This is a genomic window from Fusobacteriaceae bacterium, from assembly GCA_031272775.1.
Taxonomy (GTDB): domain Bacteria; phylum Fusobacteriota; class Fusobacteriia; order Fusobacteriales; family Fusobacteriaceae; genus JAISST01.
Genome location: JAISTB010000039.1, coordinates 1 through 56668, shown reverse-complemented (window position 1 = coordinate 56668; position 56668 = coordinate 1). Strand labels below are relative to the sequence as shown.

At 53.0% G+C, this 56668-nt stretch carries 58 protein-coding genes and 1 pseudogene (1 of these 59 cut by a window edge); 22 read left to right on the top strand and 37 right to left on the bottom strand.

Annotated elements, in window-relative coordinates:
• The 19 genes and pseudogenes from LBQ97_09610 to LBQ97_09520 form a co-directional block, all read right to left on the bottom strand.
• A protein-coding gene (locus tag LBQ97_09610) for a cell division protein FtsQ/DivIB (GenBank protein ID MDR1832961.1) crosses the window boundary here: on the bottom strand, positions 1-393 show its 5' portion. 357 nt of this gene lie to the left of the window's left edge; the window shows 393 of its 750 coding nt (coding positions 1-393); the start codon lies at positions 391-393; its stop codon lies beyond the left edge, outside the window.
• A gap of 27 nt (positions 394-420) precedes the next feature.
• Positions 421-1293 carry a D-alanine--D-alanine ligase gene (locus tag LBQ97_09605; GenBank protein MDR1832960.1) on the bottom strand — a complete coding sequence of 291 codons (873 nt, stop codon included), beginning with the start codon at positions 1291-1293 and terminating at the stop codon, positions 421-423.
• Positions 1294-1356: 63 nt separating this feature from the next.
• Positions 1357-2196: a UDP-N-acetylmuramate dehydrogenase gene (gene murB / locus LBQ97_09600; GenBank protein MDR1832959.1), complete on the bottom strand. Its 840-nt coding sequence runs from the start codon at positions 2194-2196 to the stop codon at positions 1357-1359.
• Between the two features lie 4 nt (positions 2197-2200).
• Complete coding sequence (murC, locus tag LBQ97_09595; GenBank protein ID MDR1832958.1) at positions 2201-3577, bottom strand: UDP-N-acetylmuramate--L-alanine ligase; 1377 nt, start codon at positions 3575-3577, stop codon at positions 2201-2203.
• Complete coding sequence (murG, locus tag LBQ97_09590) at positions 3574-4647, bottom strand: undecaprenyldiphospho-muramoylpentapeptide beta-N-acetylglucosaminyltransferase (GenBank protein ID MDR1832957.1); 1074 nt, start codon at positions 4645-4647, stop codon at positions 3574-3576. The genes murC and murG overlap by 4 nt, the downstream gene beginning before the upstream one ends.
• 16 nt (positions 4648-4663) lie before the next feature.
• Positions 4664-5983 carry a UDP-N-acetylmuramoyl-L-alanine--D-glutamate ligase gene (gene murD / locus LBQ97_09585; protein ID MDR1832956.1) on the bottom strand — a complete coding sequence of 440 codons (1320 nt, stop codon included), beginning with the start codon at positions 5981-5983 and terminating at the stop codon, positions 4664-4666.
• Between the two features lie 15 nt (positions 5984-5998).
• Positions 5999-7087 (bottom strand): phospho-N-acetylmuramoyl-pentapeptide-transferase, encoded by a 1089-nt coding sequence (gene mraY, locus LBQ97_09580; protein MDR1832955.1) that lies wholly within the window; start codon positions 7085-7087, stop codon positions 5999-6001.
• Positions 7088-7152: 65 nt separating this feature from the next.
• Positions 7153-8463 (bottom strand): UDP-N-acetylmuramoyl-tripeptide--D-alanyl-D-alanine ligase, encoded by a 1311-nt coding sequence (locus tag LBQ97_09575; GenBank protein MDR1832954.1) that lies wholly within the window; start codon positions 8461-8463, stop codon positions 7153-7155.
• A gap of 55 nt (positions 8464-8518) precedes the next feature.
• Positions 8519-9148, bottom strand: a complete 630-nt coding sequence (gene gmhB, locus LBQ97_09570) for a D-glycero-beta-D-manno-heptose 1,7-bisphosphate 7-phosphatase (protein ID MDR1832953.1) — start codon at positions 9146-9148, stop codon at positions 8519-8521.
• Positions 9135-9620 carry a dCMP deaminase family protein gene (locus tag LBQ97_09565; GenBank protein ID MDR1832952.1) on the bottom strand — a complete coding sequence of 162 codons (486 nt, stop codon included), beginning with the start codon at positions 9618-9620 and terminating at the stop codon, positions 9135-9137. Before LBQ97_09565 ends, gmhB begins: the two co-directional genes overlap by 14 nt.
• A 339-nt stretch (positions 9621-9959) precedes the next feature.
• Positions 9960-11504: an AbgT family transporter gene (locus tag LBQ97_09560; protein MDR1832951.1), complete on the bottom strand. Its 1545-nt coding sequence runs from the start codon at positions 11502-11504 to the stop codon at positions 9960-9962.
• Positions 11505-11643: 139 nt separating this feature from the next.
• The gene (gatB, locus tag LBQ97_09555) at positions 11644-13098 is read right to left on the bottom strand and encodes an Asp-tRNA(Asn)/Glu-tRNA(Gln) amidotransferase subunit GatB (GenBank protein ID MDR1832950.1); all 1455 of its coding nucleotides are present in this window, start codon (positions 13096-13098) and stop codon (positions 11644-11646) included.
• Positions 13099-13171: 73 nt separating this feature from the next.
• The gene (gatA, locus tag LBQ97_09550) at positions 13172-14629 is read right to left on the bottom strand and encodes an Asp-tRNA(Asn)/Glu-tRNA(Gln) amidotransferase subunit GatA (GenBank protein ID MDR1832949.1); all 1458 of its coding nucleotides are present in this window, start codon (positions 14627-14629) and stop codon (positions 13172-13174) included.
• A complete protein-coding gene (gene gatC, locus LBQ97_09545) occupies positions 14626-14916 on the bottom strand; it encodes an Asp-tRNA(Asn)/Glu-tRNA(Gln) amidotransferase subunit GatC (GenBank protein MDR1832948.1) in 291 nt (96 codons plus the stop codon). The genes gatA and gatC overlap by 4 nt, the downstream gene beginning before the upstream one ends.
• Positions 14917-14936: 20 nt before the next feature.
• Positions 14937-15650, bottom strand: a complete 714-nt coding sequence (locus LBQ97_09540) for an rRNA pseudouridine synthase (protein MDR1832947.1) — start codon at positions 15648-15650, stop codon at positions 14937-14939.
• Between the two features lie 169 nt (positions 15651-15819).
• A pseudogene (gene scpB / locus LBQ97_09535) lies at positions 15820-16326 on the bottom strand (SMC-Scp complex subunit ScpB).
• A 34-nt stretch (positions 16327-16360) separates the two neighbouring features.
• Positions 16361-17410 carry a rod shape-determining protein gene (locus LBQ97_09530; protein MDR1832946.1) on the bottom strand — a complete coding sequence of 350 codons (1050 nt, stop codon included), beginning with the start codon at positions 17408-17410 and terminating at the stop codon, positions 16361-16363.
• 88 nt (positions 17411-17498) lie between these two features.
• A complete protein-coding gene (locus tag LBQ97_09525) occupies positions 17499-18077 on the bottom strand; it encodes a Maf family protein (GenBank protein MDR1832945.1) in 579 nt (192 codons plus the stop codon).
• Positions 18074-18910, bottom strand: a complete 837-nt coding sequence (locus LBQ97_09520; GenBank protein ID MDR1832944.1) for a hypothetical protein — start codon at positions 18908-18910, stop codon at positions 18074-18076. Before LBQ97_09520 ends, LBQ97_09525 begins: the two co-directional genes overlap by 4 nt.
• A gap of 185 nt (positions 18911-19095) precedes the next feature.
• Between LBQ97_09520 and LBQ97_09515 the strand changes: the two genes are divergently transcribed.
• The 5 genes from LBQ97_09515 to LBQ97_09495 all read left to right on the top strand — a co-directional run bounded on the left by LBQ97_09515 (position 19096) and on the right by LBQ97_09495 (position 24361).
• Complete coding sequence (locus LBQ97_09515) at positions 19096-19503, top strand: SoxR reducing system RseC family protein (GenBank protein ID MDR1832943.1); 408 nt, start codon at positions 19096-19098, stop codon at positions 19501-19503.
• 331 nt (positions 19504-19834) lie between these two features.
• Positions 19835-20653, top strand: coding sequence for an electron transfer flavoprotein subunit beta/FixA family protein (locus LBQ97_09510; protein MDR1832942.1), 819 nt, complete (start codon positions 19835-19837; stop codon positions 20651-20653).
• Positions 20643-21662, top strand: a complete 1020-nt coding sequence (locus LBQ97_09505) for an electron transfer flavoprotein subunit alpha/FixB family protein (GenBank protein ID MDR1832941.1) — start codon at positions 20643-20645, stop codon at positions 21660-21662. The genes LBQ97_09510 and LBQ97_09505 overlap by 11 nt, the downstream gene beginning before the upstream one ends.
• Complete coding sequence (locus tag LBQ97_09500) at positions 21662-23080, top strand: FAD-binding oxidoreductase (GenBank protein ID MDR1832940.1); 1419 nt, start codon at positions 21662-21664, stop codon at positions 23078-23080. Before LBQ97_09505 ends, LBQ97_09500 begins: the two co-directional genes overlap by 1 nt.
• A gap of 81 nt (positions 23081-23161) precedes the next feature.
• Positions 23162-24361 (top strand): hypothetical protein, encoded by a 1200-nt coding sequence (locus LBQ97_09495; protein MDR1832939.1) that lies wholly within the window; start codon positions 23162-23164, stop codon positions 24359-24361.
• On the opposite strand, the gene LBQ97_09490 is transcribed toward LBQ97_09495, so the two are convergent.
• The 9 genes from LBQ97_09490 to LBQ97_09450 form a co-directional block, all read right to left on the bottom strand.
• Positions 24342-26225 carry a DegV family EDD domain-containing protein gene (locus LBQ97_09490; GenBank protein ID MDR1832938.1) on the bottom strand — a complete coding sequence of 628 codons (1884 nt, stop codon included), beginning with the start codon at positions 26223-26225 and terminating at the stop codon, positions 24342-24344. The genes LBQ97_09495 and LBQ97_09490 overlap by 20 nt on opposite strands.
• A 56-nt stretch (positions 26226-26281) precedes the next feature.
• Complete coding sequence (locus tag LBQ97_09485; protein MDR1832937.1) at positions 26282-27493, bottom strand: CinA family nicotinamide mononucleotide deamidase-related protein; 1212 nt, start codon at positions 27491-27493, stop codon at positions 26282-26284.
• A gap of 54 nt (positions 27494-27547) precedes the next feature.
• Positions 27548-28066 (bottom strand): phosphatidylglycerophosphatase A, encoded by a 519-nt coding sequence (locus LBQ97_09480; protein MDR1832936.1) that lies wholly within the window; start codon positions 28064-28066, stop codon positions 27548-27550.
• A 2-nt stretch (positions 28067-28068) separates the two neighbouring features.
• Positions 28069-30198 carry a U32 family peptidase gene (locus LBQ97_09475; GenBank protein MDR1832935.1) on the bottom strand — a complete coding sequence of 710 codons (2130 nt, stop codon included), beginning with the start codon at positions 30196-30198 and terminating at the stop codon, positions 28069-28071.
• Positions 30195-30785 carry a dephospho-CoA kinase gene (gene coaE / locus LBQ97_09470; protein MDR1832934.1) on the bottom strand — a complete coding sequence of 197 codons (591 nt, stop codon included), beginning with the start codon at positions 30783-30785 and terminating at the stop codon, positions 30195-30197. The genes LBQ97_09475 and coaE overlap by 4 nt, the downstream gene beginning before the upstream one ends.
• A gap of 107 nt (positions 30786-30892) precedes the next feature.
• Positions 30893-32173, bottom strand: coding sequence for a hypothetical protein (locus tag LBQ97_09465; protein MDR1832933.1), 1281 nt, complete (start codon positions 32171-32173; stop codon positions 30893-30895).
• 75 nt (positions 32174-32248) lie between these two features.
• Complete coding sequence (locus tag LBQ97_09460) at positions 32249-32605, bottom strand: adhesion protein FadA (protein ID MDR1832932.1); 357 nt, start codon at positions 32603-32605, stop codon at positions 32249-32251.
• Positions 32606-32816: 211 nt separating this feature from the next.
• The gene (locus LBQ97_09455; protein MDR1832931.1) at positions 32817-33212 is read right to left on the bottom strand and encodes a PaaI family thioesterase; all 396 of its coding nucleotides are present in this window, start codon (positions 33210-33212) and stop codon (positions 32817-32819) included.
• A gap of 38 nt (positions 33213-33250) precedes the next feature.
• Entirely contained in the window at positions 33251-33646 is a 396-nt protein-coding gene (locus tag LBQ97_09450; protein ID MDR1832930.1) for a PaaI family thioesterase, read from the bottom strand.
• A gap of 201 nt (positions 33647-33847) precedes the next feature.
• Here LBQ97_09450 and LBQ97_09445 point away from each other — a divergent pair, with 201 nt between their 5' ends.
• The 6 genes from LBQ97_09445 to LBQ97_09420 all read left to right on the top strand — a co-directional run bounded on the left by LBQ97_09445 (position 33848) and on the right by LBQ97_09420 (position 40519).
• Positions 33848-35233 carry an extracellular solute-binding protein gene (locus LBQ97_09445; protein ID MDR1832929.1) on the top strand — a complete coding sequence of 462 codons (1386 nt, stop codon included), beginning with the start codon at positions 33848-33850 and terminating at the stop codon, positions 35231-35233.
• Positions 35234-35273: 40 nt separating this feature from the next.
• Positions 35274-36887, top strand: coding sequence for a LuxR family transcriptional regulator (locus LBQ97_09440; protein ID MDR1832928.1), 1614 nt, complete (start codon positions 35274-35276; stop codon positions 36885-36887).
• A 145-nt stretch (positions 36888-37032) separates the two neighbouring features.
• Positions 37033-38208, top strand: a complete 1176-nt coding sequence (locus tag LBQ97_09435) for an AAA family ATPase (GenBank protein ID MDR1832927.1) — start codon at positions 37033-37035, stop codon at positions 38206-38208.
• Positions 38209-38427: 219 nt separating this feature from the next.
• Positions 38428-39321, top strand: a complete 894-nt coding sequence (locus tag LBQ97_09430) for a hypothetical protein (protein ID MDR1832926.1) — start codon at positions 38428-38430, stop codon at positions 39319-39321.
• A gap of 81 nt (positions 39322-39402) precedes the next feature.
• Positions 39403-39882 (top strand): hypothetical protein, encoded by a 480-nt coding sequence (locus tag LBQ97_09425; protein MDR1832925.1) that lies wholly within the window; start codon positions 39403-39405, stop codon positions 39880-39882.
• Between the two features lie 52 nt (positions 39883-39934).
• A complete protein-coding gene (locus tag LBQ97_09420) occupies positions 39935-40519 on the top strand; it encodes a zinc ribbon domain-containing protein (GenBank protein MDR1832924.1) in 585 nt (194 codons plus the stop codon).
• Here LBQ97_09420 and LBQ97_09415 read toward each other — a convergent pair.
• Complete coding sequence (locus LBQ97_09415; GenBank protein MDR1832923.1) at positions 40512-40889, bottom strand: Fic family protein; 378 nt, start codon at positions 40887-40889, stop codon at positions 40512-40514. The genes LBQ97_09420 and LBQ97_09415 overlap by 8 nt on opposite strands.
• Positions 40886-41164 (bottom strand): type II toxin-antitoxin system RelB/DinJ family antitoxin, encoded by a 279-nt coding sequence (locus LBQ97_09410; GenBank protein ID MDR1832922.1) that lies wholly within the window; start codon positions 41162-41164, stop codon positions 40886-40888. Before LBQ97_09410 ends, LBQ97_09415 begins: the two co-directional genes overlap by 4 nt.
• Positions 41165-41269: 105 nt before the next feature.
• Between LBQ97_09410 and LBQ97_09405 the strand changes: the two genes are divergently transcribed.
• The 4 genes from LBQ97_09405 to LBQ97_09390 all read left to right on the top strand — a co-directional run bounded on the left by LBQ97_09405 (position 41270) and on the right by LBQ97_09390 (position 44543).
• Positions 41270-41836, top strand: a complete 567-nt coding sequence (locus tag LBQ97_09405) for a hypothetical protein (protein ID MDR1832921.1) — start codon at positions 41270-41272, stop codon at positions 41834-41836.
• 72 nt (positions 41837-41908) lie between these two features.
• Entirely contained in the window at positions 41909-42547 is a 639-nt protein-coding gene (locus LBQ97_09400) for an OmpA family protein (protein ID MDR1832920.1), read from the top strand.
• Between the two features lie 28 nt (positions 42548-42575).
• The gene (locus tag LBQ97_09395; protein MDR1832919.1) at positions 42576-43061 is read left to right on the top strand and encodes a hypothetical protein; all 486 of its coding nucleotides are present in this window, start codon (positions 42576-42578) and stop codon (positions 43059-43061) included.
• Positions 43062-43286: 225 nt separating this feature from the next.
• Positions 43287-44543, top strand: coding sequence for a hypothetical protein (locus LBQ97_09390; GenBank protein ID MDR1832918.1), 1257 nt, complete (start codon positions 43287-43289; stop codon positions 44541-44543).
• Here LBQ97_09390 and LBQ97_09385 read toward each other — a convergent pair.
• On the bottom strand, positions 44501-45391 hold the full coding sequence (locus LBQ97_09385; protein MDR1832917.1) for a Fic family protein: 891 nt from the start codon (positions 45389-45391) through the stop codon (positions 44501-44503). The two genes, LBQ97_09390 and LBQ97_09385, sit on opposite strands and share 43 nt — an antisense overlap.
• A gap of 148 nt (positions 45392-45539) precedes the next feature.
• On the opposite strand from LBQ97_09385, the gene LBQ97_09380 reads away from it, so the two are divergent.
• Together LBQ97_09380 and LBQ97_09375 are read left to right on the top strand one after the other, a co-directional pair.
• Positions 45540-45854 (top strand): hypothetical protein, encoded by a 315-nt coding sequence (locus LBQ97_09380; GenBank protein MDR1832916.1) that lies wholly within the window; start codon positions 45540-45542, stop codon positions 45852-45854.
• Between the two features lies 1 nt (position 45855).
• A complete protein-coding gene (locus LBQ97_09375) occupies positions 45856-47202 on the top strand; it encodes an APC family permease (protein MDR1832915.1) in 1347 nt (448 codons plus the stop codon).
• Positions 47203-47233: 31 nt separating this feature from the next.
• Here LBQ97_09375 and LBQ97_09370 read toward each other — a convergent pair whose 3' ends face one another.
• From LBQ97_09370 to LBQ97_09355, 4 genes are all read right to left on the bottom strand, one after another.
• Positions 47234-48967, bottom strand: a complete 1734-nt coding sequence (locus tag LBQ97_09370; GenBank protein ID MDR1832914.1) for a carboxylesterase family protein — start codon at positions 48965-48967, stop codon at positions 47234-47236.
• 144 nt (positions 48968-49111) lie between these two features.
• Positions 49112-50353 carry a dicarboxylate/amino acid:cation symporter gene (locus LBQ97_09365; protein ID MDR1832913.1) on the bottom strand — a complete coding sequence of 414 codons (1242 nt, stop codon included), beginning with the start codon at positions 50351-50353 and terminating at the stop codon, positions 49112-49114.
• A gap of 20 nt (positions 50354-50373) precedes the next feature.
• Positions 50374-51477 carry an aminotransferase class V-fold PLP-dependent enzyme gene (locus LBQ97_09360; GenBank protein ID MDR1832912.1) on the bottom strand — a complete coding sequence of 368 codons (1104 nt, stop codon included), beginning with the start codon at positions 51475-51477 and terminating at the stop codon, positions 50374-50376.
• Between the two features lie 500 nt (positions 51478-51977).
• The gene (locus LBQ97_09355; protein MDR1832911.1) at positions 51978-52556 is read right to left on the bottom strand and encodes a nitroreductase family protein; all 579 of its coding nucleotides are present in this window, start codon (positions 52554-52556) and stop codon (positions 51978-51980) included.
• A gap of 243 nt (positions 52557-52799) precedes the next feature.
• Here LBQ97_09355 and LBQ97_09350 point away from each other — a divergent pair, with 243 nt between their 5' ends.
• The gene (locus tag LBQ97_09350; GenBank protein ID MDR1832910.1) at positions 52800-53024 is read left to right on the top strand and encodes a DUF6290 family protein; all 225 of its coding nucleotides are present in this window, start codon (positions 52800-52802) and stop codon (positions 53022-53024) included.
• A complete protein-coding gene (locus LBQ97_09345) occupies positions 53025-53315 on the top strand; it encodes a type II toxin-antitoxin system RelE/ParE family toxin (protein ID MDR1832909.1) in 291 nt (96 codons plus the stop codon). It abuts the gene before it with no gap.
• Positions 53316-53347: 32 nt separating this feature from the next.
• Here LBQ97_09345 and LBQ97_09340 read toward each other — a convergent pair whose 3' ends face one another.
• Both LBQ97_09340 and LBQ97_09335 read right to left on the bottom strand, forming a co-directional pair.
• The gene (locus LBQ97_09340) at positions 53348-54577 is read right to left on the bottom strand and encodes a DUF4143 domain-containing protein (GenBank protein ID MDR1832908.1); all 1230 of its coding nucleotides are present in this window, start codon (positions 54575-54577) and stop codon (positions 53348-53350) included.
• A gap of 278 nt (positions 54578-54855) precedes the next feature.
• A complete protein-coding gene (locus LBQ97_09335; protein MDR1832907.1) occupies positions 54856-55311 on the bottom strand; it encodes a MerR family transcriptional regulator in 456 nt (151 codons plus the stop codon).
• 116 nt (positions 55312-55427) lie between these two features.
• Between LBQ97_09335 and LBQ97_09330 the strand changes: the two genes are divergently transcribed.
• The 3 genes from LBQ97_09330 to LBQ97_09320 form a co-directional block, all read left to right on the top strand.
• Positions 55428-55880: a hypothetical protein gene (locus tag LBQ97_09330; protein MDR1832906.1), complete on the top strand. Its 453-nt coding sequence runs from the start codon at positions 55428-55430 to the stop codon at positions 55878-55880.
• Positions 55881-55931: 51 nt separating this feature from the next.
• Positions 55932-56264, top strand: a complete 333-nt coding sequence (locus LBQ97_09325) for a hypothetical protein (GenBank protein MDR1832905.1) — start codon at positions 55932-55934, stop codon at positions 56262-56264.
• Between the two features lie 197 nt (positions 56265-56461).
• The coding region (locus LBQ97_09320; GenBank protein ID MDR1832904.1) for an SUMF1/EgtB/PvdO family nonheme iron enzyme at positions 56462-56668 on the top strand (207 nt) is incomplete at its 3' end.

The following is a 56668-nucleotide window of genomic DNA, read 5'->3' as shown; positions in this document are numbered from 1 at the left end:
AAACCCGAAGAGGACTCCCTCTTCATCGAGGAGATAGATCCTGCTGTCCTGCTGGATATAGGAAAAGGGCTCCCGTTCCGTGATCTCGAAAGTGAGCTCATCGGGGGCGCTCGGATACACCCGGGCGTCTTTGATCCTGACGTCCTTCTTCAACAGTTCTTCTATGGACTTGCAGTCGATCTCCCATATACTACTATTATAAGTTATTTCCCCTATTTCTGTCAATTCGTTTTCCGATATTTTTACATCGCCCTCTCCGCCGCCCCTGTCCCTGAAGACGATTTTCGGGGTCTTCACCCGAAACAGCGGCGCGTTGAGAAAGCGGCCGGGAATATACCAGAACAGGAAACTCACGGCGGTCAGAAGCGATATTCGGAAGAAAAACCGGAACATGGCGTCACATCCCCCATGTCATAAAATCTATCTGGGCCCGAAGGTCTCCACGGTAATCCGGACCAGATCGTCGTAGGAATAGCCCTTCAGCGTCCCCAGATCGGGCACGAGACTCGTCTTGGTCATGCCGGGGCAGGTGTTGACTTCAAGGAAATAAAGCTCGTCTCCTTTCAGGAGAAAATCGCTGCGGGAAATGCCCGAAAGGCCCAATTCCCGATGGATCAGCTCCGACGCCGCCATGGCTTCGTCGTAGGCCTGTTTTTTGATTTTGGCGGGAAATTCGTGGACGGAACCGCCCACGGCGTATTTGGATTGATAGTCGTAGGTCTCGGCGGCCTTGGGGAATATCCGCAGCACACCCAGAGCTTCCCCGTTCAAAACGCCTACGGTCAGCTCCTCCCCCTTGATGAATTCCTCAATCACAAGCTTTTTCCCGCCCGACAGCGCCACGGCCTTTTCGGCCTCGCCTTTGTCGGCGCAGATGTAGACCCCGACGGAAGAGCCTTCCCGGGCGGGTTTAACGACCACGGGCCAGCTGTCCACATCCTCGAGGCGCTCCCAGGACTTGGCGACGCGAATCCCGCAGTCGCGGGCAATCCGCTTGGTCAGGGCCTTGTCCATGGCCACGGCGCTGGGAATCACGCCCGAACCTGTATAGGGCTTGCCGAGCATGTCCAGGACGCTCTGGACCCTCCCCCCTTCCCCTTCTTCCCCGTGAAAGGCCAGATAGGCGAGGTCATAGACGTTGTCGGTATAGGCGCTCAGCCGGTTTTCCGCCGTCACATCGACGCCGTAGGCGTCATAGCCCTGTCTTTGCAGGCTCTCCAGAATCGCCTGCCCCGTCCAGAGGGACACTTCCCGTTCCGACGAGACGCCTCCCATAAATACGGCAATTTTCATTCTTTCCTCCTTTACAGCATAGCATACAGACTACGACAAAAACTGTCGTTATGAAAAATTTTTTCAGGTCAGGACAATAATTTCCTCTTTGAGCGTAATCCCGAATTTTTCCCGGACGCCGTCCCGCATGAGGGCCATGAGGCCCGTGACGTCTGAAAATGTGGCGTTTCCGAGGTTGATGATAAAATTGGGGTGCTTTTCCGAGATCTGCGCGCCCCCCCGGACGGTCCCCTTGAGGCCCGCTTCGGCCACGAGCCGCGCCGCGAAGTCGTTTTCCGGATTCTTGAACGTGCTGCCGAGGCTGGGGTAATTGAGGGGCTGCTTTTCCTCCCGGGTCGCCTGGATTTCCCTTACCCGGGCGAGGTCGAAGCCCCGCCGGAAGCGAAACGTCACCGAGAGAATCACCCAGTTCTTTTCCTGAATCTCCGTATGCCGGTAAGAGGACTTGATCTCATGCCCCTTAAGCTTCCTGAAGGCGTGGTTTTCGTCGAAGATTTCCACCTCGTCGACGCAGTCGAAGATCCAGCTGCCGTAAGCCCCGCCGTTCATCCAGGTGAGCCCGCCCACGGAGCCGGGGATGCCCGCCAGATTTTCCAGGCCCGAATAGTCCTTTTCCCGCATAAAGCGGATCACGTCTTTGAAATCGGCGCCCGCGCCGACCCGGACGAGACCCTTGCCCAAATCCACGATACCGCCGGTTTTTTTCACCGACACGAAGGTATACCGCAGCGGTCCGTCGTAGAAGAGCGTGTTGGTGCCGTTGCCAAGGAGAAAGATCCTGTCGTATTTCTCATAAACGGCGGGGAGTTCTTCCCGGGCCTCGATCTCGATATATCGATCGGCAATCCCGCCGATCCGCATATTGGATTTTTCCCGCATGGGAAATTGCTCGTGGACAATCATCGTATCAAACCCCGCCTTCCCGCGCCCGAAGCGCGTCGCCGGCGTCCCGGGCGATCTTGGAAATATCGCCGGCGCCCATAAAAAGCCAGACGCGTTTTCCGCCGGAATTGAGGATCATGTCCTTGATCCGGGCGCTGTCTTTTTCTATCCGGACATTGGGATGCCCGATGGCGTCCCGGAGGTCCTCCAGCGTCACGCCGAATTCATCCCGCTCGCCGGCGCTGTAGATCGGAAGCAGGATCACTTCGCCGGCCTTGTCGAAGACATCCTTGAACTGACGCAGCAAAAACTTGACCCGACTGTAGCGGTGAGGCTGGAAAATCACTGTAATATCGCCCTTTTCAACGGATCTCGCGCCGTCCAGCGTCGCCCGGATTTCCGTCGGGTGATGGGCGTAATCGTCGATAATCCGTATCCCGCTGTTTTCATTTTCATAGACCACATCATAACGCCGCCGGGAGCCCTTGAAGGCCCGCAATTTTTCCCGGATCTCCTCCATAGGAACGCCGAATTTCCCCGCAAGATAGATCACGGGGAGCGAATTTGACACATTGTGCGCGCCCGGTATGGAAAGGGCAAAGCGCCCGAGGCTCCCGCCGCGCAAGAAGACTTCGTAAGTGGTACTGCGGCCCTCCACGCGGATGTCGGAGGCAAAGATATCGTAATCCCGGTCTCCGATCCCGTAGGTGACGAGGACGGGCGAACGCTGACTGATCCGCTTTTTCATGGCGACGATTTCCCTGACGTTGGGATTGTCGGCGCAGACGACGGCCTCGATCTTCGTCTGGTCCAGAAAGACCGAAAAGGACTTGATGATGTTGCTTAAACTCCCGTGGTTTTCCATGTGGTCTTCTTCGATGTTCGTGATCACGGAATATTTCGGATACATGTATAAAAAGGAGTTGTCGCTCTCGTCGGCTTCGGCCACGAAATACTCGGAAGCGCCGGTCTTGGCGTTGCTGCCGATCTCGGGCAGGATGCCGCCCACGACGATCGTGGGATCCAGATTCAGCATAACCGAGGACATCATGGACGTCGTCGTGGTCTTGCCGTGGGTGCCCGCGATGGCGACGCCGGTCTCATCATTGAGCAGCATGGCCAGGAGCTCGCCCCGCTTCATAATGCGGATCCCCTGTTCCCGGGCGTAGGCGTACTCCGGATTGTCATATTTGATGGCGCTGGAGGCGATGACCATATCGGATCCTTTGACCTGGCTCCCCACATGGGCGCCGTAGATCCGTATTCCCATAGACTCCATCTCATCGGTCACGTAGCTGCGGGTGAGGTCTGAGCCCTTGACGCTGTAGCGCTTCGTCTTCATGATCTTGGCGAGACCGCTCATCCCGATGCCGTTTATGCCGATGAAATAAATTTTCTTCATCCCTTCCTCCAAATGTCTATATTTTCAGCGATTTTGCGGGCGGCATTGTCCCCTTTGAGGTCCTTGATCCGCGCGCGCATGGAAATGAGCCGCTCCCTGTCCTGGATCAGCTCCAGCGCGAATTCGATGGCCTTGTCGGTCTCGAAATTGTTGAAGACGACGCCCGCGCCCTTTTCTTGAAGGATTTCGGCATTATTGGCCTGACCGACTTTTTTGGAGCTGTAGGGGATAATGATCGCGGGTTTTTCGAGCTCGATGATCTCGGAGATCGTCAATGCCCCCGCCCGGCACACCACGAGATCCGCCGCCGACATGATGTGAATCAGGTTGTTGAAATAAGGCTTTACCGTATCGCTGATCTTGACTTTCGTCAGTTTGTTGCTGATTTCTTCGTAGTTGTCCTCGCCCGTGGCCCAGTAGAGCCGGAGCTTTTTATTTTCCACAATGCTGTCCCAGTTGTCTAATACGCCGTTGTTGATGGCCTGAGCCCCGAGGGAGCCGCCGGTGACCACAAGGACTTTTTCGTCGGTTTCGATTTTGAGCTTATCCTTTTCCTCGTCGCTCCGGATCTCGTAAATCTCCTCCCTGAGGGGATTTCCCGTGATCATCATCTTCTTCTGGTACTTGTAGGGTATCGCGTCATAGGTCTTGTCAAAGGCGAGAAAGGTCTTCGCGCAAAAGCGATAGAAAAACTTGTTGGCGCCGCCGATGCTGGCGTTCTGCTCCTGCAGATAGACTTTTTTTCCGGTGAGGAGTCCTCCGAGGACGGCGGGAACCGAAATATAGTTGCCGAAGCCGATGACGGCGGCGGGCTTTTCCTTGAGCACGAGGAAAATGCCCCGGATCAGGCCCCAGCAGAATCTCAGAATATTTTTGACGGTCCTCGGCGGCTTGATGTCGAGGCCCACAAAGCGAAAGCCGTTTTCGGGCACGAGCTCTTTTTCCATCCGGAAGGAACTGCCCACGAAAACGATCGAAGCCCCTTTTTTTCTCAATTCCCGGGCGACCGCCAACGCCGGGTAAATATGCCCGCCCGTGCCACCTGTGGTGATGATGACTTTCTTTTCCATGAGTTTCCCTTTCCCTTCAGAAGATTTTCCGCGTCAAGGCCTTGAATATCCTGCCCCGTTCCTCAAAATTCTTGAATTGATCATAGCTCGATGTCGCCGGAGACAGCAGAATCGTTCGCGGGGTCCCGGGATCGAGGGTTTCCCGCATATGCCGCAGGGCCTTTTCCAGCGTTCCCGAGGGAAATAAGACCGCCGGATCGCAGCCCGCCTCCCGGAGGACCGATTCCAACACAGGCGTCGTCTCTCCGATCAGATAGACCCGGGACGCGTAGGTTTTCACGAGACCCGCCAGCGGCGTCCAGTCAAATTTTTTGTCGTGCCCCCCCAAAATCAGGACGCAACCCGGACAGGCGCTCAGCGCGTAACGGGTCGATTCGATATTCGTCCCCTTGGAGTCGTTGACAAACGTCAGTTGATTCCAGCTGTGAAAGCGCTCCATCCGGTGCTCCACGGTCTCCGTATGGTAGAGGAATTCCCGTATCCGCTCGCCGGGAAGGCCGAGGATATCCGCCGTCGCCACGATAAAAAGCGTGTTTTCAAGGTTGTGCTCCCCTTTGAGGGAGAGTTTGTCGCAGTCGAGGATATCCCGCCCTCGGGCTCTGAGAACCCCGTTTATGGCCGTATAATCGGCGCCGGGATCGCTGCGGGAAAGTGTTGCGACCCGGGCCCGAAGCGGTTTTTTCCGCGCATAGCGGGCCATGATTTCCGGGCTGTCCAAATTCAGGAGAAACATGCCTTCGGGACCTTGGGTATCGGCGATCCGGAATTTGGTTTCGTAATAGTCGTCCAAATCCCGGTAGCGTTCCAGATGGTCGGGCGTCAGGTTGATGATCATGGCGATGTCCGCCCGGAACGTATCGATGTTTTCCAGTTGAAAGGAGCTCATCTCGAGAACGATTTCGGAAAGCCCGTTCTCCTCCGCGGCCAGTTCGGCAAAGGACGCGCCGATATTCCCCGAGCTGGCGGCTTTTCTCCCCGCAGAGCGCAAAAGTTCCGTAATTTTTGTCGTTACGGTCGTCTTGCCGTTTGTCCCCGTAACCGCGATCAGCTTGCCCCCGTAGCCTTTTTCCTTGAGGTAGCGGTAGGCGATCTCGATATCGTTTACTATTTTTATATTTTTTGCCATGGCGCGCCGAACGAGGGGTGTATAGGGGATTCCGGGGCTTTTCACGAAAAGCGCCGTATCGTCCAGATAGCCTTCGGCCTCGGCCGAAGACACACAGCCCGGAACCTTGTCGTCCACAAGGACAATCTTTTTCCCTTCGTTTGCCAAAAGCCCGGCCGCCCCCCTGCCGCTGACGCCGGCCCCGAAGACCATCACCGATTGTGCCGCCATAGGATGTTTTTCTCCTTAAAAAAGCCCGCGCAGACGGATCACGCCCAGCGCCAGGATGCCGAACATGAAGGAGGCAATCCAGAAGCGCATGGTGACCTTGGTCTCCGCGAGACCCATCAGTTCAAAATGATGATGCAACGGCGCCATTTTAAAGATCCTGACGCCCCTGAGCTTGAAGGAGGCCACCTGAAGGATCACGGAAAGCGCCTCCAATACATAGATTCCGCCGACGACAGGCAGAATCAGTTCCTGTTTCAACAATATCGCGACGACTCCCAAAATCCCCCCGAGGGTCAGGGAACCCGTATCGCCCATAAAGACCTGGGCCGGATAAAAATTGTACCAGAGAAAGCCCAGACCCGCGCCGCAGACTCCCGCGAGATAGACCGTGATCTCCCCCGCGCCGTTGATATAATAGAGCTTCAGATGCTGAGTCAGCTCCATATGGCTCGAAAAATAGGCGATGGTAGCCAGCATGGCGCAGCAGATGATCATGGGCATAATGGCCAGCCCATCGAGGCCGTCGGTGATGTTGACGGCGTTGGAGGAGCCCATGAGAATAACTATAATAAATATCAACATTCCGAGACCGCCGATATAAATGGACCAGCGGACGTTAATCGGGCAGATCAGCGTGAGATCCAGCGCCCCGTCTCCGGTGATCCCGTGTTGCGTCACGTAAAGCCACACAATAATGGCGATAATACCCTGCCCCAGCAGCTTTTTCCTGCCGGAGAGGCCTTTTTTGCTCTCGGTGAATTTTTTGTAGTCGTCGATGAAGCCGATGACCGCGAAAGCGACGGTGACGAGGAACAGCAACAGGATTTGCGGATTGATCAGATTGGCCGAAATGAAGTTTGAGAAAAAGAGCACGGCGATAATGAGCACGCCGCCCATGGTGGGCGTCCCTTTTTTGTTCTGGTGCACGCTGGGACCGTCGTCGCGGATCTTTTCGTCAAATTTGCGCCTGTGCAAAAACTCGATGAAGGGCCCGCCGAGGACCACGACCAGCGTAAAAGCCAGCGTAAAGCAAATGAAGCTCCTGAGGTAAATGGATTTTAAAAAGCTCAGTTTCTCAGAAATGATGCCCAAGAGATATAACATGCGTTCTCCTTCTATAGCTTTTCTTTTTCGTTTTCATTGTTGCGGGAATCACACTCCCCAAAAATTCAGCGATCGAGGATTTCCTCCATGGCCATGCCCCGGGATCCCTTGACAAGGACCGCCAATCGCGGCGTCGCCGCCTTCTTTTTCGCGATGGCTTTGCGGATGTCGTCCTTGGAGGAAAAATAGCGGATTCCCTCCCGGTCGCTTTCCTCCAAAAGATCGAGGGCCTTGCGCATCCGGGGCCCGAAGAGGAAAAACTCGTCTATGCCCTGCCCGACGCCTTCGCGCAGGAGATCCTTGTGAAAATTGACCTCGTTGGGGCCGAGCTCCAGCATATCGCCCAAAACCGCTATTTTATGACAGTCCGCGTAAATTCCCCGGAAGGTCTCGAGGGCGCAGCGCATGGATACGGGGCTGGCGTTATAGGCGTCGTTGATGTAGCGGACGCCGTCGATTTCGATTTTCTCAAAGCGCATGGGCGTGATCGAAAGCTCCTTCAGGGCCTTTTCGATCTGCTTCCGGGTGATTTTGAAGCGTTTGGCGACCGTTACGGCAAGGGCCGCGTTGAGGGCGTTGTGTCTGCCGTTCAGCGGCAGCCGGTACTTCGTCTCCCGGCCTTTTTGACTCAAGCTGAATTCGACGCCCTCGTCCCCTTCGGCGTATTCCTTGATGACAACGTCGTTTGTCTCTGAAAATCCGGTCTTTATGCCGTCCAGCGTCGCGAGAAACATGTCGTCGCCGCAGATATAGAGGTCCCCGGGTCCTACATAGTTTGTCATTTCTTTTTTCGCCCGGAAAACATTCTCCCGCGTCTTCAAAAACTCCAAATGGGAGTCGCCGATATTGGTGATGATGCCGCAGTCGGGGAGGGCCACGCCGCAAAGGGCGTCAATCTCGCCCGGGGCGCTCATGCCCATTTCGAGGACGACGATTTCATCGTCTTCGGCCAGCTGCAACAGCGTATAGGGGAGACCGATGGCGTTGTTGTGGTTGCCCTCGGTTTTTTTGACTTTGTATTTTGTCGAGAGGATCCCGTACAGGATGTCCTTGGTCGTCGTTTTGCCGTTGCTTCCGGTAATGGCGACGACGTTGAGGCCGATGGCCTTCCGGTATTCCCGGGCCAGTTCCTGCATAAAGGCCACGGTGTCGGGGCACTCGTAAACCCTCGGGTCCGTGAAACCCTGATTTCTGTCGCACACAACAAGAGAAGCGCCTTTTTGCAGGGCTTCCTTCACATAGTTATTGCCGTTGTTGATCGCCAGAAACAACGCGTCCTGTTCGATTTTCCTGCTGTCCATCACGACTTTGGCGACGCGCAGGGCGGAGGGAACGCCGATCCGCATATTTTTCAGGAGTTCTTCCAATAATTTCATGATCTTTAACATCCTTCGGGCAGATAAACTATTTTAGCATGATTTGAAAAGATTCTCAACCCTTTTTCGCTTTTTCCGGAAAAATCTCCGCCGGAGCCGACGCCCGCCGCTTTTCGAGCCAGTCCGCGAAATCCCGCAGCGTATCGAATACGGATACCTCCCGCGGCGCGTCGCCCGCAATCGCGAGCCCCGCTTCGGTCTCCCGCCCGTAGCCCGTCCTCACGAGAATAGGCGCCAGGTCCGCGTTAAGCGCCGTTTGGAGATCAGAGCGCTTGTCTCCGACAAGGTAAGAGGCGGCGCGGTCTATGCCGAAGGCCGCTACGGCCCGGTCGATCATGCCCGTTTTGGGCTTCCGGCAGTCACATTCCCTCCTGTAGGGGGGGATTCCTTCGTCCGGATGATGGGGGCAGTAGTAAAGCGCGTCCAACCCACAGCCGAGTGCCTTCGTTTCTGCCATAAGCCAGGCGTTAAGCAAGGCCAGGTCCTCTTCCGTGTAAAAACCCCGGGCGATGCCGGACTGGTTCGTCACGACGATCAGGAGATACCCGAGGGCCTTGATTCGCCGCAGACCGTCAATCGCGCCTCTTTCGAAAACAAAATCCTCCGCCTTGTATAAATAGGCCTTTTCGATGTTGACGGTCCCGTCGCGGTCTAGAAAAACGGCTTTTTTCTCAGTCCCGGCCATAGGAAAGCTCCAGTTTTGAAAGCCCGGTTTCGAGGCGACGGTAGGTGACGCCGGCGATATCGAGCATTTTCCGGGAAGCGATGTCCGATTCCGAACCCGCGTACTTATCCGAAAGGTAAATGATCTCACGGATCCCGCTCTGGATAATGGCCTTGGAGCATTCGTGGCAGGGGAAAAGCCCCACGTAAATCCGGCAGCCCGCAAGTTCCCGGGTGCTGTTCAAGATCGCGTTCAATTCCGCGTGGACCACAAAGGGATATTTTGTCTCGAGAAAATCCCCGTCCCGCTCCCAGGGGAAGTCGTCGTCGCTGCAGCCCAGCGGCAGACCGTTATAGCCGACGCCGATGATTTTGTTGTCCGGCGACACGATACAGGCCCCGACCTGGGTGTTGGGGTCCTTGCTCCGTTTCCCTGAAAGGATGGCGACGCCCATAAAATATTCGTCCCATTTGATGTAGTCCGTCCGTTTCACTTTCCTCAAAGTCCTCCGTCAAATATCTTTTACTGATTCATTATAGCACATTTTTCCGGCAATAAAAAGGGGTTTTTGGGAAAATTTCCCAAAGAAAAGAGGACGCTTGCGCATCCTCTTTTATGATCTAATCCTAGATCAACTTTTTATAACACGGGGGAGTGTTAAAAAACGAAGACTTACATAGATTCTGGGGGTTACAGAAATCTATATTACTTTTAGTCTCAATAGCATTTTACCCCATAAGTGTTATAAAGTCAATAGTTTTTTTGAAAATTTTATAAAAATTTTCGTTTTTTTTGTTTCCTTTCCGCTCATTTAGATTGTTTTTCGGGCGAATTAAAGGATTCCGGCGGGCATAAAATATCCGACACCGGGTCCGATGGGCAGGCTGTAGCCGATGGACCACAGGAGCAGGAAGAGGATCCACGCGATCTGGAGCACAATGGCCACCGGGATCATGTTGGAGATCAGCGTCCCGATGTTGACGTCCTTGTTGTACTTTTGCTGGGCCACCGAGAGAATCATCCAGATGTAAGGCGACATGGGCGTAAAGCAGTTGCCCGGGGAATCGCCCAATCTGTAGAGCAGCTGGGTAAAGCCGGGGTGATAGCCCAGAAGCATGAACATGGGGACGAATACCGGCGCCAAAATCGCCCATTTGGCCGAACCCGAGGATACGATGATGTTGACGAGGGCGCAGATGATGATAAACGCCACCCACATGGGCCGTCCCGTAAACTTGATGCTCTTCAAAAAGTCCGCTCCCTTGATGGCGAGCATGGTCCCCAGTTGGGTCCAGTTGAACAGCGACTGGAACTGGCCGCAGAAGAAGCAGAAGATCACATAGGCGCCCATACCGCTCATTTGTTTTACCATGGCTTTGTTGACGTCAATGGTGTTTTTGAATTTCTTCGTGGCGATTCCGTAGGAGATACCGGCCGAACTGAAGAAAATAAAGAGAATCGGGATCAGACCGCTCAGGAGCAGCGAACCCACCAGTTTTCCTTTGTTCGATAAGAGACCGCCGAAATATCCGATGACCACAATCGCGATATAGATCGCTACGGTAATCCCGGAAATCCGCAGGCCCTTGCGTTCGATGGGCATAAGCTCGTCAAATTTGACGGGCTCCACATCGGCCGGCGGCGTGTAGACCCCCAGTCTCGGTTCGATGACCACGATGGACACAAGGCCGATCACGAAGGCGCAAAGGAAGGTCGACGCCATCATGAAGTACCAGTTGCAGGTGATCTCAATCGTAAAATTGTTGTTCCCCAAAAAGGCCTCGATGGCTTTATTGGAAAGGCCCTGCAGCAGCGAGTCCGTTCCGGCGATCATCAGGTTGGCCGAAAATCCCGCCTGGGCGCCCGCGTAGCCCACAAGCATGCCCGCGATTGGATTTTTCTTGACCCCGATATAGACGACGGCCGCCAATGGCGGAATAACAACCATGGCCGTATCGGAGGCCAGATTGCCCATGGTGCCCAAAAAGGCGATCACATAGGGCACGATGGCCGGGGGGACGTTCTTCAGGATCCCGCGCAGCATAGCCACCAGCATGCCCGATTCTTCACAGAAACCGATGGCCAGCGTCATGGTCAGCACGAGTCCCAGAGGCGCGAATCCCGTAAAATTCTTGACCATGTTCTCCAGGAACCACTTTACGCCGGCGGCGGTAAAGACATTCTGGGATACGACGTCCTTGCCCGTGGCCGGATTCAACATCTTGACCCCTGTGGCCGTAAAGACCGCGCCCAGGATGGCCGTGATCAGGAACAGCCAGCAGAACAAGATGGCCGGAGGCGGCAATTTGCTGCAAATCCCCTCCACGACGTCCAGAAAGCGATCCGTAAAACTCTTTTTTACAGCAGCTTCACTCATAAAACGATAACCTCCTCATGTTAATCAAAATATGACCCTCTTAAGCGTGATAACTATTTTTCATGCAGAAAAATATCTTATATTATAGCGTTTTTTTTCCCGTTTGTCCATGGAAAAATACAAGATGTCCGGGCAAGTTTTATTCGTTTCCGCGCAAACGCTCCTCAATCAGGGCCGTCACCAGAGCGGGGTTCGCCTTCCCCTGGGAGGCCTTCATGACCTGACCCACGAGTCCTTTCAGCACCCGGGGCTTGCGGCCTTCGTCGGCGGCGTGGTAGTCGTCGATCATTTTCCCCGAACGTCCGAGGACTTCGTTCACGAGGGCCTCGATGGCCGATTTGTCGGAGACTTGCGACATGCCGTCCTCCCGGACGATGGTCTCCGGCGAGCGCGGGTCAAAGAGTTTTTTCTCAAAGAGTTCCTTGCCCAATTTTCCGGAAATGGTCCCGCCGTCAATAAGCCGGATAATGGCCCCGAGATCCGCGGGGAGCATGGGGAAGGCTTCGATCCCGATTTCTCTTTCCTTCATGACCCGGAACACGTCGCCCAGAATCCAGTTGGCGGCCGCCTTTGGATTGCCCGAGGCTTTGACGACGGCCTCGTAATAGTCCGAAAGTTCGATATCGGCGCTGATCAGATTCGCGTCGTAGGAGGAAATGCCGTAGTCCGAGAGGAAGCGTTCCGTCTTGTGAGCCTTGGTCTCAGGAAGGGTCTTGCGGATGGCCTCGATCTCTTCGTCGCTGATGACAAGCTTCAGGAGATCCGGTTCCGGAAAATACCGGTAATCCATGGCTTCTTCCTTACTCCGCATGACGGAGGTGATCTGCTGGTCCTCGTCCCAGAGCCGCGTTTCCTGGTAGATTTCGCCGCCTTCCTCCAGCGTCGTGATCTGCCGGCCGATCTCGTAGTCGATGGCCCGGGCTACGGCCTTGAAGGAATTCATGTTCTTGATTTCGACCCGGGTCCCGAAGACTGGACTGCCCTTTTCCATGACCGACACGTTGGCGTCGCAGCGCAGCGATCCCAGTTCCATGGACACGTCGCTGATCCCCGTGTATTTGATCACGGATTTGAGCGTATTGAGGTATTCGTAGGCCTCTTCCGACGAGCGCATGTCGGGGTCCGAGATGATCTCGATCAGGGGGATCCCCGAGCGGTTGTAATTCATCAGGGATTCGTGGGCCACGTGGATGGATTTTCCCGTATCCTCTTCGATCTGGACCTTGGTGATGCCGACGGAAATTTCCCGGCCGTTTTTGAGCCGAACTTCGAGACGCCCCTTTTCGGCGTAAGCTCTGTCAAATTGTGTAATTTGATAATTTTTCGGCATATCGGGATAAAAATAATTCTTCCGGTCGAAGCCGCTTTCGCGGTTTATGCGGCAATTTAGGGCAAGCGCCCCCTTGAGGGCGTACTCCACGACTTTTTTGTTGAGCCGCGGCAGCGCCCCCGGATGCCCCAGGCAAATAGGGCAGGTATGGGTATTGGGCGGATCCTTGTCATAGTCCGCGCTGCATCCGCACCAGACCTTGGTTTTGGTCTTCAGTTGCAAATGGACCTCGAGACCGATGACCGATTCCCATTGTTTTTGCATCGTAACCTCCTCTGTTCCTCTTCTTCTTTTGATTTTCCCTGATTTTGCTTTCTTTTTCGGGGAAAACGCGGCCTCAAAGTTCCGGCAGCGACCAGGGGCCTCTGGCCTGTTCAAAAGCCGAACCGGCCCGGATCAGCGTCTCTTCCGCAAAAGCCCGGGCAAAGAGCTGTACGCCCACCGGGAGCCCGCCCGTAATGCCCGCGGGAACCACGAGTCCGGGGATGCCCGCAAGGTTGCAGGAAATCGTGAAAATATCCTCAAGATACATTTCAATCGGCGTCTTTTCGTCCGTCAGCTTGAAGGCCACGCTGGGGGCCGTAGGCGTCAAGATCACGTCCACCGCCTCAAAGGCCCTGTCATAGTCCTGTTTGATCAGGCGTCTGACTTTTTGCGCTTTTTTGAAGTAAGCGTCGTAAAATCCCGCGCTCAACACATAGGTTCCGATCATGATCCGGCGCTTGACTTCGTCGCCGAAGCCTTCGGAACGCGAATTCACATAGAGGTCGAGGATGTTTTCGGCGTTTTTGCTCTTGTGCCCGTAGCGGATCCCGTCATAGCGGGCAAGATTGGCGCTGGCCTCGGCCGGGGCGATCACGTAATAGGCCGGTATGGCGTATTTTGTATGGGGGAGACTGATGTCGACGATCTCGGCCCCAAGAGCCCGGAAGGTCTCGATGGCGGCCCGGATCACGGTCTCGACGTTCTCCTTGATCCCCTCCACAAAATATTCTTTGGGTACGCCAATTTTGAGCCCTTTGATCGATTGGCCCAGCATGGCCGTATAGTCGGGGACGGGCCGGTTGGCCGCCGTGGCGTCGTAGCCGTCGGGGCCGGCGATAACCGAAAGCGTCAGAGCCACATCCTCCACGGTCTTCCCGAAGGGGCCGATCTGGTCCAGAGACGAGCCGTAGGCCATGACCCCGTAGCGGGATACTCTGCCGTAGGTGGGCTTCAAGCCCGTTACGCCGCAAAACGACGCGGGTTGCCGGATACTGCCGCCCGTATCGGTTCCCAGCGTCAGCGGAACTTCCCGGGCGGCCACGGCGGCGGCCGATCCGCCTGAGCTTCCGCCAGGCACCCTTTCGAGATCCCAGGGGTTTTTTGTCATTTTGTAGCAGGACGTCATGGTCGTGCTGCCCATGGCAAATTCGTCGGCGTTTGTCTTTCCGACGATGACGGCGTCCGCCGCTTTGAGTTTTTGTACGGCCGTGCAGTCGTAAATGCCCCGGTAGCCTTCGAGGATTCGGGAACAGCCCGTCGTCAGATCCCCTTCGCTGACGAGAAGATCCTTGACCGCCACGGGTACTCCGGCCAATACGCCTGTTTTCTCGCCTTTGGCGATTTTTTCATCGACGGCGGCCGCTTCCTTCAGGGCCTTTTCCCGCCTGAGGGACACGAAGGCGTCCACTTTTCCGTCGACGGCCTCGATCCGCGCAAGGGTTTTTTCCGCGATCTCAAGGGCCGAAAGTTCTTTGTTTTTGATTTTGGCGGCCAGTTCCCGGGCCGTCAGCGTGTACCATTGGCCGCTCATTCGCCCACCACCTTGGGGACGACCACGGTCCCCTCGGCCGATACGGGCGCGTTCATCAACGCCTCCGCCGCCGATACCGACGGCCGGACCTCATCCTCACGCAGGTTGTTGACTTCGTCGCTGACGTTGACGAGGGCTTCGACCCCCTCGGTATCCACTTCATTCAGCATGTCAATATAATCGAGGATGCCGTTCAGTTCCTCCCGGAATTTCTCGATTCGCTCCTCCGGAAATGTCAGTCTGGCCAGTTTGGCCACCTTCAACACTTCCTCTTTCGTTAAAGCCATAATTCCCCCTTTTCTGTCATTTATAGAGAATACAGATAGTTAACTTCCTCCTGAGTCAACGGCCGGCAAGCGCCTTCGGGCAAATCCCCCAGCGAAAGCTCGCCGATCCGTTCCCGTTTGAGAGACATGAGCGGTTTTTTCAGCTGCCGGAACATTCGCCGCACCTGCCGTTTCCGGCCTTCCCGGATCGATACCGACACAAGGCTCGTCCCTTCGTCCTCCAAGAGAACCCGCACCCTCGCGGGTAGCGTCATGCCGTCATCCAAAACCATTCCCTGCTCTAATAAAAAAATATCGTCCCGGGTCAGGCGACCGGGAATACGGGCGATATATTCCTTGTAAATTTCGTTTTTCGGGTGCAGCAGTTTCTGGGAGAGGGCGCCGTCATTGGTCAAAAGCAGCAAGCCTGTCGTCTCGTAGTCGAGCCGCCCCACCGGGAAGATCCGCTCTTCCTTGGGCGCGAGATCCGTGACGATGGTTCGTCCCCGCAGGTCCGCCGCGCTGGAGATCACAAAGGGCGGTTTGTTCAACATATAGTAGACTTTCCGGTGGGGTCCGTGGTCCACGGCGACGTCCTTTACAAGAATCGCGTCGTCGCTCCCCACAAGGATCCCGGGCGTAGCTTTGAGGCCGTTTACGGTAATTCCGCCCGCTTCCGCGAGCCGGTCGATCTCCCGCCGGGAAGCGATCCCGAGGGCCGCCAGGTATTTGTTGAGCCTTGTCTTCTCCCCCATTTTACTCTACACTTTCTTCTTCGATTTCTTCGGGGATATTTTCCTCCGATTCGTCCATGCCGGCAGGGAACCCCGCCTGCCCGTCGGTATCTCCCGTGGGGGCGCTTTCCGCCGCGGGCGGATTTTCCCGCATAAATTTCGAAAGATCGGCTATGCTGTAGGTGCCGTTCTTGACTTCTTCATAGTTCGGCAATTCCGCCACGGCCCCGACGCCGATATAGCCCAGGAATTTGTCGGTGATCTCATAGAGGTTGGGTCGGCCGGGAGCGTTTTTCCGTCCGCAGATCCGAACGAAGCCCTTTTCCAGTAAGCTGTACATGACGCCGTCGACGCCCATGCCGCGCCGGATATCGGAAATTTCGCCCTTGGTGATCGGCTGCTTGTAAGCGATGATCGAAAGGGTCTCCAAGGCCGCCGCCGAAAGCCGCCGGGGCACATATTCGCGCTCGAAGAATTTCGTGACGTCCTCGCCGTAGACGGGGTTTGTCGTCAGATACACGTTGTCACCGGCGATTTCAAGTGATATTCCCGTGTGCCTGCGCTCGAATTTCAAGTCCCGCAGGAGGTCCGTAACTTCTTTTTCCGTCAGGGCGAAGTATTTGGCGAGATCGCTGATCCGGATTTCATCGCCGCCCAAGAGCAGGATAGCCTCGATTTTGTTTTTGAGATCGTCCATATCGTTCACCTTTTTTATCTATTTTGTGATTTCCTCAATAATCGGTTTCCGGAGAAACCAGCACGCGCTTGTATTTGCCGAAATCTTTGAGTATCGTGTGGATCCCGTTGATCACGGCGTCCAGGGGGTCATCGGGGATCGTGACTTTGATTTCAAGGCTGTCGGAGATCTTTTTGTCGATGCCCTTCAGGAGCGCCCCGCCGCCGGTAACGTAAATGCCCTTTTTCTTGATGTCCGATGCCAGTTCCGGGGGCGTGCGTTCGAGAATGACCTTGATCTCCTCGACGATCTGCTGGACGATTTCGCCGAGGGCCTCGACGATCTCGGAGGAATAGACCGGGATATTTTTCGGAAGGCCTGTCATAATATTCTTTCCGCTGATTTCCACATAGACGTCGTCCTTCTCGTCCTGCTCGACGACCGCGCCGATCTGCTTTTTGATCTCTTCGGCGCTCTTGATCCCGATCAGGAGATTGTCCTTGGAGCGGATATAATCGACAATGGCCGCGTCAAATTTGTCGCCGGCCACCCGGAAAGAGGATTTTTCCACGATGCCGCCGAGAGCCAGCACCGCGATCTCAGCGGTCCCGCCGCCGATGTCGACGATCATATGCCCCTCGGGTTCAAAGATGTCAAGACCGATGCCGATCCCCGCCGCCATGGGCTCCTCGACGAGGTAGGCCTCCCGGGCCCCGGCCTCAATGGCGACTTCGGTCACGGCCCTTTTTTCCACGGGGGTCACGCCCGCGGGCACGCAGAGGACAATCCGGGGGCTTGAAAAACTGCCCCGTTTTACGCGCTTCAAAAAGAGCCTCAGCATCTTTTCCGTGATCTCATATTCGGAAATCACCCCGTTTTGCAGGGGCTTTTTCGTCTCAAAACCGATCGGGAGCCGACCCATCTGCTGCTTGGCCTTTTCCCCGATCTCCACAATATCTTTTGTCTTGGAATTGATGGTCACGACCGAGGGCTCCGTCAGGATGATCCCTTTGTTTTTTACGCAAATCAGCGTATTCGAGGTTCCCAGATCAATCCCCATATCTTCGGACAATACCCCGAACAGTCTCCCGACAAATTTTTTCATTCTTCACCTCTATAAGTTTGATGTCCCAATCGACTTGCGCGTCTTATGGAAACAGTATCGTCAAATGTCATTTTTCCGGCATATTCCGCTACAAAAGCGGATATTGATCAGGCGTGATCCCCGCTTCGGCCAGTCTTTGCGCAAAGAGCGCCAGCGGGAAGCCCACCACGTTGAGGTAGTCGCCGCGGATTTCCTCCACGAGGACCGCTCCTCTGCCCTGGATCCCGTAGGATCCGGCTTTATCCAGCGGTTCCCCGCTTTCCACATACCAGCGGATCAGGGCTTTGCCCAGTTCCCGGAAGCGAACGCTTGTGACCGCGAAATCGCTGATATGGAGGTTTTTCTCCCAGTGCCGGAACGAAAAGCCCGTCAAGACCTTGTGCTCACGTCCCGAAAGCTTCGCCAGCGTCCTGGCGGCGTCTTTTGCGTCGCGGGGTTTTCCGATGACTTCGCCGTCCAGGATCACGACGGTATCGGCCCCCACCACATAGCTGTCCCGGTGAATTTTCGCCGCCGTCAGCGTCTTTTGCGCCGCGATATCGAGGATGGCGCCGGAGATATCGCTCCTTTCGCTGTTTTCTTCGGTTTCGGGGACAATGATCCTCAGATGAAAGCCCAGACGCTCGAGAATTTCCTTTCTTCTGGGCGATTTTGAAGCCAAAATCATTTTTTCCTCTTTTTCTTCGGTTTTTCCCCCGCGAAAAGCGTAAAGGGATCGGAGAGCCCCTCAAGGTTCCCCAAAGGATTAGACGGTCTGACCGCCGTTTTTTTCGGCGGCGGAATTTTTTCATTTTCGGAAGCCGGTTTATCCGGCGCCGGCGCTTTTATCCGGATATGCTCGCTGAGTCCTTTGATTTCCCGGAGTTCCTTGAGGCGCTTGGCCTCTTTGGCCCGCTCCCGTTCGATCTGTTCCCGCAGCAAGGCTCTTTTTTTCGCTTCCAGAGCCTCTTTTTCGACGTAATCGCGGTAAATCCCCAAAATTTCTCTGCCGATGGGCCAGAAGAGCACGACGGTCCAGGAGAGCAGCGCCAGGCCCAGAAGCCCTCCGTAGATCACGAGGAAATTCAGCTTCGACAGCAGCAGATAAAAGAGATAAGCCGGAATGAGGCCCATATCTTTGAGGACGAGATTCCCCTGATTCCGGAAGAGCACGAAGTCCATGGCGTCCCTGAGCAGGGTCTCGTCGGCCCTGGCGGCCTCAAAGGGGATCCGCAGGCGCAACATACCATAGAGGTAGTAGCAGCACAGCAGCCCGATTACGGTAAATTCGATGCTCAGGGGGAAAAGGGGCTTCTCCGTCTTCCGGCGCAAAAAACTCAGCAGGATATGGATAAACAGCAAAAAGGCGATCACATAGACGAACTGCCCGAGGTATTGGTACAAAACCAGAAAAAAGCCCTTTTTCTCCAGCGGCCCCTGCAGGCCGACGTCAATCAGAATCCCGAAAAAAAGGGTGATGTACAGGTATCTGGACTTGAAAAACGCCATGAGTTTATTCATCGGGTCTCCGCTCGTTCAACCGCGCCGGTTTTTCAAATTATACCATAGGTCGCGTACCTTTTAAAAGGGAAATTTAAAGTTTTTTTGAATTTCACGCAAAAGGGTTTTCTTTTTTCTGAGTTCCGTGGTAAAATATGCTTGGATATAATAAAAAATACCGCCCCAAAGGCGGGAGGAGTGAGACTATGGAAAGCAAGGGCGTCGTCACCGAACATGACGGCAGAAAAGTCAAAATCAAACTCTACAAGGAGACCGCGTGCGACCACTGCGAATCCTGTTCGCCGGAACGGAAATTCACGCGGGTATATACGCTTTTTACCGACGAGGACGTGGCCGTAGGGGATACGATCACCATGGAAATTTCCGGAGAGCGGGTCATCAAGGCCAGTTTGATCCTCTACGCGCTGCCGGTACTGTTCCTCTTTCTGGGCTATTATGTGGGGAGCCAGCTCCTCGGCTATTCCGAGGGAAAATCCGTCGCCGTGAGCTTCGCGTTTCTCCTCGCCTCGTTTTTGGGGATTTTCTTCTACGACAAAGCCACTCGCAAAAACGAGTTGGACGATATCCGGATCACGCATATCGAGCGGTTTTAAGGGGGAAAAAAGCCTGCCGGATCGCTGGAATAATTTTCCTCGTATCTTTTGGTTATGTCATCATCGCCAAGGGATACGAGGTTTTTATTTGAAAAAACCGTTCTTATTGCTTGGCGCACGCAAGCAGTTGACGGCTTTTCTAACAAAACTCCAGACGAATTCCTCAGCGGGGTGCGAACAAAAATTATCGCGTAAAACTGTTGAGATTCCCGCCAAACGGTCGGTCATAGAGCGCCAAAGGGAACAAAGACTGCAGAAAATTGTTATCTTCCCAGAATTTTCGAAACATGATAAGATAATCGCAACATTTTACAAAGACACGGGAGGAAGCATGAAAATCGTAGTTTGTATCAAACAGGTGCCCGCCGGCAGTCAGATCAAAATTGACGAAAAGAAGGGGACCCTGATCCGCGGCGGCGGGGATAACAAGACGAACCCCTATGATTTGTTCGCTCTGGAAGCCGCTTTGAAAATAAAGGAAACGCTGGGGGCGACCGTCACCGTATTGACCATGGGACCGCCTCAGGCGGAAGAAGCCATGCGGGACGCTTTCCTGATGGGGGCGGACGAGGCCGTCATCATGACGGATCCCAAATTCTCAGGTTCTGACGTACTTGCCACAAGCCATACTCTGGCTCAAGGCATCACCCTTTTGGGCGACGTCTCGCTTATCATTTGCGGCAAACAAACCACAGACGGGGACACGGCTCAAATCGGACCGGCCATAGCCGAGCAAATGGGTTTGCCCCATGTGGCTTGGATCAAAGAAATCCAAAAAGTCGATGAAAAGGGCATCGAGACGCGGCAGGACGTCGGCGGAGTCTCCCAGATCGCCAGGATGGAATATCCCTGCCTCATTACCGTAGAGAAGGATATCAACGTCCCCCGTCTGCCTTCCTATAAAAAAGTGAAAGAAGCCGGGGAAAAGAATGTCCGGAAGATTTCCTGCAAAGAACTGCCCGACAAGGACCCTAGCCATTACGGCGCCAAAGGATCGCCAACAAAAGTGATCAAGATGTTTCCGCCGACGGGCCGGGCGACAAAAATCCGCATTGGAGGGGCAAGCGCCGAGGAAAAAGCCGCGACGTTGTTACAGATACTCACGCAGGAAAAGTATATCAGAGAAGGGGGAGAAAAAAATGGAAATTAAAAAAACGACCGGATGGCAGGATATTCTGATCGTTGCCCAATGTGGAAAAGAGTGCCTTCACCCGGTCACGCTGGAACTCATCGGCGAAGCGAAAAAGCTGGGCGCCAAAGCCTCCTACCGGGTGCACGTCGTGGCGGCGGGAGGACCCGGGACCGCGAGAAAGGCGGAAAAACTACTCGCTTACGGCGTAAAGAACGTCTATATCTACGAAGAGGAAGCCCTCGGGGATTTTCGCGCGGATATCTATGCCAACGCGATCTGCGATTGCATCGCGAAAACGAGACCCTCTGTCGTTTTGATCGGAGCGACCTCCCTGGGACGTTCGCTGGCGCCGCGTCTGGCCACGAGATTCCGTACCGGATTAACCGCCGATTGTACGGCGCTGGATATCAAGGAAAACGGAGAACTTGTCCAGATCCGCCCGGCGTTTGGGGGAAACATCATGGCAAAAATCCTGATTTCCCAATGTCGTCCCCAGTTTGCGACGATCCGGTACAAGGTGATGGATCGCGCGAAAATGGAAGGCTCCGTCCGTGGGCGCCTCATCCGCTGTGAGCTTCCCGCGGAAGCGCTTCGGTCCCGGATAGAAATCCTCCATACGGCGCCGATCCCGCCCGCCAAATCCATCGAGGAAGAGGAAATTCTTGTGGTTGCGGGACGGGGAGTAAAAGATGAGAAAGGTTTGCGCCTGGTCCGGGAATTGGCGGAAAAATTGGGCGGAAGGATTGCCTATACGCGCCCCATGGTCGAAGAGGGCATAGGCTCCGCCGACTGCCAGATCGGTCTGTCGGGGAGAACGGTGAAACCGCGCTTGATCATTACCTGCGGCGTCTCGGGCGCCATCCAGTTCACATCCTGCATGCGGGACGCCGAGTGCATCGTCGCCATCAATTCCGATCCCGACGCGCTGATCTTCAATATCGCCCATTATTATATCGTCGACGATTTGTATAAAGTAATTCCCGCAATGCTGCAGATCATGGAAGAAAAACAGGAGGCGGTCATCTGATGGAAAACCGGTATAAAAAGTTGACGCCCGCGGGAGTCGAGCATCTCAGAAAAATCACGGATCCCGGACGGGTTTACGTCGGAGAGACCATAAAGAAGGATTACTGGCATGATGAAATGCCGGAATACGGCAGTTTTCAGCCGGAAGCCCTCGTGGAAGTTCTGACCAAAGAAGAAGTATCCGCCATCATGAAATACGCCTGGAAAGAAAACATCCCGGTCGTGGTGAGAGGCGGCGGCACCGGTCTCGCCGGCGGGGCCATCTGCAGCAGCGGCGGCATCATGATTTCCATGCTCCGGATGAACCGGATTGATCCGGTTGACCGGGCCAATATGACGATCTCAGCCGAAGCGGGGGCGCTGCTCTGCGACATTTCCAAGGAAGCCTCGGCAGTCGGATTGTTTTATCCGCCCGATCCCGGGGAGCGGACAGCCTCCATCGGCGGTACGGTGATTACCAACGCAGGCGGAATGCGCGCCGTGCGTTACGGCGTTACCCGGGATTATGTACGAAGCATTGAAGGCGTGTTGCCTGACGGCGAAATCGTCCAGTTTTCTTCCAATGTCGTAAAAAATACGACGGGATATGATCTGAAAGATCTGATCATCGGCTCCGAAGGAACGTTGTGCATCTGTACGAAAGTCACGTTGCGCCTGCTGCCCTTGCCCGCCTTCACACGAACCCTCGTGGTTCCTTACGCGGACTTGATTACCTGTATCGAGTCCGTACCGAAGATCTTGCAGCTGAATTTCATGCCGACGGCCGTGGAATTCATTGAGCAGGAAGTGCTGGATATGATCGGGACCCACCTCAACAAACCCTTTCCCGACAACAGCGGAAACGCTTACCTCATTCTCATGTATGACGCGGCGAGCAGGGAAGAATTGGAAAACGCCTGCAACCAGTGCGCGGATACCTGCCTGCAAAACGGCGCGCTGGATGTGAAAATCGCCGATACGCCGGAGCGGATTCAATCGGTCTGGTCCGTACGGGCGGCGGTGCTGGAAGGCTTGAAAGCCGAAAGCGATTCCCAGGAAGAATGCGACGTGGTCGTGCCGCGGGCTGAAATTGCCAACTATATCCGGGCGGCCAAGGAAATCGGGCGGCGCTACAATATCCGCATTGTTACGGTAGGTCACGCGGGAGACGGCAATATCCATACGGAAATGCTGCGGAAAAACCAAACGGATGAGGAATGGCATTACAATACGAAAAACTGCCTCAAAGAACTTTACGCCAAGTCCAAGGAATTGGGCGGGCAATTATCCGGAGAGCATGGAATAGGAATCGGAAGAATAGACTACCTCGAAGATTTCGTAGGTCGTTCCCTCTATAAATTGTTTCAGGGCGTGAAAAAAATCTTTGACGAAAAGAACCTGCTGAATCCCGGGAAAGTGATCCATTTTCCCGAAAACTGAACGATAGGAATAGTAGATTGACCCATTTGAAATGAAATACAAAAATAAAACGATACCGAATTTCATGAGGAGATGAATAAGATGATTGATAAAAACAAGATGCCTTTGGCGGTCGGAGTCGCCTTTGTCGGTTTTACCACGCAGTTTGGAGGCGGTTTCGCTTCCGGAGTACAGTTGTACCAGTATTTTATAAATTACGGAATTTGGACCTTGATCATGCCCGTTTTGGCGCAGGCGTTGCTGAGTATCTTTTTCTGGTACGGCATGCTGAACGCTTTCCGGCAGAAAACCTATGATTACCGCAGCTTCTGCGACGTATTCTATGGAAAAACCAACGTCCTCTTTTCCAATCTCTATGAAATCGTCTACATTATGCTGATTTGCCTCGCGCCCGCAGTGGCCTTCGCCACCGGCGGAGAAGTCATGGGTTCCCTCTTCGGAACGCCTTACTGGTTGAATACCGTCATCATCGGCGTATTCATTTTCCTCATCGCGCTCTACGGCACGCATATCGTCAGAAAAGCCGCGGCGACCCTTTCCGTTTTCATTATCGCGGGCGTGCTTGTCGTGGTGATTCCGAACATTATCGTACAGTGGAAAGAGATTGTGCGGGCCCTCGGAGAATTATCGGCAGGCGCGGTTCCTTTGGGCTCCACAGAACCCTCTACGCTCTGGCCCGCTCTGAAGAGCGCTGTAATTTATTTCGCGTTCCAGCTGGCGTCCATCGGCCTGATGTATCAGCACGTGGAATCGCTGAAAGACGAGTCGGAAGTGAAGAAAAGCATGATCTACATGTTTACGGTGAACGCGGTCATCATCATGGTATCCATCCTGGGGATGCTGGCTGTAGCCTTCTCTCCGTCACTGATCAACGCCCAGACGGGCAGACAGGTCTCCGTACCCATGATGACCCTTGTTTCAAAGGGCGTCGGCGCCACGGTCTTCAAGCCGATCATTTCCCTTCTGATCTTGCTGGGCGCCGTTTCCACCGGCGTCAATATGATCGCGGGAATCGTCGCCCGAGTTGTGAACGCCTTCGAGCGCCGGGAAAGCGTGGAAACCGCCCTTAAAAAAAGACGGATTCGCTATGTGTGGGCCTCTCTCGGCTTTACGATCCTGGCTTTTGCCATCGCGCAGTTCGGTCTGCTGGGGCTTGTAAAAATCGGTTACTCCTATCTGGGGTACGGATCGTTAATCGTTGTGGCCATACCCTTTGTCCTCTCGGCCCTGCTCCGGAGAAAAGTCGCCGTATACGAAAACCTCAAAGCGACGTCTGAATGATCCCGAAGCCGAAGACCGGCCCCGACGCGTTGGCGATGGAACTCCCGATCTGGAAATTGCCCGCGTAGGTGAGGTTCCCGCTCAGGGAAAGTACGATTTCTTTGATTTCGTTGGTCTTGAGGAGCTCGTCGGCGCCGCCGCCCCAGAGCGAATAGACGATATACCGATTTTTGGCGTACTGATCCCGCAGCAGGTTCCGGACATATTTGAAAATCGAGCGATAGCCGAAATGGGCGCCGTCGTAATTGATGGTCTCGTCCTTGAGTTTCAGCCGGATCCGATACTGGGCCAGCCGTCCCCAGGAGCCCGCGAAAGCCGAGACCCGCTTGTTTTTCTGCAAATAGGACAGATCCTCGGAGAACAAATAAACATCCATTTTTCCGATATTGTCATTAATTTTCTTCACGACGTCATCGAAATTTGCACCGTTTTCAATCATTTTGGCCGCTTTTAAGACAAGATGGCCGAGGGGTAACGAAAGGGAGCGGGAATCGATAATCGCGATGTCCCCCTTGTTTTCAAACATCCCCCTTGCGACTTTGGCCGCCTGCTGGGTACCGCTCAGGCTGTTGGCGATATGGATCGAAATGATCTTTTTGTATCCTTTCTGAAAGAGCTCGTCGTAGAGGTTCTTGAACTCCGTCGGCGAGGGCGGCGTCACCTTGGGGAAAATCAATTCCTTGCGGTAGAGCGTCCAGATTTCCTTTTTCGTAAACTCGGTCCCGTCGCTGTAATAATTGTCTCGAACTTTTAATTTGAGCGGAATAATGCTGACCCGCAGGTCTTTTACGACGTCTTCGGTCAAATCCGAGCCCGAATCCGTCACGACGGCCGTATCGATCAGCCGGGTCGCGTCGGCCTCCTCGGCCTGACTCTCCCCGCTTTCCCCGTCGGGCTGAAAAACCGCGGAAGCCGTCGGCGCTTCCCCTTCGGGCTGGAGGTTTTCGAGGTTGATGTTGTAGATCCGCCCGCTCTTGTCCCCGATCTTGAGGAGCTCCCAGGGGGCGTCGGTGTGGATCTGGGTCTTCGTTTTCCGCCCGATCTGCACGCAGTACAGAATATCGCCGTAACGGGCGATTTTCTTTTTGTAGGCCCCGACGTCAAATTCGTCGCTTTCCAGCAAAAATTCCAGATTGTACTTGTATTTTGACGTCTGCTTCCCGGAAGCGATTTGCTTCAGACGCTCGCTGCGAATGGCCTGGGACTTGATGATACGCTCCAGGTCTTTGAGCATCTCGGGGTCGGAAACGGATTTTTCGAAACTTTCGAGAAGGTAGAAAAAGCCCATTCCTCCGGCATCCACGACGCCGTTTTCCCTGAGCAGCGGAAACTGTTCGGGGGTCTTCTGCAAGGCTTCCCAGGCCACATTTTTGAGGTAAACGAGGAAGAGGATAAAATCTTCGGGATCGCCCTCGTAGGCGACGGCTGAATTAGCCACCTCGGAAAGGACGGTCAGAATTGTCCCCTCAACGGGGGCCGCAACCGCCGCGTAGACCCGCTCTCGGGCCTCCACAAAGGCCGCCGCCACATCCCTTATCGTCACGTCTTCCTTGTCGGCGATGGTCGAGAGAAATCCCGCCAAAAGATTGGCAAAAATGATTCCCGACGTCCCTTTCGCACCCATCAGCGCGGCTTCGGACACCACGTCCACAAATTCCCTCATATCGGGCTCATGGTCAAGCTTGACCAGCTCGTTTTCCACGGCCTGCAGCGTCATGGAAATATTCGTCCCCGTATCGCCGTCGGGCGCGGGGAACACATTGATGTCGTTCAAAACGTCGGCGTATTTGGAAACCCAGCGGCTCGCCGCGATGAACAATTTTGTGAACCGCATGGCATTCAGGACTTTAATCTCGATTTTCATAGCTCCTCCTCCGGATATTCCCGTCAGACCTCAGATGAAGCGACCGGCTTTTCCCCTCAAACGGCGCTTTCCCGCCGCAGCAGCCGGATCAGGTCAAAGAGCCCGTGCAAGGCGGCTCTGTGCCGGATCCTGTTGCGTCCTCCCCCGAGTTTGTATTCTTTGACCGAAATGCTTTCCCCGACGCGGACCGCTATGTAGACAAGGCCCACGGGTTTTTCCGTATCGTCCGACGCCGGTCCCGCAATCCCCGTGGAGGCGATTCCGGCCGTTGTCGCAAGTCCTTTGACCATTTCCCATGCCGTTTCCGCGCTGACCGCCCCGTGGCGGGCGAGAGTTTCGGACGATACGCCGAGGTATTTGATCTTGGCTTCGTTGCTGTAGGTCACAAAGCCTTCCCGGAAGACGTCGGAAGCCCCCGGGACATTGACGACGGTCCCCGCGATCAGTCCGCCCGTGCAGGATTCTCCCGTCGAAAAGGTCATCCCCCGGGCTTTCAGCTCACGGACCAGGACGCTTTCCAGCGTGTCGTTCCCTTCGCCGAAAATATATTCTCCTATTTCATTGTATATGTTTTTGACGATTTTTTCCACATTTTTTTTGTCATGCCGGTAACTTTGCAGGCGGACAATGGTTCCGTGGGCTTTGACGAGAAATTCGTAATAAATCCCCGGTTCCGTGAAAAGCCCCTTGACCTTGTCGTCGAGGATGGATTCCCCGAGGCCGTAAGTGAGAATGTCCCGGATGTAGATGTCATCGGCCGCAAGCTTCTTTTCCCGGCTGTACCAGGCGAGGAATTTCGGAAGCAGGTCATAGAGCTCCCGGGGAATCCCCGGAAAGGCCGCGATTCCGTCGATGTAGACGCCGGGCGCCATGCCTTCGCCGTTGGGAAAGGAAATCGCCCCTTGGGGTTTTTCAATCTGCTTGATGTTGGAAGGAATCATCGGGATGTGGATCGCGTCAAATTTCCGCTCCAGTATCCTCACGTCCTCCGGGTCTACGATCAGGGGCAGCCCCAGATATGCCGCGATGCACTCCTTGGTGATGTCGTCGATCGTGGGTCCCAGCCCCCCGGACATGATCACAAGATCCACGTTTTGCTTCGCCCAGCCGATGGCCTTGACGATCTCTTCCCGAACGTCCCGTACAGCCATCTTGAATTCCATTTCAATGCCGTATTTGTTGAGCTCCTCTCCGATGTAAATGCTGTTTGTGTCGACGGTTCCCCCGTTCAAAAGTTCCGTTCCGACAAGAATAATCCCCGCTTTCATGTGTTTTTTCCATCCTCTTGAAATTTTATGTGAATTTTCGTAAACTTTGTTTCCTCAGATCAATTTGAGCAGCGTCCAGGCACAGACCAGGATAAAATTGCCGATGATCCCCGCGAGAAAATCGTCCAGTACGATGCCGATCCCGTTGGGAAAAGCCTGGGATTTGTTGACGGGTCCCGGTTTGGTGATGTCGAGGATACGGAAGATTACGAAGGCCGCTGCCAGGGCCATGAGAAGTTCCCGCCCCCCCACGGGCGTAATGAAAAAGAGCGTCGTCAGGTAGCCCAACACTTCGTCGATCACGACGCAGCCCGGGTCTTCGGTCTTGTAGATGATTTCTTCGCAATAGCCGCTGACGTAGACGGCCACCATAAAAAAGGTCATCAGAAAGACGAAATAAAAGGAATAGTAGACGAGCATATTGGGAAAAAAACGCCTGAGCCAGTTGAGCAGAAGAAAAATCGGGATGCCGCCCAGGGTCCCCACGGTCCCCGGCGCGTAGGGAAAATCCCCGAGGCCGAAGCAGGTTCCCAGAAGCTTCATGAGTCTCAAATGCTTATTGTTGTCGTCCATGGTCAATACACCCCCCGCAGATAGTTATACGGCGTGATCTCTCCGCCCGGATGATCCAGGCGGGACAATACCGCCCCGGTTTCCTCATAGCTCTCGTCGGTAAATTCCAGCACGAATTCGTCAACCCCAAGGGTCTTGATCCTGTCGTCGCCGATGACGTCAAGGGGCTTCGCGAAATGGATTTCCGTATTCCGGTACTCGTTTCGCCCGAGCCTGAAGGCGTCCCCTTGTTCATTTTTCATCTCCGTATCCCGTCCCCGGAAAAGATCGGCCGTAATCGTCATGGCCCGCAACCTGCCGTAAATCAGAAGGGCCTTTTTGAGGCTGCCCGATCCGATTTCCCGGATCTTATCGTAAGAGAGTTCGGGAGAAATCATCACGGTTCCGACCTTGGGGAAGGCCTCATGCCAGGTCTCCACGGCGAGCCTGTTCGTGATATTCCACATCCAGTGGAGCGTCAAATCCTTTCCGGGATGTCGGATCAGTTCATACAAATTCCAGATCATTTTGCAATTTTCATCAATTTGAGCCGCGTTATTTTCGGAAACCATCCCCAAAGGGGATTTCTTCACGCGGTAAATTTTTTGGATATGATTTTCTACGGCCGCCTTCAACTGAGCGTTGGTCCGGACAATGACGGAGATCACCGGATTTTCGTTTGTTTTGCGGGGGCCCTTGGGTTCCGCGGGCTTTTTTTCCGGATTCACGGTTTCCCGCCGGTAACTTTGAAGGAGTTTTTCCCGGATTTCCGCGACGCCCCGCCGTTTGATATCTTTGATCAGCGAGAGCGGCAGAAAGAGACCGGGATCCACGTCGCAGAAAAATTCCGCGAGAGCAAATTCCGTCGCGCCCAGCTCCGCGAATTTTGCCCGGAGGTCCTCCGCCCCGAGGGGATTGCTCCGCGCCGCGCCCGGAATATCCGGAACCGTCGCCGCGCAGCTGACGCTTACGCCTCCTTTGCCCGGGGCCGCAAACGTAAACGAGGGATTTTCGCCCGCCTTTACGCGGCCCGTAATCGAAAGGGGGGCCTTTCTTTCCCCCGCCAGTTCCGCCGCGATGGCGTCATTGAGCGTCTTGTCATAGGTGCGCCGCAGATAGCTTGCCCCTTCGGGCATTTGCTTGCGCAGATTTTTGCTGTTGATGAAATGTCCGCCCAGAATCCTGTGCTTTCCGTCGAGCCAGATGACGCCGTCTCCCATGGAAACGGGCTTTTTGAGCTCGATCTTTCCGCCCGCCACGGCGCCGATCTCGACGCCCATGTTGGCCGAATACTTTGTGTTGATCAGCGTTTTTGACACGCCGTAAAAATACGGCGTATCGTAGCCCCGATTGAAAAGGGCCGCCGTTCGCGACGTCGGCGCGCCGCCATGGAGCACCTCCCGATAATAGCGGACCGTCTCGTAGACATAGTGGGGATCCTTCATCCGGCCCTCGATTTTGATGCTTTCGACGCCCGCAGCCGCCAATTTTTCGATTTCGGCGGGGCCCAACAGCTGATCTTTGGGGCTCAAGAGAAAGCCTTCGCCCGCCTGTTCCGCCCGGTAGCGCTTCCGGCAGGGCTGGGCGCAAAGGCCGCGATTGCCTGAGCGGCCGCCCACAAAAGACGAGAGATAGCATTTCCCCGAGTGGCAGATGCAGAGCGCCCCCGAAACGAAGACTTCAAGCTCCGCCATCGTCCGTTCCCTGATCCCGCGAATTTCCTCAAAAGACAGCTCTCTGGGGAGAATAAAGCGCGCTATCCCCATTTTGCGCAGAAAATTGATTTCCGTATGGTTTCCCACAGCCATTTGGGTGCTGGCGTGAATCGGGAGATCCGGAAAATTTTCTCTGAGAAAGCGGAAAAGGCCCGTATCCTGAATGATGACGGCGTCAAGCCCCCTTTCGTAGAGGGCCTTCAGATTCGGGTAAAGAAAATCCATCTCGTTTTCCGTCATCAGCGTGTTGAGCGTCAGGTTGACAGAAACGCCGCGAATATGAGCATAATCAAGGGCTTCCAAAAACTGCGCGATCGTAAAGTTGTCGGCGCTCCGTCTCGCGCCGAAGCCCGCGAGACCCATATAGATCTCATCGGCGCCCCCTTTGAGAGCCGCGATAAAGCGCTCGGGATTTCCCGCCGGCGCGACGATTTTCATGGGTTTCCTCCTTTGAGCGCCCTCAAAAGATCAAGGATCTTCGTCCGGAGCGCTTCCGGCGTCCCGTCGTTGTTGACGGCCAGATCGGCCCGGGCCAGTTTTTCCGAAAGCGGCGCCTGGGCGTCGATAATGGCCTCAGCCAGCCCGGCGTCTATGCCGTCCCTTGCCATAAGGCGCGCCATTTGGGTTTCTTTTCCGCTCCAGACGACAAGGACCTTGTCGCAGAGCCGTTCCAGCCCCGCCTCAAAAAGAAGCGGGATATCAAATACCGTCCAATCCTCCGGGGACGCTGCCGCCTTGATTGCCTCAAATCGGGCGATGACCCGGGGGTGGATGACGGCGTTGAGCCGGGCGAGCCGGGCCTTATCCGAAAAAACGAGCGTTTTCAGGGCCGCCCGGTCGAGATCCCCCGCCGGGGAAAGGATCCCCGCGCCAAAGGTCGCCGTCAATTCTTCGATGACCGCCGGCGTTTCCGAGACCTCCCTCGCGATGGCGTCGGCGTCATAAACCGCCAGCCCCGCTTCCCTGAAGATCCCGCTCACCGTGGATTTTCCGGAGGCGATTCCTCCGGTCAGGCCCAATATCATCGTGCTCCTCCCGAAAAAGTTCTCTCCATATTGTAGCACCTTACGAAAAAAAAGTAAAACAAAAAGAGACGCCCCGACGGGCGTTTCTTTTTTTATGAAAAATACTCTCAATCAAACTTAAAGTTGAAATTTCCAAAGCTGAAGGGCATGTTCGGCGATTCGCCCTCCTCGTCGGGGGCTTCGCTGAGCGCGATCTTCTGTTCTTCAACGTCAGGCGCCACGGGAGTAAACTCCACGGTGGGGGCCTTCAAAATGCTGTCGTCGAAAACCACCTTGGGTACGTCAAACGTTTCCTTTGCCTGTCCGGACGGGGCCTCAGGCGCCGGTTCACCGGGCGGATCCTTCAGGATCTCGGCCAGTTCTTCCCGGGAAACAGCCTCCCCGCCGCCAAATTTCTCGTCTTCCATGGGCGGAAGCATTTCCTCCGCCGGGAGCGCTTCGGGTTCCGCTTCGGCAACAACTGCCTCCACAGGGGCCTCCGCTATCTCGGGCAGGGGTTCCACAACGGGTTTCCCCGGTACGGTGCTCTCCACGGGAGTCGAAAAGGTTCGTTCAAAGAGCGCTTTGTCATCAAATATGGGTGACGCGGACTCCGCCGGGGTGTCAACAGGGGCCGCCGCCTCGGGTTCGGGAGTGACCGCCGCCTTCGCCTGCGCCGTGATGGCCGCGATGATGGCCGCGATATCCTTTGTCGGTTCGACGGGTTCTTCCTGCGTTACCTCGGCTTGTGCCGCCACAGGCGCCATAACAGGCTCCGCAGGCTGCGTTGCCGCAGGCCCGGGTTCATTTTGAGCTTCAGTCGGGACTGTTCCATCGGGAACGGTCTCCGCAGGAGTTGCCGACAGGGATGGCCGGGGAACGTCTATGACTTCCGCCCGCTTTTCCGCTGAAACGTCCTGCACGCTTTCTTCCGCCTGTCCTGCCGTGATCTCGGGTTCTTCCGGAACGGGAACACGCTGAATCTTGCTGTCGGTTTCCGTATTGATGTCCAGTTCGGGGACATATTCCTTCAAAAGTGCGTTCAGACCATATTTTTCGACAAGTTCATTGACTATGGCCGCTTTTTCAGCGCCCAGCTTCTGGTTAAAGACCGCCTGTTTCAGCTGGGGAAAGATCTCCTCGACCTTTTTGTCCTTGAGAACCGCGAGATTGTTACGGTACAGCTCGAGAATCTCAAGATCGTTGACCGTAATTTTTCCCTCCGCCCGAAGGTTCAGGAAATATTCGATCTCCACGTTCTTTTTGATGTTCTCCAGCTGCTTTCGCTCTTCCTCGGAAAAAGGCTTCAGGACCATTTCCTCTTCTATGGCTTTCCGCACAAGAAGCTGTGCCACCAAATCGGGGTTTTTACCGGTTTGGGCGAGCTCAGGGTCATTTAGCTTGATCATCGTGGCAATCCTCCTACAACGCTTACAACTCTACCTGCCAAATGCTGCTCCGCTCATTGCGTTTTCTCTCGGTCCTTATTTGCTCAGGGCGTTGAAATCAGCAATAACTTTTTCTTTTTCTTTGATCGTGGCTTCAAGTTCTTTCTTGATTTCCTTGTAGCCGGTCAGGATTTCGCCGTACTGGGAATTTCCTTTCTTGGCGCCGGCCAGGGCTTTTTCTTTCGCGCTGACTTCGGCGTACATCTTCTTCGCTTTGTTCAGTTCGTCCTGAGCGGCCAGAGCTTCGGATTTTCTCGCTTCATACAACGCTTTTTCCTCAGCCTGCAACGCAGCCAGTCTGTCTTCAAGATCCGCATAGCTCGCTTCAATGTCGCTTCCGTAAGCCGCTACGCCCGCCAGTAAAATGCAACCTACTAACAATAATTTTTTCATCGATCCATCTCCTTATAAATTTATTTTTTTAGTGCTTTTTGATTCCAGGGGAACCAAAAAACTATCTTAGCAATATTATAATACATGAAAGGGAAAATTTACAGCAAAAATTGAAAATTTTTTAAATTTTTTTGTCCCGCCGTCCCGTTTCTTTCGGAAACCTCCGGCCTTTTGGGTTTACAAACGTCCAATTTACCGCTATTTTACAAGCTTACTCCACATAAAACATGGTATAGATGCCCGCCGCGACGATTTCGTCATTTTCGTTACTGATCCGAACCGTATAGACGCTCGTCTTGTTTCCTTTGTGAATTTTTTTCGCCAGGGCCTTGATTTTTGTCCCGCCCGGCACCGCCTTGACAAAGTTCAGCTGCCCCTCAAGGGTTACGTTTTTCCTGCCCGAGGCCCTTGACAGCACGCCCGCCGTTGTATCGGCCAGCGTATAGAGCGCGCCTCCGTGCAGACAGCCGTAGGGATTGAGCAGCTTTTCGGTCGCCGTCAGCACCCCGAGGGAATGTTCCTCGTCGAGCTCCACGATCCGCATCCCCAAAAGCCTGCTGACCGGGTTGCCCTCGTTGGCGCTGTATTTGATTTTTTCGAAGTCCATTTGCCTGTGTTCTCCCGTATTTCTGTGATTCCCCGCCCTCAGCCGTCGATGTAAAACATCGTAAAGATGCTGACGGTCAGGATGTCGCCGCTCTCATCGTAGATATAAACCTCAACGACGGCGGTCTTTCCGCCCTGGTGGATTTTCTTCGCCACGGCTTTGATCCGGGTCCCCACAGGGGCGCCCTTCACAAAGTTCATCTTTCCTTCCACCGTTACGTTTCGCCTTTCCGTAAATGTTAAAATTCCGGCCACCGAGTCGGCCAGCGTATAGTAAATCCCGCCATGGAGAAATCCGTGGGGGTTCAATAGTTCTTCCCTTACGTCCAGTACCCCGACGCAGTGCTCCGCGTCCAGCTCCGTGATCACGATCCCGATCAATTTCGCGAATATGATATGCGAGTTGGCCAGGTCCATCACTTCTTTGTAATTCAATGCGCTCACCTGTGCTTTTCATTCCTGAATCCGATTCCTGAAACCTGATTTATTGTAGCATTGTCTTGTGAAAAAGTAAACAACTTTTTTGAAAAATTGCATTTTCTTCGGGAAAATCTGAATTCCTTGTTTACAAAAACCCAAAGCTGTGGTATAAAAATAGGGTAGAGAATTCGTATTTTACGTCATGCAGGGGGAAAATTGAACAAAAAACAGTATTGTACTCATTTCACCAATTATTGGATCAGAAGTGCTTTTTCCGCCTTCTGCCTGTGCGCTCTCCTTCTCCTCCTTTCGGGCTGTCTGCCCGGACGGAAGAAAAACAAAGAAATCACAATCACGCTCTGGCACACCTACGTGGAGCAGATGCGCGCCGCTATGGACGACCTTGTGGCCGAATTCAACGCCACGACGGGAGCGGAACAGGGGATTATCGTCAAAGTGACCGGCGTCGCCAACGCTTCGGTCATCAACGAAAAATTGATCGCGGCGGCCAATAAAGATCCCGGTGCGCCGGGTTTACCGGATATGGCCGTGGCCTATCCCGATATCGCCGTCATCCTGGCCAGGACCGGAGCCCTGATGGACTTCGGGACGCAATTCTCCCCGGAAGAGCTCTCGCGCTACGTGCCCGAATTCCTAGAAGAGGGAAAACTGGGCGGGGAGACCCTTTATCTTTTGCCCATCGCCAAATCGACGGAGGTCCTCTATGTCAATAAGACCTTCTTTGAGCGCTTTGCGGCGGAAACCGGCGTAGACTGGTCCTGCTTTGAGACCTTTGAGGGGATTCTCGCGGCGGGCGAAAAATATTACGCCTGGACAGACGCAAAGACGCCCGACATTCCCGGCGACGGAAAAAATTTTTACTATCCCGACAAGCTCTTCAACTACGCCATGATCGGTATGGAACAGTTGGGGGAGCATCTGGTCCGGGACGAGGCCCTCGATTTTTCCGGCGGGGCCTTCCGCAAAATCTGGGACAGCTACTATACGCCTGCCGTTCGGGGATCCGTCGCCATTTTTGACAACTACGGCAATTATCTCGCCAAATACGGAGAAATCGTCTGCGTGACGAGTACCTCCGCCGGGGCCATGTTTTACCCCGATACCGTAACCTACCTCAATAATACCAAAGAGGATGTGGAATTTGAGATCCTGCCCTATCCGGTTTTTAAAGGCGGGGAAAAGATCGCCGTACAGCGCGGCGGCGGCATGCTGATCGCGAAATCGACGCCCGAACGGGAAAAAGCGGCGGCCGTTTTCCTCAAATGGTTCACGGCCCCGAAACAGAACACGGCCTTTGCCATCAAAGCGGGCTATCTGCCGGTGACGAAGGAAGCGATCCGGGATTTCGGCAAAAGCGATACGCTGGCCCTCATCGAAAACAAAAACGTCAGAAAATCCACGCTGACAGGGATTGCCATGCAATCCGCCTATCATTTCTATTTTCCGCCGATATTTTCAGGCTTTGACGCGTTGCAGGGGAAATTCTCCAAAGCCATGCAACGGGCCGCGCTGGAAGCCAAAGAAAAAGGCGGTCCCGTTGAGAGCGCCGAAGCCCTTGAGCGCTTCAAGCGGGAATTTTGACGAAGCGTCCCATTTCTCGCGCGGGAGTTGAGCGCAGCTTATGAAAGGAAAACTGAGCGAATTGATCCGGGCCTCCCGCGAGGCTGACATTTCCCTGCGTCTGCGGATCGCGGGGTTTTTTGCCGTCTCAGTCATCGCGCTGATTTCGGGGATCCTGGCGGTCCTCGCCTTTACCGGAAGCTTTTCCACGGCGTCCCGGGAAATTTTGCGGGAAGTCACGACGGCCCATTCCCGCTACGTCCAGAACGCCGAAAAAATCTTTGGCGACATGGCCGTGGAGACGGTCCGGCTCTCGCGACAGCTCTCGGGCGATATCGAAGAATTCCTCGCCCGGGCGGAAATTTCCTTTCCCGAGCTTTCGGGACATCCCGATCTCATCCTGATGCTGGAAGAAAAAGAACTTCCGGTCCTTTCGGCCAGACTGGACGTCTCTTCGGCCAACGGGATCTTTATGGCCCTCGAAACGACGGTCAATCCCGATCTCCCCGACGCCGCAGATTCTAGGGCCGGCTTGTTCCTCCGCAGCGCAGAACCTGAAATGGCAGATATTCCGGAAAACAAGCTTTTTCTCCGGGGGATTCCCCTTTTGGCCATCAAATCGGGCATGACGCTTCAAGCCCGTTGGGATCTCGAGTTCCACACGGCGGGACGGGAATTTTACCGGGGGCCGGTCGCGGAAATCCGCGAAAACCCCGATTTGGTTCTTTCGAGACAGTATTTCTGGACCTTCGAGGACGCCCTCGACGTAGGCGAACGAAACGCCCTGATCTGCTCGATTCCCGTACCCGATTCCTACGGGGGGATCCTCGGGGTCTGCGGTTTCGAAATCGGGGAAATGCATTTCCGTTCGCTGTTTGATCCGCCGCAGGAGGCGCTCCCGGGGACGATCCACCTGTTTTCGCTCTATGACAGCGGCGGCGTCTCCACGGAAAACGCCCTGATCTCGGGGACATTGACCCGAAGCGGCGCCGAGCCCCGGGAGACGGTATATACCTATCAAGGGACGCTGGGCGGTCTTGAAATTTACGGCGGACAGAACGCCGAAACGCTGCTGGGTCTGCACGACACGATGGACCTTTACGCTAAAGGTTCTCCCTTTGAGGCGCAGAAATTTTCCGTCATGACCGCGATTCCCAAGCGGGCCTTTGACGAGATGGTCAACCGGCAAAGACTGATCCTGACCGCGATATTTACGGTATTTTTGGCAATCGGAATCCTCCTTGCGGTCGTCATCAGCAAGCGGATCGTCCGGCCCATTACCGAACAAACCGCGCGGCTTGGCGGGGAAATTCTCCCCCAGGAGATCCGCACGAATATTCCCGAAGTGGATCTGCTGATTACGCGCCTGCTCGCTTCCCACAAGGCGGGGCAGGAACTCCGGGGAGAGGCCGAAATCGTCCGCAACATCCTCGACGATTTTATCGCGGCGGCAAGAACTCTGACGCCTACGGAAATGGTGCTGTTCCAGTATTACGCCGAAGGTCGCAACAGCGAGGACATCAAGAAGGCCATGTTTATTTCCGAAGGGACGCTGCGGGTCCATTCGACGCATCTGTACCAAAAGCTGAAGGTCGCCAATAAAAACGAGCTGCTCGTCTATCTGGACCTGATCAAGAAGAGCGGGAAGTACGCGGAAATCTTCCCGGATAGCTGATCCGGCATGTGTTTGAGCCATCCATCAAACCACAATTTTTTGAGTCAAAAGGTTAAAAAAAGAGAAAATTCTTGACATTTTACAAATTACTCAGTATAATGAGTAAATAGTAAAGTATATCGAGTAATTTGTAAGGAGGCCCCTCATGTTCGCAAGAAAACTGGTTTTGCAACTTGTCCAGAGATTGTCAGAACCCCGCCGGTTTCTACAGATCGTTGTCGGCCCGCGACAAACCGGAAAAACGACCGCCGTTGTCCAAGCGTTGGAACAACTGGGCGCCACATATCATTACATCGCAGCCGACGACCCCAACCTTGTTTCCCCCGAATGGCTCAGAAATGAATGGGAAAAAGCAAGGAGCCTTGCCGGATCGGGAGAGGCGATCCTCATTATAGATGAAATCCAAAAAATCAGCCAATGGTCGTCACATGTCAAGCTGCTCTGGGATGAAGACACGAGGCTTCATATTCCTCTGAAAGTGCTTCTTAGCGGTTCCTCCGCTTTGCTGCTGCAGAAAGGTCTGTCGGAATCCCTGATGGGACGATTTGAAGTGCTGTACTCTCCGCACTGGAATTTCGCGGAGTGCAAGGAAGCCTTCGGATTTACGCTCGAGGATTTTTTGTTTTTCGGCGGCTATCCGGGGGCGGCGTCCCTCATCAAAGATGAAGACCGCTGGGCGCGTTATTTGGGCGCATCTATTGTGGAACCGACGATTTCCCAAGATATCCTGATGCTGGAAGAAGTAAGAAAACCGGCGTTATTGCGCTCGCTTTTCATGCTCGGCGCGGGATACAGCGCACAGGAATTGTCATTCACCAAAATGCTCGGGCAGCTGCAGGACGCGGGCAACACCGTCACAATGGCGCATTATCTTGAGCTTTTGGGAAAAGCCGGCATGTTGACCGGACTCACGAATTATTCCGGCGACAGGATCCGGATCCGGAAAGGCGCCCCGCGTCTTCTCGTGTATAATACAGCCTTGATGACATTTGCCGCCGGCGCCGGCAGAAGGCGTCTGCTGGATAATCCCACCGAACGCGGCAGGCTTGTGGAAAGCGCCGTCGGTGCATATCTTCTGGCTCGCGGACAGGAGGAGGGTTTTGATGTTTACTGGTGGCGGGAACGGAATCACGAGGTGGATTTTGTGATCAGAAAAGGGGAACAAACCACAGCGATTGAAGTCAAAAGCGGCCGGGTGAAGAATGTCGGCGGTAGTTTGACCTTTAAAAAAATGTATCCGCAAGCATACGCGCTCATCGTCGGAAGCAGAGAGACGGAACTCGACTCATTTTTGCTGGGAAAAGTACCGATATTTTTATAAGCTTTCCAATTTATCCTGGAACGGTGGATTTCACGAGCAATATGGAGTAAACAACTGCCTGATATAATAGACTCTCTGATATCGTAAAGTAAAAAAATGCTCTGTAAAAATGAAGATCGTGAAAAAAATAGAGCCTCTCTAATATACAAATCGTGTTTTCTGTGATAATCTTCAAGCAGAATTGACACGATTTTTTTAAAGAGGAGGAAACACGCAATTATGAAAAAAATCATCTTCGTCCTGAGCGCTTTCTTTTTACTCCTGAGCTGGACCCTGTGCGCCGCTCCGCCGAAGGGGGAACCCCTGATTCCCAAGCCTCAGGGTTATGTCAACGGACAATGGCCCCCGGCTGCGGTCTGGGAACAACTGAGCCTGCCGGATCTGCCCTTGGAGAAGAACAACGGGGAAATCTCTATCAGCTGGAACGATAACACGAATTTCGGACGGTATACCAATACCTTTTTCGCCGAGGCCAAATCGGATAAGGCTTCCTTTGACAAACTCGTCGATCTGCTCTGGGAAAAGGGCTTCCGGGGACTGCATCTCTACGGGAGCGGACGCTTTGTCCCGGCGCGGAACAAAGAGCAGCTGACTCAAGTAGACGGCAACGGCAGATGGCGTTACTCGGCGGCGTACCTGTACAAGGGAAAGCTTGCCTTCGTCGAGGTCGGCTGGAATCCCCTGAATGAGCTGGTCGCCGTCAACGTCCTTGATCCCGCCGCCGATCCCCAAGCAAAATTCTATTCCGAGATGAAATGGCCGAAGTCGGAGATTAAAAAACTCATCGGCGTCGATTTCCCCAGTCCCGGCGGAAAAGTCTACGGTCGCATTGAAAACGACGGACGGCATATCGACCTCCTGGTTGAGGGCGTCTCCAAAGAAGACTATGACGTCTGGTTTAAAAAGCTCAAGGAAAACAAAGTCCCGGATATCATCCTTGATCCGGGAGAACCCTATTATACCATATCCTTCGGACATGAAAGCGGCATTGAGTATACCGATGTGAGCTTCTGGCCCGCCGACGCCATGAAAGACGGGTCAAAGTACCTGGTCGAGATCGTGGTGGATTATATCGAAGGGGCGCTTTTAATTACATTTAATGATTTGAATTGAGCAAGCCCCTGTCGCCTCGAGGCGACGTCCTCCTTCTAAGAAGGGGGCTGATCATAATTATACAAGGAGGAGTTTACGAAAATGAAAAAAGTTCTGCTGTTTATTCTCACCGCGATCCTTCTGCTTTCAGCTGCTGTATACGGCAGCGGCGCCAAAAAAGCCTGGCCGGACAACAAGTTCACGAAGCAGGTCCCGGCGCCGCCCGCCGACAAGGTGGGACCCATGAGGATGTATCCCAAGGAGACTGCGGGCTTGAAATCCACGGAGGAAAGCAAGGCCGACGTGATCCTGATCAGTATGAAATGGGACAACATCGATGAAGCGAAAACCTATGCCCAAGAAGTCAAGGCGGCGGGATACACGCAAAATGAGTTCGTCCAGGAGGAAGACGGAACGAAAAAACCCATCAAAATAGGAAACAGCGAGGTGTTCGGACCCTCGATCTACAAATGGATCGGCTCAAACGGCGCGTACTGGGTGGAAGTTCATTTTTATGTGAGCGGGAAAGGGGATCACAAATTCAGCACTCTGACCATCGCGAATTATGAGTTGAAAGAATAGCGGGGGGAGTAAAAATTTACTGTTGAAATTTAAAATCAGGAGGCATTGTTTTATGGGATTGTTTGATAAGATTTTGAAGGATACGGTCAAAAAGACCGTGGGAAATGCCGTCGGAAACGCCGTGAAAGACGCGGCGACCCGGACTGTCGCCAATACGGTGGCCAATACCGTGGGTAAAGCGGTGGGGAAGGCGGCGGACATTGCCGGTCAGAAGATTCAGCAGACCGTAGGCGCCAAGGTCGACGAGAAACTGGACGAAAAATTCGGCCCGACCAATACGACGGTCACCAGCTCCGACGGGACAGGAGCGCCCGTCAACAGCGCCAACGCCCAGCAGACGGCGGCTGCCCTCGGCGGCGCCTTCGCGGCTTTTATGGGATCGGCCCAGACCTTCGCCACGGAAGCGGCCAAAAATATGAAAATCTGCAAGGCCTGTGGCAAGCCCGCCGCGGCCAATCAAAAATTCTGCCCCAACTGCGGCGCGGAACTCCCGGCGGAAACCGTAGCTCAAGGGGCCGTATGCCCCGCCTGCGGCAAACAAAATGTCATCGGGACGAAGTTTTGCGTCGATTGCGGGACGAAGCTCCCCATGGCGGAGCAGGAGCAACCTGCGGAAGAAGGACATTCCTTTACTTGATATGAGAATTGATCATTTCGGCCAGTTGCCGATCGGTTACAGTCCCTTTGGCGAGATCCAATCCGATCTTGATGATTTCTTCGTCGCTGAATTCAACTGTGATCTCATTCAATTCCAAGAGAACCAACATCACCAGCATTCCGATCCGTTTGTTCCCGTCAATAAAAGGATGATTGCAAACAAGATTGTATGAAGTTCGCGCGATTTTCCCGACGACAGTCGGATAAAACTCAACGCCGTCAAAGGTCTGAAAGGGGCCTGCAAGCGATGAATTCAACAGGGACTCGTCTCTGATTCCCGGTAAGCCGCCGGTTTTTTCCAGAAGTTTTTCATGCAAGTGCAGGAGCTGCGCTTTGGTCAACGTTTTCATTTGGCCAACACTTCAAAAGCCTCGATGTGCTTGGCAAGCAAGCGCTCAGCCACGGCGTCTACGTCAGTATCCGCGGCGACATTGACGTGATTGGTCATTGCGTGGTTTTCCGTTCTCGGGAGTTTTACCTCAAAGGGAAATCCCCTGTGCAAAATGGACTGCCGAAGAAAAATATTGATGGCGTCGGATATGGTGATGCCGAGGCTCCTGAAAATATCATCGGAAGCTTGCTTGATTTCGCTGTCTGTCCGGATTTGTACCGTAGTTCTGCTCATTTATAATCACACTCCTTTATAATCCAAGAATACCACAAATGCCTGCACTTGTCAACAAATTTAACGAAATCGAGAGAATACACAATATATTTAAGGAGGTTCCCAATGCGGAAAAAATTTGCTATAATATGGATATTGATCGTGGCTTTTTCCCTGACCGCCCTGGCGGGCGTCGTCGATGATTTCGCCAACATTATGAAAGGACCCGGCAGCTTCGATTTCACGGCCCAGGTAAGCGGCGCGGGCGTCAACATGACCATGAAAGGCTCCCTCGCCGTCGAGGGGAAAAACGTGGCCGTCACCATGGATCTGGGCGGCATGAAAATGAAGGTCATCAGCAAAGACGGCGCTTCCTATATGATCACCGACGCGCAGAAGATGATTATGAAAATGCCTGCCGGGCAGGACGCGACCCAGGGTCTGCAAACGGACTTTTCCGATCTGAAAAAGACCGGCGAGGGAAAGGGCGAGGTCAACGGAAAGACGCTTCCTTATGAAGAATACGAGATACAGGGGAAAAAATCGAAAATCTATATCAACGATGGGAAGGTTTATGCCATTGAAGGCGTCGAACAGGGCGCGAAAAGCCTTATGATCATCGAAAATCTGAAAGCCGGCGTCCCCAAAGGCGCCTTTGATTTCCCGGCGGGATATCAGAAAGTCGGATTCTGACAGAAGCAGCGCGCGCAAGCGCAAACCACTGAATTACTTCATCGTATAAAATCTATTTTGGAGGTAAAACACATGAAAACAAGAAAACTCATTACCGCAATCGTTTTGGCCGGCGCCCTTTTCGCTTCCGCGAACACTTACGCCAAGGTCACCAAAGCCGGTAAAGGCGCGGCCGTAGGCGGAATCCTCGGTGCGGGAATCGGCCAGGCCATCGGCAAGAACACGAAAGGCACGTTGATCGGAGCCGCCGCGGGTACCCTTGTGGGCGCCACCTGGGGACAGTACCGGGAAAACCAGGAAAAGGAATTCAACCGAAGACTGCGGGGGAGCGGCGTGGAAGTCAACCGGCGCGGCGAGAATCTCCAGCTCTATCTGCCCAGCGGCGTAACCTTCGGCACGGATCAGTACAAGATCCGGCCACAATTTTACGGCGTGTTGGATGACATCGCAGACGTTTTGATCCAGTATCCCGAATCGAGAATCATCGTGGCCGGCCATACGGACAGCGACGGCGCGGCCGACTACAATCAGGACTTGTCGGAAAAACGGGCGACCAGCGTGAAAAATTATCTTCGTCAGGCGGGTGTTCAGTCCCGGCGCATTTCCGTCATCGGCTACGGCGAATCGGAACCCATTGCCAGCAACAACACCGCCAGGGGAAAAGCGCGGAACCGCAGAGTGGAAATCGAAATCCTGCCGCCCCGCCAGTAAGTCAAGCTGAAGACACAGGAGGAGAGCCATGGGATTGTTTGACAAGATCCTGAAACAGAAATTAGGCGAGGTATTGAGCGACGCCGCGGGAAAAGTCATCGAAAAGGCGACGCAGATGAAAGAGGAAATCGAAAAGAAGAATCCGACCGCAAACACGCCGCAACCGACACGAAGCCCCGTATATGGCGGCGCCGCTGCCGAAAGAAAAGACGCGGCCTGGTTTTCCCGGGTCATCGCCGAATCCTTTCCGGGCTATGAAGTGCAGGCCAACGTGCCCGTCGCATCCCTCGGCGGAAGCGGAAAAAGCTATGATTTCGGCATCTACCGGGGAGGATCCGTAGCCGGAGTCGTCATGCTCACGCCCCACAACCGGGACAGAAACCGCGCGTTTCTGGGCGCGAAAAACGCCGCCAAAAGCGCCGGCGTCCCTTTCATCAACTTTTACCTGCACATGCCCAATGAGCGCGATTACGTGATCAAACGCATACAAGCCTTTCTGGCGCTTTCGCGCTAAATGTATTCATCAGGCAAAAAGGGAATGCGCGCGGTACGCGCGCGTCCGCGACGGGGCAAAGCGCTCTCTTTCCAAAGGTTTTGCGGACAACCGGAGGGCGTTCAGCCTTGTGTCAGCATTGCTGCCTTCAAAGCAATTTCCCTTTTGATAAAAGTTTCGTATCGTTCTACGGGAGCGGGGAGGCTACGCTCCCCCGAACGGTACAAAACACACCCGGAGAAAATCATGAGCCTCCTTGACGAACTGGCCGACGAGACCCGATGGCTGGAATTTCTTTCGGCCAAAAAGGAAAAAAGACGTCTGCCCGAAAAAGAGCTCGACGTGCTTGCACAATATATCCAAGAAAAAACCTGGGGCCCTGTGGTAGAAACGATCCGGAACGGGGGCTCTTTTGGCTTAGCCGAAAAAAAACTCCTGAATAAGCTGGGCTCCGACAAAAAACGCGTGGTTTACTGCTATTCGGATGCGGAAACGCCGGTTTTGAAGCTCCTTGCGACGCTCCTCTACCGCTATGACCACCGGCAACCCGAGGGCTGTTATTCCTTCCGGGCCGGATACGGCGCGCATCGGGCGATCCATATGCTGACCCGGCGGGATGACCCCGGCGCTTTCTGGTGTTACAAGTCAGATATCCACGATTATTTCAACTGCATTCCGGTCCCGCAGCTGCTCCCGATTTTAGGGGATGTAACCGGAGACGACCCGCAGCTTTACAACTTTATAGCGGGATTGTTGACGCAAGCCCACGTCCTCTGGAAAGGAAAGCCCGTCGCGGAACAACGGGGCGTCATGGCGGGAATTCCCGTCGCCCCCTTTTTGGCCAATCTGTATCTGCGGGAACTGGACGCGTATTTTACGGAAAGAAAGATACTCTACGCGCGATATTCCGATGATTTGATGTTCTTCGCGCCGACGGAGGAAGAACTCCTCGACCATAAGGATGTCATCCACGAAATTCTGACCCGACACGGGCTTAGGGTCAACCCGCGAAAAGAAAAAACTTATCGCCCCGGCGAGTCAAGAGAATTCCTGGGTGTCTCCTGGGATCACGAAAATATTGATCTTTCCGCCGCGACCCGGGAAAAACTCAAAGGAAAAATCAGGCGAAAAGCCCATGCCCTGGTCCGCTGGCAACAAAAAAAGAGCCTTCCGCCCGAAAAAGCCATTGCCGTCATGATCCGGACCTTCAACCGAAAATTCTTCGAAGGAGGAGATCCCGACGAGCTCACCTGGTCTCGCTGGTTCTTTCCGCTTCTGACCACGGACAAAGGCCTCCGGGAGATGGATCAATATTTGCAACAATATCTGCGTTATTTCGAGACTGGGCGGCATTGCAAGAAGAATTACGCGATCCGGTACGGAACGCTGAAGGAACTGGGATACCGGAGTCTGGTGCATGAGTGGCACAGATTCAAGGAAGGGGGAATCGAAGAATTTCTTCACGCCCCGTCATCCTCTGTAATCTCATCTTCCTGCTCATAATAATAGGAATAATCTACGCCTTTCATGAAGACCTCGCGGTCGTTAATCTTATCGGTCAGGGCGTCGCGCATCAACGCTTTTATCCGGGAAGCATTTGTGACGCTTTTTTCCATGGCGGAAAGGTAGTCTTTCTTATGGATCCGGCTCCAGTCGACGCAAAGCTTCAGGTTTTTCTTCAGCATCAGGTCAAGCCAAATGCGGGCGCTTCTGCCGTTGCCCTCCATGAACGGGTGGGCGACATTCATCTCGACATACTTGTCGGCGATCTCCTCAAAAGTGTTTTCCGGCATCCGTTCAATGGTTCGCAGCGTCTCCGGCAGAAAACGCGCCATGGCGAATTGAAAGCCGCCTTTGGAGATATTGAGGGTTCTGATTTGTCCGGCGAAATCATAGAGTCCCCCGAACAGGTAGCCGTGAATCTGCTGCAAACCTTTGACAGTACCGATTTCAATGGTATCGAGCAGGGAACTGTTGAAAAGCGTGTAGGCCTTTGTCTTGCTCTGACCGTCTATTGTATCGTCACTGTACGTGAACCAATCAATAAAGCGATTTGCCTTTTTGCCTGGGAATTCTTTGGCCAGGGCAATAACGCCTTCATTTGTCAGACAGTCGGTCATTCGCAGTTTCCCGTCATGAGCTGTGAGTTTGAATCCCTTACAATTTGTAAGGACTTCACTCCTGGCTTTTTTCAAGCGATTTTTAAGGACATACCAGTAGTTCTGCGGATTTGCGCTTTGACCCAATACGCCCACAATATCAATAACAGAAAACCACCACCGGGCGCCTTCATCATCCCAAATGGCACGGACTTCTTTATCGTCAAAAAATCGGATGGAAATTTTGTGCATCGTCTTTTGTCCTCTCCCTGTTTTTTTCTTTGCAAGCCGCTGTACTTTGGCAGCGAAGCGCTTTTTTTAACTTCATTATACTGTTTATCTGCCGGATTGTCAAGGAACGCTTACGATAAATGGAAAATGAAGAGAGGAGAATTGAGCATTGAAATATTTTGAACTTGCAAACAATCGTAAAAGTAATTTCCCCTGCCGATTTAATCAAGCGAATGAAAAGAGACGGATATACTACAAAAAAAGACGCGCAATGCGCGTTTTTTTACGAAAAAAATCAGATCATGGCGTTGTGTTCTACGTATGTATCGTCACTGAATTATGCCCTTTGTCACCGGAAATTTCATTAAAACATACTATACAAAACCAGTTTTTAATAATGGCTGAAATAAGCTTTTCCCTTGACGAAACGCCTGTTTGGGTGTATAATTTTATGATGGATTGTTTATCAGAATTAGAGGTGTAACATGGAAAACATTACTTTGAAGAAAAAATACGGCCTGATGACCGCAATTGCCATGGTCATCGGCATTGTCATCGGAAGCGGCGTCTTTTTCAAAGCGGAAAAAGTCCTGACCGCAACGGGCGGAGATTTGCCGCTCGGCATTGGCGCTTGGGTCATCGGCGGTCTCATTATGATCGTCTGTGCTTACGTCTTTGCGACGATGGCGGCAAAATATGAAAAAATAAGCGGCCTGGTGGACTACGCCGAAGTCGTGATCGGGAAGAAATACGCCTATTATCTCGGATGGTTCATGGCAATCATCTATACCCCGACGTTGACCTCGGTTCTGGCGTGGGTCTCCGCCCGCTATACCTGCGTGCTTTTGGGCTGGGATATCACGGGCGGGCCCTGCATGACCTTGGCCTGTCTGTATTTGATCGCGATTTATGTGATGAATATGCTGACGCCCCTTTTGGCGGGGAAATTCCAAATCGGAACGACGGCCATCAAGCTGATCCCTCTTGTCCTGATGGCTGTCATCGGTACAATCGCGGGTCTTCGCTCCGGCATGACCATCCGGAATTTTTCAAGCGTAGCGGCTCAAGAGATGAACGGAAGCCCGCTTTTTACGGCCGTCGTTGCGACCGCCTTTGCCTATGAAGGTTGGATCATCGCGACGACGATTAACGCGGAACTGCGGGACGCGAAGAAAAATCTGCCCCGGGCGCTGACGGTGGGGACGCTTGTCATCATGGCCGTCTATATTTTGTATTATGTGGGCCTAGCCGGCGCCGTGCCCAACGCGCTTTTGATGGAAAGCGGCGAGCAGGGCGCGCGGATTGCCTTTATGACCATTTTCGGCAAATGGGGCGGCGTGCTTCTGATGGTCCTTGTGGTCATTTCCTGTCTCGGGACTTTAAACGGCCTGATGATGGGTTGCGTTCGTAACCAGTACGCGCTGGCCATTCGCGGAAACGGACCCGCGCCGTACGTCTTCGCCCAGGTTGATCCCGTGACCAACATGCCGCTCAATTCTGGCAACTGGGCTTTGCTGCTCTGTGGAATCTGGCTGTTTTTCTTTTATGGCGCCAATCTTACGTCCGGATGGTTCGGCCCGTTCAAGTTTGACTCCTCAGAACTGCCCATTGTGGCCCTCTACGCCATGTACCTTCCGATCTTCTTCCTTTTCATCAAAAAGGAGCGGGATCTTCCTGTATTCAAGCGCGTCGTCATGCCTTCGCTGGCCATTGCCGCCTGCGTATTTATGATTATTGCCGCGATTTTTGCACATGGGAAAGCGGTCCTGTGGTTTCTTCTGGTATTTGCGATCGTCATGGCCGTCGGAGCTTTGTATGGAAAAGAGATCTAAGTACGGGATTTATGGGAATGCCTGATCAGAATTATTTCCATAGATTTTTATTTTTGTATTTTTTATCAAGTCCTTTGCTGAACCATCTTCCGTTGAGGACAGTGGTCACGATGTTCTTTTTGGCTTCGGGGGAAACGGAATTATCCGCCTGGATCCCTTTGAGGATTTCAGCATAGGTGATCCGCTTGCCTCTCTGACGCACGATGGCTTTTTCCCTGTCGGCGTCCAGCAGAAGTTGTGTCGGTCCCTCTTTGGAATCCCGCCATTTGCTCCAGCGGGGTAATCCTTTGCCGTTGGGATCGCCCGTATGGAGGAAATTTTTCAGATAAGCCTGGAATGTCTTTGTGAGCTCCTGTGCGCCCTTGTTCTGGAATATTGCCGGGAATTGCTGCGCCAGTCCGATGTTTTCGCCGGAAAGGAAGGGACGGAATATGCCGTGGGCCGCGCCGTACAGCGTCGCGAATTCATCGCCCGTAATGCTTTTATCCGTTCCCCAGAGGATGTCCACCGTATAGAGCGGGGCTTTGTATTTTTTAAAGACGGCCTTGACGGCTTCTTCCGCGTTGAAATATTCGTACAGAAGGCTTCCGTGTTTAATTGCGAATTCGAGTTCCTTCCGGGCGGTCGGATCCGTCAGGAATTTTTTTTCTTTTACATTATCAGCAAAATAGGGATCTGAGATGGCGAAGAGAGAAAATTCGCTTTTACTGGCCAGAAGAATCGCGGGAATCGCATTGAATTTTGAGGTCGCGAAACCTTCTTTCGGCAGTACCGCGCCGTCCTTAAAGAGATGCGGGAAGCCGGACATACGGATTTGCGCGTTTTTCACGAGGGCTTCGAGGCGTTCCGCCGAAAGGCCATACAGATATTCCCGGACATCTTCCCCCTTCCCGAGCAGCCATTTCGCCGCCTCTTCTTCGCTGTATTCCGGACGATCCTCCGTCACGAGCTTTGCCAATTGCCGCGCGATGACTTTCTGGCTGTCTTTCACATCCGAAAGGGTCAATCCGCCGCTGAAGGAATAGGCCTTGTGGATTTTTCCCTTGAAAATGGGAGAAATCAGAAGCGCCAGCACGTCACGTCCGCCCGCGGAAAAACCGGAAATCGTGATATTATTGGGATCGCCGCCGAAGGCTTCGATATTTTCCCGGATCCAATCCAGGGCCGCCGCGAAATCGAGCAGCGCGTAATTGCCGGAATCTTCGAGGGGATCGCCCGTTTTCAAGGCCGGTAATGTGATAAAACCTAAAAGGCCTAATCGCGCCTGTATCGGAACAATTACGGCGTCCGTCGCCACAGCCAGTTTTCCGCCCGGTAACTCGGCCGCCGAGCCGAACTGATTGTTGCCGCCGTGGATGTAAACAAATACCGGAAGGCCTTTTTTGTTGTTGTCGGGACGGAAGATATTTAAAAATTGACCGCCTTCCACGCCCGCTGCGCCTGCGCCGACGCCTTGAATGCTCTGCGGCGCGTCTTTCGTGGCGTCTTTGACGCCGGTCCAGGATTCCGGCTTCTGCGGCGCTTTCCATCGCAACTCGCCTACGGAGGGCTTCGCGTAGGGAATCCCCTTCCACACGAGGGCTTTCCCCTCCTTATACCCGCGTACGCTGCCGTAGGCGGTCTTTTGTACGACGCCGATCCGATATGGGGCCGCGATCCCGGCGCTTTTGAGCTCGGTAGATTGCGGTAAAAATACGCCGAGGGTCAGGAGCAGAATCAGAAGAAATGCTTGCAGTTTACTTTTGTAGCTTGTCTTTTCGTTCATTATTTTTCCTCCTCAGGAATAATGGGTGTATGGTGAGATTTAATTTTGTTGCCGATGGATGATGCAACCATTCCGTCCAAGGAACCGCCCTGCGGCGGGCGGCCCCTGAACTTCAGATTGTTTGGAGGTATATTTTGAAGGATGTTATGCTGTCACTTTGGTTTCAGGAATCGCGACGGAAGGCGCCGATCTGTTCTCGGATTGGGATACGATAACGGTCCCCACCAGATCTCCCAACACATTGAGCGTCGTGTAGCCCATATCAATGAGGGCGAAGATTCCGGAGACGATGCCGACGACTTCCAACGGCAGGCCGAAGGCGTCGATAATGACCGCGATGGAAACGATGCCGCCTCCCGGAACGCCTCCCGCCCCGGTTGTGAGAATCAGCGCCAGTACAATGGCTTTAATAAATACAGGAAGCGGCAAAGGAGCGCCTACGGCCTGGGCCGCAAAGAGAAATGTGATCGCGAGCATCAACCCATTCCCGTCTTTATTGACTTGAGCGCCCAAGGGGATCGTAAAACTGGAAATAGATCGCGGTACGTCCAATTCATCCGCGACGGAAAGATTGACCGGCACGACCGCAAGACTGGAACTGGTGCTGATTGCTGTAATGATTAGGACGCCGGCTTTTTGAAAAAATTTGGTCAGCGGGACTTTTGTAAAGACCGTAAGCAGGATCGCGTAGACCACAATTTGCAACAAGATGCCGAGATAGGAAGCGCCCAGATATTTTACCAGGAAACCGATCAAAATCTTTCCATAGACGGCAACGGTTACCGCCGCCAGGGAAAATATCCCGACCGGCGCATAGACAAGAATTCCCGCAATAATTTTATTGAAAACCTGCGCGAGGGAATCAAAGAATTTTGTCAGAATTTCTTTTTGTTCCGGTTTTAGAAACAAGACGGCGATTCCAACGATCGCGCTGAATACAACGATCTGGTCAAGTCTTCCCTCCGTCAGAGTCTGAAAGATATTGCCGGGCAACAATCCCACAAGGGTATCGAGGAAAGAAGGCACTTTCGCGATTGCTGCGTCATATTTTCCGGTCAGGGTAAAACCGATCCCGGGTTTCAACAATGTCCCGGTTACAAAGCCGAGAATGATTGCGATAATCGTGGTGGCCGCGTAATACAGCAAGATTTTGACTCCAATTCTGCCAAAGGCCTTGGGATCGCCCAAAGCTGAAATACCGGAAATCAAGTTCACAATAATCAACGGCAGCGCCACCAATTTCAGCAAATTCAGAAATATGGAACCCAATGGCTTGATTACAAGAATTCTGTCTCCGAAGGCCGCTCCTGCGACAACGCCCAGAACAAGGGCCACCAAAAGTTTTATTACCAGGGTATTCTTTCGATAAATCGTTCCAATGCTCATTTTTTACACTCCTTTTATTTTTAAATTTGTACTGAATCAACCAGTGAAGCGATTTCTTCCAAGGCTTTCGCCACAATCCTCATTTGTTCCACGGTGTTGTAAAAATTCAACCCGAAACGGATATACCCAGCCCGGACCGTCGCGTAGATTTTATATTTTGCGAGAATGCCGGTCACTTCCATGTCTTTATTTTCCGGGTAATATACACAGATGATGCCGCTCCAGTTTTTGCGGTATTTGGGTTGAACCGTACGGAGCGGGAGATGCCGGATCCGATCCCGCAATTCCTGTTCCAAGTGCAAAATATGCGTTTCAATATTCGAGATTCCCAATTCCTGAAGGAGATCAATTCCCTGGGAGATGGCGTTGATACAGTTATAACTCAGATTGCCCGATTCAAACCGCCGGGCGTGGGGATACCATTCGATACTTTCAAAATTGGTTGTGATGGCTGGCGGCGCCACATGACTGATCGTACTCTGATAGGAAGCGTATGGCGGAATAATCTCCCGGACGATATGATCGGAACAATATACAAATCCGGCCCCCAATGTCCCCAATAGTCCTTTGTTTGTTCCGGAAGAAAGGTAGTCTATATTCATATCCTGCACATTGATCCGGAGTCTTCCTAGGGCTTGGATCCCGTCCACCGCGAAGACAACCCCCGACCGTCGGCAGGCTTCGCCGATTTTTTTCAGATCCGCGTAAAAACCGGTTGAAAACTGTACGGCAGAAAGCGCCAAAATTCTGGTCCGGCCATCAATAGCGTCTACGAAATCCCGCCACGAGATCTCCCCGTTTGCGCTCTTCACGATCTTCAGCCGGATTCCCTTTCGTTCATGGATGTTGATCCAGGGAAAGAGATTGGATTGATGCTCTTGGTCGGCCACGATGATGTTGTCGCCCCGTTTCAGCGGATACCCGTTTGCCAGTATGGAGACCCCCTCGCAGGTATTTTTGACAAAGGCAATCTCATGATATTCCCGCGCATTGATCAGCCGCGCTATTTTTGGCCTTGTGGCGTTGACAAGTTCCCAGGCCTTCGTGACGACATCAGCCCCGAAGTTTTTTATATAGTCCCTCATAAACCCGTTATAGGCCTTTTGAACACGGCGCGGCGGCATGACCACCGATGATACATTCAAAAATACTGCGTCTCCCAGAAAATCATATTCTTTTTGGATCAATTTTTGATTCAGCATGTATTTCCCCTTTCATAAGTTTTTGCCTTGTTTAGTCACTTAGTCAGTATAATTATCTTTACAAAAAAAATACTTTGGGAAATTTCCAAAGTATTTTCTCCTTGCTATGGATGAATTCTGTTTGAGCGGGAATTTTCCCTGCCGTCAGGATTCGTTTCTGCGGAAAACCACTTTTTCAATTTGCGCCGATTTTGGAACATCAAAATGGATGTGCGGGTTACATATACACATCGAACGCATGATTTCCTTCATCGTGAAATTCAAAATTGTTTTCCTCATAATTATTTACTCCGCTTGTAAGAAATAAGACTTGCAACTACTTTAGCATATTTGTTACAGTTTCGTCAAATATATTTTATATATGATTATCATAAATACAATAGATTTTACTCGTCACTTTGGTTTCCTTCCGTGAAGAAACCTCAAAGAATCGTAAAACGGTCTTCCTTCCTTTTGGGGGCGGCAGGGATTTTTTCGGGATAGCCCAGGGCCACAATGGATACCAGCGGCCCGTAGTCGGCGGCGAAGGTCTTCCGGATTTCTTCGTCGACGCCCGCTTCCAGAGGCGCGGTGAGCCAGCAACTGCCGACGCCCTGATCCCATGCGGCGAGGATCAGGTTTTCAATGGCCGCCGCGACGCTCAGCGTCATGACCTCAAAGCGGTTATCGTAGTCGGCTTTTTGCAAAAATGCCAGTACGCAAACCGGCGCGTTTCCCAATTGCCCGATGAAACGATGCGTTTCCGCCACCACATCTGGATGGTTGGGAAAAATTTCCCGCAGGTGGGGGTGAATCGTCTCCGCTGTCCGCCCCATAACCTCCCGGAGCCGCGTCATGGCTTCGGGGCTCGCGAGCGCCACAAAATGCCAGGGCTGGGCGTTGATGGCCGAGGGGGCCTGGATTGCCGCGTTGAGAATCTTCTCCAAAATTTCCCGGGGCACAGGCTTCGTCTGATATCGGCGAATACTACGCCTTTCAAAAATCGCTGTCATACAGTCCATCGTTTTTTCCTCCAAAATTCGTCGAGTCTTCTTCCCGAGTTTTTAAATTTCCATGCTCTCCGCAATTGTTTACTATGCCAGTAAGAAATTGTGTTTGCTGCTATTTTAGCATTTTTTCCGGGAAATCGTCAAATATATAATATATATGGCGGTCATATAGAAAATAGATTCATCAACAAAAAATGATTGACTTTATTTTCTCTTTGTATTACAATGTAAACAAAAGAAAATGAGGTGATTCCCATGGCAACAATTTCTGTGAGACTGAGCGGAGAAGAAGAACTTATGTTGAAAAAATATGTTGAAACGAAAGGAACAAATGTTTCTCAATTCATCAAAGAGATGATTTTTGAAGTGATTGAGGACGAATATGATCGGGAAGTTCTCCAGGACTATCTCGAGCGGGAAGCGAAAGGAACCGTGAAATTGGTCCCTTTTGACGAAGCGGTCAAAGAGTGGGACCTTTAAATGTATACTGTCTACCTTGATGAAAAAGTACAAAAAAAGATTCTCTCCTTCGATAAAAGCGTCCGAAGGCTTTTGAGTCAATACATCAAGAAAAATCTGCTCGGAACAGACGATCCCAGGATTCATGGAAAACCGCTTAACAAGGCGTTGAAAGGGTTTTGGCGATACAGAATTATGGATTATCGCCTGCTTGTGAAAATTCATGATGATGAATTGACTATCGTTGCCGTTGATTTCGATCACCGAAGCAAAATTTATAAGAAACTCCTTAAAAATGAGCCGGGGGCATAAGCGTCGCCGGATACGCCAAAGCGGCCCCCCTCCTAATCCTTCAAACACCCCAGCGGGACAAGCCATATCCCGTTTTTCATTTGAAACGCGTATTCTGTGGCCGTCAGAACCATTAAAACAGCGGGTTCTTCCATCTTTTCCGTATCTACGGAAGCTTTCAGTCTCAACAGATTCTCACAGGCCTTCTCTATTTCCCCCATCCCCATCTTCACTTCGGCTGCGGCCCAACGCCCGTCGGCAAGCTGAATGACGGCGTCAACTTCCAGCCCGCTCTTATCGCGGTAATGATAGACGTTTCCGTCAAGGCTCTCGGCATAGACCCGCAGGTCTCTTACGCAAAGGGATTCAAAAAGGTAGCCGAACGTGTTGAAATCCGAAAGCAGCCTTTTGGGCGTAGCTCGTAGCGCGGCGGCCGCAATGGACGGATCGGTAAAATGCCGTTTCGCCGTGGTGCGGATCACCGTTTTGGAGCGAAGCTTCGCGCTCCACGCGGGCAAATCTTCAAGGACAAATATTTTCTTCAGCGCGTCAATGTATTCTCCGATGGTGATCGGAGACAGCGCCTCGTCGTTGGCGGCCAAATCATTGGCAATCGTTACAAGTTTCGCCTCCGCGGAAATATTGCGCGCAATGGCCCGCATAAACGCTTTGACCCGTTCAGGTTTTCTTTCGATTCCGTCTGCCTTCGAAATATCCTCATTTGTCACCGCTTCCAGATAATCGGACGCAACCGTCAGAACGATTTTTTCATTTGTCTTTCCCGCCACGGCGGGCCATCCGCCGCGATTGATCAAGAAAGCATACTGTTCCACTGAAACCGGCGATTTTCCTTCCATAGTCGATACGCCGTCGAAAAGCTTTTTTAGGGAGATCTCCCCAGTGGAATCGCCCGATTCATATAGTGACATCGTCCGCATTTTCATGCGCCCGATGCGCCCCGTACCGGAATGCATATCAGGAGTCCTTACGGGATTTACGGAACCGGTCAATATGAATTGCCCGCTTTGTCTGCGTTTGTCGACCGCAAAGCGTACGGCGTTCCAGAGCTCGGGGGCGACCTGCCATTCATCAAGCAATCTCGGCGTTTTCCCGTCCAAGAGCAATGACGGTTTGGATTGCGCCGTCAGAATGTTCGCTTTTGACGTATCCGGATCCTGCATATACAAAACGCTGCCGGCGATTTCTTCGGCAGATCGGGTTTTCCCGCACCACTTTGGTCCTTCGATCAAAACCGCGCCCTTGGCCTCAAGTAATAGACGCAATTTTTTGTCGGATATTCTTGGTAAATATTTATTGCTCATGAGCATCACCCAATTTATACTATACGCCAAATTTAGCCGTTTGTCAAGATATAACTTTATGATTTGGCAGCATTTTACTTTATACTTTGGCAGTATTTAACTATAGACTTTGGCATGATTTTACTTTATACTTTGGCTGAATTTCACTATCGGCTTTGGCACATTTTTGCTTTGTACTTTGGCGAAATTCTTCATAAATCTTTATATTCCGCCAGCCTCCTCCTCATGTCACTCCCCCCTCAATCCTTCAAATTGATTTCCATTCTTTTTCGGTATTTCCGGATATCCTCAGGCATCTCTGCTTCCGGCATTTTTTTCGGAACTTCTTCGCTGCCGGCGGTTACTGCGGTATCGTAGTACCAGCATTTATACTTTATCGTATCCATTGTCTTCTGCAATTCTTCCATCTGCCTTTTCACGGCTTCAAGACGCTCATAGAACAGATCCCGCCGCTTTCGCAAAGAGCCGTCTCCCTCCTGACACCAAACCAGAAACTGCCGGATATCTTTGATGGACATCCCCGAGACCTTCAGGCACTCCATGATTTTAAGGGCGTCGATCTCCGTTTCCGAAAACATTCGAATACCGCCGCTTGTTCGTTTCATCGCCGGAAACAATCCCTCGCGGTCATAGTACCGTAATGATGATACTGTTATGCCGGTCATTTCCGCCACTTCACCGATTGAATAAGACATACCTGACTCCTCCGGAAATTTTTTTAAAATCTCTTGACCTGAACCTGACTTCAGGTTCTATACTATTGTAAAACATATCTTTTTTTATGTCAAGACTATAATGCAAAGGAGGATTTATGAAAAGACTATTTTGTATTTTCGCGCTCACTTGTGCGTTGACGCTTGCTGTTTGCGCACAGGGTAACGGCGCAAAGACTGACGAGCAAGGAGGCGCAATGACCATAACAATCAAAGGCGGAAAAACATTTACCGCTACGCTGGTAAAAAACTCGTCAACAGCGGCGTTGTTGGCTTTGCTCAAAGAAGGACCCGTCACCATTCAAATGCACGACTACGGTAACTTTGAAAAAGTCGGCGGCTTGGGTAAAACATTGCCGACCAATGACGAGCGGATTACCACCAAACGCGGCGACTTGATACTGTATCAGGGCAACGCGCTGGTGATTTATTACGCGCCGAACACCTGGACTTTCACACGCTTGGGGAAAATAGATGATGTCACCCCGGAGGAGTTGAAGACGGCGCTTGGGGAGGGTGATGTTACCGTGACGCTCTCGCTAAAGAATTGAGGGGGAACACTATGGCACAGGCACTGTTTTAATAAACAAGGAGGCAACGAAGTGAAAAGATTTTTTCTAATCTCGGCGCTTATCGTATATTACACCTGGAGCGGTAACAGCGCCCAGATAGCCCGGGAGTTACAATCTCTGACAGGCTGTGATGCGCTTGAAATAACGCTGGTCACGCCGTATACCAGCAACTACAACGAAATGCTTGAGGTCGCCAAAAGCGAATTTCAAAGGATTGACAGTTCCGGCGTATACCCGGCGATAAAAACCGCCGTCTCTCTCAAAGAGTATGATACGGTCTTTATCGTTTATCCCCTTTGGTGGTCAAGGATGGCTGCGCCCATGCAGACTTTTTTGCACAACAACCAGCAGGACTTGACCTGAAAAACCATAGCGCTGATATGTACAAGCGCAAGCAGCGGCATATCGGGCACTATCGCGGACGCGAAACGGCTTTGTCCCGACAGCGTTTTTGCTGAAGCCTTGCACATACGAGCCGCGAATGCCGGCAGCGCGAAAAACAGTCTCAGTGATTGGCTTGGTAAAATAGGTATTAAGATCAGTGCATCGGAGGTATCGCAATGAAAACACTTTTACTTTTTTCAACCGCGCTGATTGCGGTTGCAAGCGCAACCGCGCAAAGCCGTTTCCCCGCCGGTTTTGTCCTCATCAAAGGCGGGACATTCACGATGGGAAGCCCCGCGCGGGAATTGGACCGCCTCGCTGACGAAGCGCAGCATCGCGTAACGGTGAGCGATTTTTACATCGCCGCCTCCGAAGTAACCCAG

Excerpts from the sequence above, each read along its gene's own strand:
- gatB (MDR1832950.1), bottom strand. The coding sequence starts at position 13,098 with ATGCAAAAACAATGGGAATCGGTCATCGGTCTCGAGGTCCATTTGCAA.
- LBQ97_09510 (MDR1832942.1), top strand. The coding sequence starts at position 19,835 with ATGAAAATCGTAGTTTGTATCAAACAGGTGCCCGCCGGCAGTCAGATC.
- gatA (MDR1832949.1), bottom strand. The coding sequence starts at position 14,629 with ATGAGCGGCCAATGGTACACGCTGACGGCCCGGGAACTGGCCGCCAAA.
- LBQ97_09330 (MDR1832906.1), top strand. The coding sequence starts at position 55,428 with ATGAAAAGACTATTTTGTATTTTCGCGCTCACTTGTGCGTTGACGCTT.
- LBQ97_09435 (MDR1832927.1), top strand. The coding sequence starts at position 37,033 with ATGTTCGCAAGAAAACTGGTTTTGCAACTTGTCCAGAGATTGTCAGAA.
- LBQ97_09560 (MDR1832951.1), bottom strand. The coding sequence starts at position 11,504 with ATGAGTGAAGCTGCTGTAAAAAAGAGTTTTACGGATCGCTTTCTGGAC.
- LBQ97_09415 (MDR1832923.1), bottom strand. The coding sequence starts at position 40,889 with ATGAAAACGTTGACCAAAGCGCAGCTCCTGCACTTGCATGAAAAACTT.
- LBQ97_09525 (MDR1832945.1), bottom strand. The coding sequence starts at position 18,077 with ATGATTTTGGCTTCAAAATCGCCCAGAAGAAAGGAAATTCTCGAGCGT.
- LBQ97_09425 (MDR1832925.1), top strand. The coding sequence starts at position 39,403 with ATGAAAAAAGTTCTGCTGTTTATTCTCACCGCGATCCTTCTGCTTTCA.
- LBQ97_09460 (MDR1832932.1), bottom strand. The coding sequence starts at position 32,605 with ATGAAAAAATTATTGTTAGTAGGTTGCATTTTACTGGCGGGCGTAGCG.
- LBQ97_09455 (MDR1832931.1), bottom strand. The coding sequence starts at position 33,212 with ATGGACTTCGAAAAAATCAAATACAGCGCCAACGAGGGCAACCCGGTC.
- LBQ97_09375 (MDR1832915.1), top strand. The coding sequence starts at position 45,856 with ATGGAAAACATTACTTTGAAGAAAAAATACGGCCTGATGACCGCAATT.
- LBQ97_09465 (MDR1832933.1), bottom strand. The coding sequence starts at position 32,173 with ATGATCAAGCTAAATGACCCTGAGCTCGCCCAAACCGGTAAAAACCCC.
- gmhB (MDR1832953.1), bottom strand. The coding sequence starts at position 9,148 with ATGGCCGGGACTGAGAAAAAAGCCGTTTTTCTAGACCGCGACGGGACC.
- LBQ97_09495 (MDR1832939.1), top strand. The coding sequence starts at position 23,162 with ATGATTGATAAAAACAAGATGCCTTTGGCGGTCGGAGTCGCCTTTGTC.
- LBQ97_09360 (MDR1832912.1), bottom strand. The coding sequence starts at position 51,477 with ATGCCGCCGCGCCGTGTTCAAAAGGCCTATAACGGGTTTATGAGGGAC.
- LBQ97_09440 (MDR1832928.1), top strand. The coding sequence starts at position 35,274 with ATGAAAGGAAAACTGAGCGAATTGATCCGGGCCTCCCGCGAGGCTGAC.
- LBQ97_09430 (MDR1832926.1), top strand. The coding sequence starts at position 38,428 with ATGAAAAAAATCATCTTCGTCCTGAGCGCTTTCTTTTTACTCCTGAGC.
- LBQ97_09410 (MDR1832922.1), bottom strand. The coding sequence starts at position 41,164 with ATGAGCAGAACTACGGTACAAATCCGGACAGACAGCGAAATCAAGCAA.
- LBQ97_09505 (MDR1832941.1), top strand. The coding sequence starts at position 20,643 with ATGGAAATTAAAAAAACGACCGGATGGCAGGATATTCTGATCGTTGCC.
- mraY (MDR1832955.1), bottom strand. The coding sequence starts at position 7,087 with ATGTTATATCTCTTGGGCATCATTTCTGAGAAACTGAGCTTTTTAAAA.
- LBQ97_09365 (MDR1832913.1), bottom strand. The coding sequence starts at position 50,353 with ATGAGCATTGGAACGATTTATCGAAAGAATACCCTGGTAATAAAACTT.
- LBQ97_09490 (MDR1832938.1), bottom strand. The coding sequence starts at position 26,225 with ATGAAAATCGAGATTAAAGTCCTGAATGCCATGCGGTTCACAAAATTG.
- LBQ97_09605 (MDR1832960.1), bottom strand. The coding sequence starts at position 1,293 with ATGAAAATTGCCGTATTTATGGGAGGCGTCTCGTCGGAACGGGAAGTG.
- LBQ97_09480 (MDR1832936.1), bottom strand. The coding sequence starts at position 28,066 with ATGGACGACAACAATAAGCATTTGAGACTCATGAAGCTTCTGGGAACC.
- LBQ97_09575 (MDR1832954.1), bottom strand. The coding sequence starts at position 8,463 with ATGAAATTATTGGAAGAACTCCTGAAAAATATGCGGATCGGCGTTCCC.
- LBQ97_09370 (MDR1832914.1), bottom strand. The coding sequence starts at position 48,967 with ATGAACGAAAAGACAAGCTACAAAAGTAAACTGCAAGCATTTCTTCTG.
- LBQ97_09395 (MDR1832919.1), top strand. The coding sequence starts at position 42,576 with ATGGGATTGTTTGACAAGATCCTGAAACAGAAATTAGGCGAGGTATTG.
- murG (MDR1832957.1), bottom strand. The coding sequence starts at position 4,647 with ATGGAAAAGAAAGTCATCATCACCACAGGTGGCACGGGCGGGCATATT.
- murB (MDR1832959.1), bottom strand. The coding sequence starts at position 2,196 with ATGATTGTCCACGAGCAATTTCCCATGCGGGAAAAATCCAATATGCGG.
- LBQ97_09520 (MDR1832944.1), bottom strand. The coding sequence starts at position 18,910 with ATGAATAAACTCATGGCGTTTTTCAAGTCCAGATACCTGTACATCACC.
- LBQ97_09485 (MDR1832937.1), bottom strand. The coding sequence starts at position 27,493 with ATGAAAGCGGGGATTATTCTTGTCGGAACGGAACTTTTGAACGGGGGA.
- LBQ97_09400 (MDR1832920.1), top strand. The coding sequence starts at position 41,909 with ATGAAAACAAGAAAACTCATTACCGCAATCGTTTTGGCCGGCGCCCTT.
- gatC (MDR1832948.1), bottom strand. The coding sequence starts at position 14,916 with ATGGCTTTAACGAAAGAGGAAGTGTTGAAGGTGGCCAAACTGGCCAGA.
- LBQ97_09475 (MDR1832935.1), bottom strand. The coding sequence starts at position 30,198 with ATGAAAATCGTCGCGCCGGCGGGAAATCCCGAGCGCTTTATCGCGGCT.
- LBQ97_09540 (MDR1832947.1), bottom strand. The coding sequence starts at position 15,650 with ATGGGGGAGAAGACAAGGCTCAACAAATACCTGGCGGCCCTCGGGATC.
- LBQ97_09420 (MDR1832924.1), top strand. The coding sequence starts at position 39,935 with ATGGGATTGTTTGATAAGATTTTGAAGGATACGGTCAAAAAGACCGTG.
- LBQ97_09335 (MDR1832907.1), bottom strand. The coding sequence starts at position 55,311 with ATGTCTTATTCAATCGGTGAAGTGGCGGAAATGACCGGCATAACAGTA.
- murD (MDR1832956.1), bottom strand. The coding sequence starts at position 5,983 with ATGGCGGCACAATCGGTGATGGTCTTCGGGGCCGGCGTCAGCGGCAGG.
- LBQ97_09515 (MDR1832943.1), top strand. The coding sequence starts at position 19,096 with ATGGAAAGCAAGGGCGTCGTCACCGAACATGACGGCAGAAAAGTCAAA.
- LBQ97_09385 (MDR1832917.1), bottom strand. The coding sequence starts at position 45,391 with ATGCACAAAATTTCCATCCGATTTTTTGACGATAAAGAAGTCCGTGCC.
- LBQ97_09350 (MDR1832910.1), top strand. The coding sequence starts at position 52,800 with ATGGCAACAATTTCTGTGAGACTGAGCGGAGAAGAAGAACTTATGTTG.
- coaE (MDR1832934.1), bottom strand. The coding sequence starts at position 30,785 with ATGATATTGGGCCTGACCGGAGGAATCGCCTCCGGAAAATCCACGGTG.
- murC (MDR1832958.1), bottom strand. The coding sequence starts at position 3,577 with ATGAAGAAAATTTATTTCATCGGCATAAACGGCATCGGGATGAGCGGT.
- LBQ97_09355 (MDR1832911.1), bottom strand. The coding sequence starts at position 52,556 with ATGGACTGTATGACAGCGATTTTTGAAAGGCGTAGTATTCGCCGATAT.
- LBQ97_09390 (MDR1832918.1), top strand. The coding sequence starts at position 43,287 with ATGAGCCTCCTTGACGAACTGGCCGACGAGACCCGATGGCTGGAATTT.
- LBQ97_09530 (MDR1832946.1), bottom strand. The coding sequence starts at position 17,410 with ATGAAAAAATTTGTCGGGAGACTGTTCGGGGTATTGTCCGAAGATATG.
- LBQ97_09500 (MDR1832940.1), top strand. The coding sequence starts at position 21,662 with ATGGAAAACCGGTATAAAAAGTTGACGCCCGCGGGAGTCGAGCATCTC.
- LBQ97_09405 (MDR1832921.1), top strand. The coding sequence starts at position 41,270 with ATGCGGAAAAAATTTGCTATAATATGGATATTGATCGTGGCTTTTTCC.
- LBQ97_09345 (MDR1832909.1), top strand. The coding sequence starts at position 53,025 with ATGTATACTGTCTACCTTGATGAAAAAGTACAAAAAAAGATTCTCTCC.